At 39.7% G+C, this 57671-nt stretch carries 58 protein-coding genes and 1 tRNA gene (2 of these 59 running past the window's edge); 23 read left to right on the top strand and 36 right to left on the bottom strand.

Annotation, left to right across the window (positions count from 1 at the left end; genetic code table 11):
• A protein-coding gene (locus DI060_RS15440; RefSeq protein ID WP_108977828.1) for an ATP-binding protein crosses the window boundary here: on the top strand, positions 1 to 1505 show its 3' portion. Its footprint begins 145 nt before the window's first position; only the last 1505 of its 1650 coding nucleotides appear in the window; its start codon lies beyond the left edge, outside the window; its stop codon occupies positions 1503 to 1505.
• On the opposite strand, the gene DI060_RS15435 is transcribed toward DI060_RS15440, so the two are convergent.
• From DI060_RS15435 to prfA, 4 genes are all read right to left on the bottom strand, one after another.
• A complete protein-coding gene (locus tag DI060_RS15435) occupies positions 1506 to 2126 on the bottom strand; it encodes a hypothetical protein (protein ID WP_108977827.1) in 621 nt (206 codons plus the stop codon).
• On the bottom strand, positions 2092 to 2682 hold the full coding sequence (locus DI060_RS15430; protein WP_135355072.1) for a hypothetical protein: 591 nt from the start codon (positions 2680 to 2682) through the stop codon (positions 2092 to 2094). Before DI060_RS15430 ends, DI060_RS15435 begins: the two co-directional genes overlap by 35 nt.
• 7 nt (positions 2683 to 2689) lie before the next feature.
• Positions 2690 to 4354: a S8 family serine peptidase gene (locus DI060_RS15425; protein WP_108977825.1), complete on the bottom strand. Its 1665-nt coding sequence runs from the start codon at positions 4352 to 4354 to the stop codon at positions 2690 to 2692.
• Positions 4355 to 4416: 62 nt separating this feature from the next.
• Entirely contained in the window at positions 4417 to 5478 is a 1062-nt protein-coding gene (gene prfA, locus DI060_RS15420) for a peptide chain release factor 1 (RefSeq protein WP_108977824.1), read from the bottom strand.
• Positions 5479 to 5535: 57 nt separating this feature from the next.
• On the opposite strand from prfA, the gene DI060_RS15415 reads away from it, so the two are divergent.
• Together DI060_RS15415 and DI060_RS15410 are read left to right on the top strand one after the other, a co-directional pair.
• Positions 5536 to 6165, top strand: coding sequence for a hypothetical protein (locus DI060_RS15415; RefSeq protein ID WP_108978171.1), 630 nt, complete (start codon positions 5536 to 5538; stop codon positions 6163 to 6165).
• Positions 6166 to 6227: 62 nt separating this feature from the next.
• Positions 6228 to 7280: a hypothetical protein gene (locus DI060_RS15410; protein WP_244594441.1), complete on the top strand. Its 1053-nt coding sequence runs from the start codon at positions 6228 to 6230 to the stop codon at positions 7278 to 7280.
• Here the strand turns inward: DI060_RS15410 and DI060_RS15405 are convergent.
• From DI060_RS15405 to DI060_RS15375, 7 genes are all read right to left on the bottom strand, one after another.
• Positions 7277 to 7468: a hypothetical protein gene (locus DI060_RS15405; RefSeq protein WP_108978170.1), complete on the bottom strand. Its 192-nt coding sequence runs from the start codon at positions 7466 to 7468 to the stop codon at positions 7277 to 7279. The genes DI060_RS15410 and DI060_RS15405 overlap by 4 nt on opposite strands.
• A gap of 99 nt (positions 7469 to 7567) precedes the next feature.
• On the bottom strand, positions 7568 to 8653 hold the full coding sequence (locus DI060_RS15400) for a carbon-nitrogen hydrolase family protein (protein WP_244594440.1): 1086 nt from the start codon (positions 8651 to 8653) through the stop codon (positions 7568 to 7570).
• A 94-nt stretch (positions 8654 to 8747) separates the two neighbouring features.
• Positions 8748 to 9170: an NUDIX domain-containing protein gene (locus tag DI060_RS15395; RefSeq protein ID WP_108977821.1), complete on the bottom strand. Its 423-nt coding sequence runs from the start codon at positions 9168 to 9170 to the stop codon at positions 8748 to 8750.
• Positions 9167 to 11629, bottom strand: coding sequence for a hypothetical protein (locus tag DI060_RS15390; RefSeq protein ID WP_108977820.1), 2463 nt, complete (start codon positions 11627 to 11629; stop codon positions 9167 to 9169). Before DI060_RS15390 ends, DI060_RS15395 begins: the two co-directional genes overlap by 4 nt.
• A gap of 6 nt (positions 11630 to 11635) precedes the next feature.
• A complete protein-coding gene (locus DI060_RS15385) occupies positions 11636 to 13078 on the bottom strand; it encodes an alcohol dehydrogenase catalytic domain-containing protein (RefSeq protein WP_108977819.1) in 1443 nt (480 codons plus the stop codon).
• Positions 13079 to 13741 (bottom strand): rhomboid family intramembrane serine protease, encoded by a 663-nt coding sequence (locus DI060_RS15380; protein WP_108977818.1) that lies wholly within the window; start codon positions 13739 to 13741, stop codon positions 13079 to 13081. It lies immediately after the preceding gene.
• Positions 13742 to 13744: 3 nt separating this feature from the next.
• Entirely contained in the window at positions 13745 to 14575 is an 831-nt protein-coding gene (locus DI060_RS15375; RefSeq protein WP_209452056.1) for an adhesin OmpL37 family surface protein, read from the bottom strand.
• Between the two features lie 82 nt (positions 14576 to 14657).
• On the opposite strand from DI060_RS15375, the gene DI060_RS15370 reads away from it, so the two are divergent.
• Positions 14658 to 15284, top strand: a complete 627-nt coding sequence (locus DI060_RS15370) for a hypothetical protein (protein ID WP_244594439.1) — start codon at positions 14658 to 14660, stop codon at positions 15282 to 15284.
• Positions 15284 to 16321: a zinc-binding dehydrogenase gene (locus DI060_RS15365; RefSeq protein WP_108977817.1), complete on the top strand. Its 1038-nt coding sequence runs from the start codon at positions 15284 to 15286 to the stop codon at positions 16319 to 16321. The genes DI060_RS15370 and DI060_RS15365 overlap by 1 nt, the downstream gene beginning before the upstream one ends.
• A 2-nt stretch (positions 16322 to 16323) precedes the next feature.
• On the opposite strand, the gene DI060_RS15360 is transcribed toward DI060_RS15365, so the two are convergent.
• Positions 16324 to 18279 (bottom strand): PP2C family protein-serine/threonine phosphatase, encoded by a 1956-nt coding sequence (locus tag DI060_RS15360; RefSeq protein ID WP_108977816.1) that lies wholly within the window; start codon positions 18277 to 18279, stop codon positions 16324 to 16326.
• A 38-nt stretch (positions 18280 to 18317) separates the two neighbouring features.
• On the opposite strand from DI060_RS15360, the gene DI060_RS15355 reads away from it, so the two are divergent.
• Together DI060_RS15355 and DI060_RS15350 are read left to right on the top strand one after the other, a co-directional pair.
• On the top strand, positions 18318 to 18605 hold the full coding sequence (locus tag DI060_RS15355; protein WP_108977815.1) for a hypothetical protein: 288 nt from the start codon (positions 18318 to 18320) through the stop codon (positions 18603 to 18605).
• Between the two features lie 10 nt (positions 18606 to 18615).
• On the top strand, positions 18616 to 19560 hold the full coding sequence (locus DI060_RS15350; protein ID WP_108977814.1) for an NAD(P)H-dependent flavin oxidoreductase: 945 nt from the start codon (positions 18616 to 18618) through the stop codon (positions 19558 to 19560).
• A 1-nt stretch (position 19561) separates the two neighbouring features.
• On the opposite strand, the gene DI060_RS15345 is transcribed toward DI060_RS15350, so the two are convergent.
• The 4 genes from DI060_RS15345 to thyX all read right to left on the bottom strand — a co-directional run bounded on the left by DI060_RS15345 (position 19562) and on the right by thyX (position 23922).
• Complete coding sequence (locus DI060_RS15345; protein ID WP_108977813.1) at positions 19562 to 20833, bottom strand: protein-disulfide reductase DsbD family protein; 1272 nt, start codon at positions 20831 to 20833, stop codon at positions 19562 to 19564.
• A gap of 2 nt (positions 20834 to 20835) precedes the next feature.
• The gene (locus DI060_RS15340) at positions 20836 to 22209 is read right to left on the bottom strand and encodes a hypothetical protein (protein ID WP_108978167.1); all 1374 of its coding nucleotides are present in this window, start codon (positions 22207 to 22209) and stop codon (positions 20836 to 20838) included.
• Between the two features lie 29 nt (positions 22210 to 22238).
• Positions 22239 to 22931, bottom strand: a complete 693-nt coding sequence (locus DI060_RS15335; protein ID WP_108977812.1) for a FecR family protein — start codon at positions 22929 to 22931, stop codon at positions 22239 to 22241.
• Positions 22932 to 22998: 67 nt separating this feature from the next.
• A complete protein-coding gene (gene thyX, locus DI060_RS15330; protein ID WP_108977811.1) occupies positions 22999 to 23922 on the bottom strand; it encodes an FAD-dependent thymidylate synthase in 924 nt (307 codons plus the stop codon).
• A gap of 76 nt (positions 23923 to 23998) precedes the next feature.
• Here thyX and DI060_RS15325 point away from each other — a divergent pair, with 76 nt between their 5' ends.
• Positions 23999 to 25879 carry an alpha/beta fold hydrolase gene (locus tag DI060_RS15325; protein WP_108977810.1) on the top strand — a complete coding sequence of 627 codons (1881 nt, stop codon included), beginning with the start codon at positions 23999 to 24001 and terminating at the stop codon, positions 25877 to 25879.
• Here the strand turns inward: DI060_RS15325 and DI060_RS15320 are convergent.
• On the bottom strand, positions 25871 to 26407 hold the full coding sequence (locus DI060_RS15320; protein WP_135355071.1) for an SRPBCC family protein: 537 nt from the start codon (positions 26405 to 26407) through the stop codon (positions 25871 to 25873). The genes DI060_RS15325 and DI060_RS15320 overlap by 9 nt on opposite strands.
• Positions 26408 to 26456: 49 nt before the next feature.
• Between DI060_RS15320 and DI060_RS15315 the strand changes: the two genes are divergently transcribed.
• The gene (locus DI060_RS15315; protein WP_108977808.1) at positions 26457 to 26933 is read left to right on the top strand and encodes a nuclear transport factor 2 family protein; all 477 of its coding nucleotides are present in this window, start codon (positions 26457 to 26459) and stop codon (positions 26931 to 26933) included.
• Here DI060_RS15315 and DI060_RS15310 read toward each other — a convergent pair.
• From DI060_RS15310 to metG, 4 genes are read right to left on the bottom strand one after another with little or no spacing between them, the layout of a single operon-like run.
• Entirely contained in the window at positions 26930 to 27292 is a 363-nt protein-coding gene (locus tag DI060_RS15310; RefSeq protein WP_108977807.1) for a rhodanese-like domain-containing protein, read from the bottom strand. The two genes, DI060_RS15315 and DI060_RS15310, sit on opposite strands and share 4 nt — an antisense overlap.
• Entirely contained in the window at positions 27289 to 27891 is a 603-nt protein-coding gene (locus tag DI060_RS15305) for a phosphoribosyl-AMP cyclohydrolase (protein ID WP_108977806.1), read from the bottom strand. Before DI060_RS15305 ends, DI060_RS15310 begins: the two co-directional genes overlap by 4 nt.
• Before the next feature lies 1 nt (position 27892).
• Positions 27893 to 29188 carry an adenylate/guanylate cyclase domain-containing protein gene (locus DI060_RS15300; protein ID WP_108977805.1) on the bottom strand — a complete coding sequence of 432 codons (1296 nt, stop codon included), beginning with the start codon at positions 29186 to 29188 and terminating at the stop codon, positions 27893 to 27895.
• Positions 29189 to 29193: 5 nt separating this feature from the next.
• Complete coding sequence (metG, locus tag DI060_RS15295; RefSeq protein ID WP_108977804.1) at positions 29194 to 31209, bottom strand: methionine--tRNA ligase; 2016 nt, start codon at positions 31207 to 31209, stop codon at positions 29194 to 29196.
• Between the two features lie 119 nt (positions 31210 to 31328).
• Between metG and DI060_RS15290 the strand changes: the two genes are divergently transcribed.
• Positions 31329 to 31826 carry a tellurite resistance TerB family protein gene (locus DI060_RS15290; RefSeq protein WP_209452072.1) on the top strand — a complete coding sequence of 166 codons (498 nt, stop codon included), beginning with the start codon at positions 31329 to 31331 and terminating at the stop codon, positions 31824 to 31826.
• Positions 31813 to 34494: a TIM44-like domain-containing protein gene (locus DI060_RS15285; protein ID WP_108977802.1), complete on the top strand. Its 2682-nt coding sequence runs from the start codon at positions 31813 to 31815 to the stop codon at positions 34492 to 34494. Before DI060_RS15290 ends, DI060_RS15285 begins: the two co-directional genes overlap by 14 nt.
• Here the strand turns inward: DI060_RS15285 and DI060_RS15280 are convergent.
• Together DI060_RS15280 and DI060_RS15275 are read right to left on the bottom strand one after the other, a co-directional pair.
• On the bottom strand, positions 34487 to 35164 hold the full coding sequence (locus DI060_RS15280) for a class I SAM-dependent methyltransferase (protein ID WP_108977801.1): 678 nt from the start codon (positions 35162 to 35164) through the stop codon (positions 34487 to 34489). The genes DI060_RS15285 and DI060_RS15280 overlap by 8 nt on opposite strands.
• The gene (locus DI060_RS15275) at positions 35157 to 35525 is read right to left on the bottom strand and encodes a DoxX family protein (protein WP_209452055.1); all 369 of its coding nucleotides are present in this window, start codon (positions 35523 to 35525) and stop codon (positions 35157 to 35159) included. Before DI060_RS15275 ends, DI060_RS15280 begins: the two co-directional genes overlap by 8 nt.
• Positions 35526 to 35623: 98 nt before the next feature.
• Here DI060_RS15275 and DI060_RS15270 point away from each other — a divergent pair, with 98 nt between their 5' ends.
• A complete protein-coding gene (locus tag DI060_RS15270; protein WP_108977800.1) occupies positions 35624 to 36292 on the top strand; it encodes an START domain-containing protein in 669 nt (222 codons plus the stop codon).
• A gap of 6 nt (positions 36293 to 36298) precedes the next feature.
• Here DI060_RS15270 and DI060_RS15265 read toward each other — a convergent pair whose 3' ends face one another.
• Together DI060_RS15265 and DI060_RS15260 are read right to left on the bottom strand one after the other, a co-directional pair.
• The gene (locus tag DI060_RS15265; RefSeq protein ID WP_108977799.1) at positions 36299 to 36961 is read right to left on the bottom strand and encodes a hypothetical protein; all 663 of its coding nucleotides are present in this window, start codon (positions 36959 to 36961) and stop codon (positions 36299 to 36301) included.
• A 143-nt stretch (positions 36962 to 37104) separates the two neighbouring features.
• Complete coding sequence (locus tag DI060_RS15260; protein ID WP_108977798.1) at positions 37105 to 38781, bottom strand: acyl-CoA dehydrogenase family protein; 1677 nt, start codon at positions 38779 to 38781, stop codon at positions 37105 to 37107.
• Positions 38782 to 38916: 135 nt separating this feature from the next.
• Here DI060_RS15260 and DI060_RS15255 point away from each other — a divergent pair, with 135 nt between their 5' ends.
• On the top strand, positions 38917 to 39432 hold the full coding sequence (locus tag DI060_RS15255) for a crossover junction endodeoxyribonuclease RuvC (RefSeq protein ID WP_108977797.1): 516 nt from the start codon (positions 38917 to 38919) through the stop codon (positions 39430 to 39432).
• On the opposite strand, the gene DI060_RS15250 is transcribed toward DI060_RS15255, so the two are convergent.
• Positions 39390 to 40424 carry an arylesterase gene (locus tag DI060_RS15250; protein WP_108977796.1) on the bottom strand — a complete coding sequence of 345 codons (1035 nt, stop codon included), beginning with the start codon at positions 40422 to 40424 and terminating at the stop codon, positions 39390 to 39392. The two genes, DI060_RS15255 and DI060_RS15250, sit on opposite strands and share 43 nt — an antisense overlap.
• Positions 40425 to 40524: 100 nt before the next feature.
• Here DI060_RS15250 and DI060_RS15245 point away from each other — a divergent pair, with 100 nt between their 5' ends.
• From DI060_RS15245 to DI060_RS15235, 3 genes are all read left to right on the top strand, one after another.
• A complete protein-coding gene (locus tag DI060_RS15245) occupies positions 40525 to 40818 on the top strand; it encodes an LIMLP_16025 family protein (RefSeq protein ID WP_108978165.1) in 294 nt (97 codons plus the stop codon).
• A 172-nt stretch (positions 40819 to 40990) separates the two neighbouring features.
• Positions 40991 to 41194 (top strand): heavy-metal-associated domain-containing protein, encoded by a 204-nt coding sequence (locus tag DI060_RS15240; protein WP_108977795.1) that lies wholly within the window; start codon positions 40991 to 40993, stop codon positions 41192 to 41194.
• Positions 41172 to 43409 carry a heavy metal translocating P-type ATPase gene (locus tag DI060_RS15235; protein WP_369689629.1) on the top strand — a complete coding sequence of 746 codons (2238 nt, stop codon included), beginning with the start codon at positions 41172 to 41174 and terminating at the stop codon, positions 43407 to 43409. Before DI060_RS15240 ends, DI060_RS15235 begins: the two co-directional genes overlap by 23 nt.
• Here the strand turns inward: DI060_RS15235 and DI060_RS15230 are convergent.
• Positions 43401 to 43472, bottom strand: a tRNA-Pro gene (locus DI060_RS15230). The genes DI060_RS15235 and DI060_RS15230 overlap by 9 nt on opposite strands.
• Positions 43473 to 43540: 68 nt before the next feature.
• Here DI060_RS15230 and DI060_RS15225 point away from each other — a divergent pair.
• Positions 43541 to 44977, top strand: a complete 1437-nt coding sequence (locus DI060_RS15225; protein WP_108977794.1) for a hypothetical protein — start codon at positions 43541 to 43543, stop codon at positions 44975 to 44977.
• 3 nt (positions 44978 to 44980) lie between these two features.
• On the opposite strand, the gene DI060_RS15220 is transcribed toward DI060_RS15225, so the two are convergent.
• From DI060_RS15220 to DI060_RS15210, 3 genes are read right to left on the bottom strand one after another with little or no spacing between them, the layout of a single operon-like run.
• Positions 44981 to 46318: a hypothetical protein gene (locus DI060_RS15220; RefSeq protein ID WP_108977793.1), complete on the bottom strand. Its 1338-nt coding sequence runs from the start codon at positions 46316 to 46318 to the stop codon at positions 44981 to 44983.
• A gap of 14 nt (positions 46319 to 46332) precedes the next feature.
• Positions 46333 to 47157, bottom strand: a complete 825-nt coding sequence (locus DI060_RS15215) for an outer membrane lipoprotein-sorting protein (RefSeq protein ID WP_108977792.1) — start codon at positions 47155 to 47157, stop codon at positions 46333 to 46335.
• Between the two features lie 27 nt (positions 47158 to 47184).
• Positions 47185 to 49515 carry an efflux RND transporter permease subunit gene (locus DI060_RS15210; RefSeq protein ID WP_108977791.1) on the bottom strand — a complete coding sequence of 777 codons (2331 nt, stop codon included), beginning with the start codon at positions 49513 to 49515 and terminating at the stop codon, positions 47185 to 47187.
• 130 nt (positions 49516 to 49645) lie between these two features.
• Between DI060_RS15210 and DI060_RS15205 the strand changes: the two genes are divergently transcribed.
• Complete coding sequence (locus DI060_RS15205; protein WP_108977790.1) at positions 49646 to 50269, top strand: TetR/AcrR family transcriptional regulator; 624 nt, start codon at positions 49646 to 49648, stop codon at positions 50267 to 50269.
• Here DI060_RS15205 and sixA read toward each other — a convergent pair.
• Positions 50266 to 50751, bottom strand: coding sequence for a phosphohistidine phosphatase SixA (sixA, locus tag DI060_RS15200; protein ID WP_108977789.1), 486 nt, complete (start codon positions 50749 to 50751; stop codon positions 50266 to 50268). The genes DI060_RS15205 and sixA overlap by 4 nt on opposite strands.
• 101 nt (positions 50752 to 50852) lie before the next feature.
• On the opposite strand from sixA, the gene DI060_RS15195 reads away from it, so the two are divergent.
• From DI060_RS15195 to DI060_RS15180, 4 genes are read left to right on the top strand one after another with little or no spacing between them, the layout of a single operon-like run.
• A complete protein-coding gene (locus tag DI060_RS15195) occupies positions 50853 to 51338 on the top strand; it encodes an RNA pyrophosphohydrolase (protein ID WP_108977788.1) in 486 nt (161 codons plus the stop codon).
• Positions 51339 to 51364: 26 nt separating this feature from the next.
• Positions 51365 to 51652, top strand: a complete 288-nt coding sequence (locus DI060_RS15190; RefSeq protein WP_108977787.1) for an acylphosphatase — start codon at positions 51365 to 51367, stop codon at positions 51650 to 51652.
• 4 nt (positions 51653 to 51656) lie between these two features.
• Positions 51657 to 52673 carry an aldo/keto reductase gene (locus DI060_RS15185; protein WP_108977786.1) on the top strand — a complete coding sequence of 339 codons (1017 nt, stop codon included), beginning with the start codon at positions 51657 to 51659 and terminating at the stop codon, positions 52671 to 52673.
• A gap of 2 nt (positions 52674 to 52675) precedes the next feature.
• A complete protein-coding gene (locus DI060_RS15180) occupies positions 52676 to 53311 on the top strand; it encodes a hypothetical protein (RefSeq protein WP_108977785.1) in 636 nt (211 codons plus the stop codon).
• A gap of 6 nt (positions 53312 to 53317) precedes the next feature.
• Here DI060_RS15180 and DI060_RS15175 read toward each other — a convergent pair whose 3' ends face one another.
• Genes DI060_RS15175 through DI060_RS19275 form a run of 5 tightly spaced genes read right to left on the bottom strand, consistent with a single transcriptional unit; the run spans position 53318 to position 57598 of the window.
• A complete protein-coding gene (locus tag DI060_RS15175) occupies positions 53318 to 54028 on the bottom strand; it encodes a histidine phosphatase family protein (RefSeq protein ID WP_108977784.1) in 711 nt (236 codons plus the stop codon).
• Complete coding sequence (locus DI060_RS15170; protein ID WP_108977783.1) at positions 54028 to 54435, bottom strand: DUF6285 domain-containing protein; 408 nt, start codon at positions 54433 to 54435, stop codon at positions 54028 to 54030. Before DI060_RS15170 ends, DI060_RS15175 begins: the two co-directional genes overlap by 1 nt.
• A complete protein-coding gene (locus tag DI060_RS15165) occupies positions 54425 to 55468 on the bottom strand; it encodes a phosphotransferase family protein (protein WP_108977782.1) in 1044 nt (347 codons plus the stop codon). The genes DI060_RS15170 and DI060_RS15165 overlap by 11 nt, the downstream gene beginning before the upstream one ends.
• Positions 55469 to 55471: 3 nt before the next feature.
• Positions 55472 to 56647, bottom strand: a complete 1176-nt coding sequence (locus tag DI060_RS15160; RefSeq protein ID WP_108977781.1) for an acyl-CoA dehydrogenase family protein — start codon at positions 56645 to 56647, stop codon at positions 55472 to 55474.
• Positions 56648 to 56692: 45 nt separating this feature from the next.
• The gene (locus DI060_RS19275) at positions 56693 to 57598 is read right to left on the bottom strand and encodes a LysM peptidoglycan-binding domain-containing M23 family metallopeptidase (protein WP_439956936.1); all 906 of its coding nucleotides are present in this window, start codon (positions 57596 to 57598) and stop codon (positions 56693 to 56695) included.
• 68 nt (positions 57599 to 57666) lie between these two features.
• Between DI060_RS19275 and DI060_RS15150 the strand changes: the two genes are divergently transcribed.
• On the top strand, positions 57667 to 57671 hold the 5' end (the start) of the coding sequence (locus tag DI060_RS15150; protein ID WP_108977780.1) for a CPBP family intramembrane glutamic endopeptidase. The gene runs 889 nt beyond the window's last position; the window shows 5 of its 894 coding nt (coding positions 1-5); its start codon is at positions 57667 to 57669; the stop codon falls past the right edge of the window.

The raw sequence follows: 57671 nt of genomic DNA, 5'->3' as shown, positions 1-57671 counted from the left end.
AAAAAAATTTTATCCAAGTATTTCCTGAACTGAAAGGCACAAGGCTTCACAGATCGATACAGTTGTGTTTGGAGGACCGCCAATATTCTATCCTAACCCAAACTTTAAATCCTTTTCCATTTCCACTCTTTGAATCCAGAAAAAACCAAATTGATAACAAACGCATCCACCAATTCATTCATATCATTCCGATCCCCATTGAGAACAGTGAGGAAACTCTTGCCATGGTGCAGATCTCTGATGTGACGCAACAAGTCGTTCGGGAAAGTATGTTACGTGAGCAAATGAATGTTGCTACACAGCTAAAAGAAGCGGCCATCCAAGCATCTCATGCCAAGTCTTTGTTCTTAGCTTCGATGAGTCATGAGATTAGAACTCCTCTCAATTCTATCTTGGGGATGACTGAAGTTTTGGAAGAAACAAGATTGGATTCTGACCAAAAAAAATATTTGGAAGTTCTACGAAATTCAGGTAAAGCTTTATTCAATCTCATTAATGATATCTTGGATCTTTCTAGGATCGAAGCAGGGAAGATTGAAATCGAAAACCATCCCTTTTCTCTTAAAAATGTAATCGAAGAGACATTATCATTATTTTATCTACGGGCAAAGAATAAAGGTGTAGCCTTGCAATCCTCCATCTTCCCAGGTTTAGCGACCTCTATCTATGGTGATCCGATTCGGCTCCAACAAATATTGATCAATTTGTTAGGCAACGCGGTTAAGTTTACCAATGAAGGTCATATCAACTTGAGCATATCGCATACTGTGGACATAGTGGAGCACAAGGAAATGCTTCTGATAGAAGTGGAAGACACCGGTATTGGAATTCCGGAATCCAAATTACAAAGTATTTTTGATAGTTTTACGCAAGTAGACAATTCCAATACACGTAAGTTTGGTGGCACTGGTTTAGGTTTAACAATTTCTAAAAAACTAGCTGAGTTGATGTCTGGAAAACTATCAGTCGAGAGCCGAGAAGGTGTTGGTTCAAAATTTAAAGTCATTCTACCGTACAATCCGTATCATGAACAAGAGGAATTAAAACGAGACCATTGGGAAGATTTGGAACTACCTGATCCAGAACACTTCCCTAAATTGAAAATTTTATTGGCCGAGGATTCGCCTGAGAATGTTTTTTTAGTACAGACCTTGGTTCGTAAGTATCCGATTGAAATTGAAGTAGCAGAGAATGGAAAAGTCGCCTTTGATAAAGTGATCCAGTCAAAATTTGATCTGGTGCTAATGGATGTTCAGATGCCCATCATGGATGGCAACGAGTCTATCACAAAGATCCGACACTACGAAAGTAGCCACTCCATTTCAGAAGCAAAGGCACTGCCCATCATAGCTTTGACGGCAAATGTTTCTAAGGAAGACATTAAAGCGAGTTTTGAAGCAGGTTGCAATTCCTATCTGACAAAACCTGTCCGAAAGTCTGATCTGTTAAAGTTGATCTATTACTATGGGAAGGATCCGGACAATCTCTTCCCATTCAAATCTTGACTATTTCGCTGTTACTTCTCGCCACCAGTTCGGCATACTCGAAATAACACCTGTTTGGCCATAGAGTGAGTTGGCAATGTTTAAAGACTCAGCCCCGGCAGGTGTTTCCACTTCGTAAAAATTCCGTCCTACCATATCCAATTTGCGTACGATCCGTAAGCCCCTTTGTCCAAAGAATACTTCTGCTTTTTTCTGGTCTAGGCTCGCATCTAACTCTACGATGATGTTGCCAGGCAAAGCCATCAGTGTAATTCCCTTGGTTTGTTTGAAGACAGGCGAGAATTGGTTACTCTGGCTTGGGCTGAGTGATTTGGAGAGAGAGCTTGGTTCTATTTTACCCGACTCAGTTTTCCAGACACCCACAGAGCCATGGGAACTTTGCAACCGCGCACCTGTATCCACCTTTTGCACCGTGGAGCGCACCGTTCTCCCTTGGCCATCCGCTTGGAAGCCAAACTCCGCTACCAAATTGGGCTCTAGCTCCAAAGAAACCCTTTGGTTGCCTTCATAGTAGTAGAAAGACTCGCAAAATAGCGAGGCAGGTATAAGAAAGGAAACAATGAATATACCTGCTAAAATATATAGATTACTTTGGGACTTTTTGTTGAGCAATATCTGCATAAGCATCCTCGACAAAATCATATGAGCGAATTTTTTCAGCATTTTCTATCGCACTTAATCCAGGAGAATAATCTAAAGTAATGATTTTTTCACTTAAAATCCTATAACCACCTATACTATATTTTTCTGACCATTGCTGGATCAAAGCAGGAGTCATTTTATTCTTAAACAGTACGACCACAAGTCCAGGAACTATAAAAAATCCATTTTCTTGATCATTGCTAAATGAAAACACCTGAGTTAATGAATCTGCGAGTTTTTCTGAGGAAACAAAGGATTTCGAATTATACGATGTTGATAATTTTTTAATCGTCCATCCATTAGTCTCTCCGCCTACATTTTTTGCATATTTATCTATCTTCGAAACTATAGACGACGTTTTCGTATTCTCAGCAATATATTCGTGGCGAGGATAAATGGTTTTCAAAACTCCCTCATGTCTAATTGGAAGTGGACCATCTTGAAATTTATTCACTGCTAACTTCGGTTCTGAAAAAACGCAGGACATTAACGATAAAAAAATAATTAAAAAGGATGTAATAAGATTATTCTTCATTTGAGATTTACCTTCCATAAACTGTAAGTCTGATATAATTTACGCTACCAGTGTCAGCTGCGCTTGTATCGGCAACTTTTACGCTCCAATTTCCGTTAGGATTTTCTCCCAAAGTTCGCACGAGACCAAATCGATAAATGCTACTACCAGTAGAACTTGCTATTGTTGTCGATCCAGAAGAACACGTTGTTGAGTACAATACTCTATAACATCTATGCGATTCCGCTAATTTACTTACAGTACCATTCGGAGATGTTATTTCAATATCCAATTCAGGATAATAAGTATGTCCCGTTCCAAATTCAACTGCCACGAATTCAGTGTAAGTTAAAGAACTTGAGAACGTATAAGTAAAACTAACTCCTGTCGCATTATTATCAGGTATTGCTCGTGATGTCGTATCGGCATTGCCAGTTACTACTGATTGATTTGTGACTATTCTATTCCAGTTTTTTGCTCTATTTAACAACGCTTCCCCATCGATTGCACCGAAGCCATATTGATGATTAATATTCAAACCGGCTGCATTCTGTCTCCAGTCGGAATCGGAAGCATCATTCTTTCTGGCAGAATACGCAATTAATTCTCTTACATCTCGCCAACTGAGATCAGGATACTTACTAATAAGTAGTGCAGCTATTCCTGCTGCTAAAGGCGCTGCAGATGATGTACCATTAAAAAATTTTGTGTAGTTCCTATCGCTCAGATCACTTGTTTTTGTACTATTGTTGGAACCTCTATTTCCAGTTGCATCTACAGTCGTTATTGCAGTCGTATAGGTAGTTGTATCATTACCTTGAGTATGGGTCACTGCTAAGACGTTAGCTCCACTTTCAGAATACGCAGCTCTTTTTCCATTTTGCCCAATACCACCAATTGCCATAACGCCATAATAATTCGCCTGGCCATCATAATTTGAATTATCAAATTTTATGTTCGTGGTAGGAAATGCAGGGTTCCCCCCATTCCCGGCAGCCCAAAAATAAAGCGTACCCTTCCCTTGCCGTCCTGAAGACACTCCAGTATCGATACCCGATCTCCATAGTGAGGATGATGCACTATATGTTCCATAATTGTCAGGTGCCCCCCAACTATTGTTCGATATGGCAATCGCGCTTACATTATGAGTCATTGCCGAGAATTCATCAGAGCTCGGGATTGTATTTTGTTCAAGGATATCGACACCAACTAAATTCACGCACGGTGCTGCTCCACGTCCACCCAATGAATTTGAAGCTCTCGCACCAATGACACCAGCAACCGCTGAGCCATGATATGAATTTGAAAATATATGCGTAGGACTTGAAGTATCGTTAACTAGATTAATACCTGGAATTGAAGTAGATATATTAGCTTTCAAATCCTCATGGGACTCTTCCAGACCATCGTCGACCACCGCTACATTAACGCCTGATCCAAAAACCGACTCATTCCACACTGACAAAACGCGAGCGTCTTCACCTGTAGTTCCACCTGATTGACCAACATTGTTCAAATGCCATTGATTAGTATAAAGAGGGTCGTCACTTGTAATTCCACAAGCGGTCGCATTCGCCCTCGTACTAAAAAGATACAAAAGCAATAGATCATTGAAATCATCGTTCTTCGACTTCTTGCAATAGAGATTCGAAAACAAAGTAATGGAAAGGATAAGAAGACTAATCGAACGCATTTGCCCTACCTATTGTACTTAACAGATTTCATTCAAAAAAATTTCTTGAGCAAGCAAAAATTCTAGGCTTTTGCATCCGCTAGGCGTTTTGCCCGGTCTTCTTGGACTAGAGCATCTATGAGCTCTTCCAAATCGCCTTCCATAATGGCAGGGAGATTGTGGCTCGTAAACCCTATCCTATGGTCTGTACAACGGCCTTGCGGAAAATTGTAGGTGCGGATTCGCTCAGAACGGTCTCCAGAGCCAACTTGTGATTTTTTAAGAGCATCTGCACTTTGTTTGGCGGATAAAGCCAATTGATCGGCAATCCTTGCGCGGAGCATACGCATCGCCTTATCCCTGTTTTTAATTTGAGACCTTTCTTCCTGTGATGCAGAGACAATACCGGTAGGAATGTGTGTGATCCGAACAGCAGAGTCCGTTGTGTTAACGTGCTGTCCACCAGCACCCGAGGAACGATACACATCAATCCTTAGGTCACTTTCTTTGATCTCGATTTCTCTTTCTTCCACTTCAGGAAGAACCGCGACCGTGACCGCAGAGGTATGGATCCTACCGCCAGATTCCGTTTCTGGAATCCTTTGTACGCGGTGTGTGCCAGACTCAAATTTGAATAGGTCATAAGCGCGGTCATCATCCAAGGAAAAAACGACTTCCTTGTAGCCACCAATCCCTGTGGGGCTTAAATCTATGATGTCCACTTTCATACCCATCTTATCAGCATACTTGCTATACATACGGAATAGATCGGCACAGAACAATCCCGATTCTTCTCCACCAGTTCCGGCACGGATTTCCACAAGGATACTTTTGCCCGAGTTGGGATCAGGCGGTAGCAACATGATTTCAAGTTCTTTAGATAGGTTTTCTAGTTTGGTTTCTCCTTCTTCGATCTCTGTCTTCAACATAGAGTGCATTTCGGGATCGTTTTCAGAGTTTAATAATTTTTTCGCGTCTTCAATATCTTTTGTGATTTTGATGTACTCAGCGGCCTTGTTATAGACAGGTGTTAGTCGAGATCTCTCCTTGGATAAGTTCTTCAACTGATCCGATTGAGTAGCTGTACCAAGTTCATCCTCAATCCGAAGGTATTTTTCTTGTATTTTTTTCAATCTGTCTATCATGTCTATGGAAAGGGTATAGAATGCCCGATTTTGATAAACCAAAATCTCTATTGTAGTATGACGAAAGATGCGCAAAACCACCTTCCAAGGTCTCAAAATAGCTTTTTAGAAAGCCTCATCGATCTATTTACAGGATTGGAAGAATACAAAAGCCCCTATGCACCAACCATCCAGGCGCCCAATGAACTGATCCAAGAACTCATCCAAAATGCCTCTTTAAAATGTGCTTTGATAAGTGGGACCTGTTCCCTTCCTCCAGGACCTCTAGGTTTACTTAGCATCTTACCTGAGTTATTGATGATCTACCGCATCCAAGGCCAATTGGTGATTGATATTGCTGCTCTTCTCGGCAAAGAAGTGCAGGTCACCAAGGAATTGCTTTTGTATTGTATGTTCAAAAATGCGGGAGCACAAATATTCCGAAAAGTGATCGAAGAATCTTCTATGCGAATTTTAATTCGCCCCACAACTGTTAGGTTTTTCCAAAGCTTTTTAGAAAAAATAGGTATTATGATCTCACAACGTATGTTCCGTAAACAGTTCACACGGTGGATTCCAATTGGTGGAGCCTTTCTTACAGGTACTCTCACTTATTATGATACCAAGTCCATAGGTTTGCAGGCAAAGAGTCTATTCTCCAAAGAAATTGAAACTCTATCCCAAACATCGGAGCTTCTAACTTCGTGAAATTCTTTTACTTCCTATTTCTTTTCATTCTCTCCTGCAAATCTGATCATGAAAACTTAGTAATGGAGATCGAAGAACTGATCTCCAAAGAAAAATACGAAAAGGCTCTAGATCTTTTAAAAGAACGCCTCTCCGAAAATCGCCCGAGTGCCGAAATCATTTCAAAATCAAAACCCAACCAACCCAGAATCTTCCAAATGTCAGAAGACAGAAGAAAGATAGTTTGGACAGAAAACAAAACTGTCTTCTACAAAGATCTCATAACAGATACTCAAAAAAACTTAGAATTGAAAATTCGTCCCGAACTTTTGCACATTTCTGGAAATGCAGAATTTGCCATCATCCAATATCCTTTGCGCCAAAAAGGAGGATGTGTCATTTACGCCTATTCATTGTTAAACATTACTGTGGAATACGAATCCGCCGTACACATCCCATGCAAGACAGGGATGGGTATTAGCCCCAAAGGAGATAAGATATTTTATTTTTTTGAGAATGACTTATATGAAGAGCGCACCTCCCATCCTAAAAATCCAAAAAAGATAATTAGTTTCGACCAATTTCCACCTCCATTCCCGAAACTCAAAACAAACTTACAGTTAGCGAGCATAGGAGAAGATTGGTTGGTTTGGTCCGGTGCGGGTGGTGCGTACAATTTGTATCTTTATCAAAGTCAAACCAAAAAGGTACAATTGCTATCCAAAGATGTCGTATTGCCAAAAATCACGTATAACAACGGTCATTCTGGATATATTGTTACGGGAAAAATAGGCGATTTATACCTAAAGGAAATCGAATATTCCACAAACCGCATTCCCTTTTTGGGAAGGGGGATCCCAATTTCGACACGAGAAGCCTACTCTTGGAAATTGGCAAACAAAGATGAATTTGTGACCGGTAACCAAAATGAACCCTTGCAACCTATGAAGTGGAAGGTTTTAGGAAAGAAGGAACACCTTCCACTCTTCCTAGAACGATTTTGGGTTGTCGATGGAGATCGCATTATCTACGAAAACGCACAAGGCGAGCTCATCTTGGACCAATTGAACTTTAGCCAAGAAGACTATATTATGCTGGACTATTATAAAAAAGTGAAGAAGTCTGCAGACAGTTAGGCTGCTTGTTCTTTCTGGCGCTCAAAAAATTGACAGGCCTTGTACTTTTCGGAAAGGCAATGTGAAGTGAGGGTTTCCATGTCCTCAGCCTGCAGACGGTTCTTTGAGCTTGGGCATTCTTTGAGACCTTTTGTATACAAAGGGCATTTCACATAGAATTCATTGGCTGCAGAAACTTTCTTGGACATAGCTAGGAAAGGTTGGTCTTCGATTTCTGGGCTGTCAAACGCATTTTCCAAAAAATAAGGAAATAAAAAAATACATTAAGTCGCTAAACAAATCTCTTTTTAGAAGTAGAGATTCAAGATCGTTGGCTCTTGATCCGACTCTGCATTGTCCGCATTTACAAAATCTCTCAGGTTGAATGTGCGGCCTTTCGGATTGGTGCCAAAAAAATCACCATGTAAAAAAACATGCACAAGATCTACTGCTCTCGTCAATTTTATATGTTTTGGTAGACCTTGTGTTTCCCAAATTTGATTTTCGGAAAGTGAACTGATATCTTCAGGTATCAAATCGGCCAAGGATTTTGTATCTAAGGGCGAGAGAGAAGCAGACATTGCCACCAAACCATCTAAGGGTCTGCCACGTAAACTTTCATAGAGAGGAAGAGAAAAAACTTCTGAGCCCATAAAAACACCCACTTTCCAACCAGGAACAATCCAAGTCCGGTCTTGGTTTTTTTCACCTGGTTCTAAGATCTGTTTTTCTTCTTCGGTAAGAATGGTTTTTTTCAGAAGAGGTGCCATCACGCGACCATCGGCAGAGAAAGGTACGGAAACATTATAAAGAGGACCTTTCGGATCTACCACCAGATTACCATTCACTACTTTGGGCGAAGGAAGTATGATGGATCCAGCTAGGATGGGAACTTTGTATGTATTTGCTAATTTAGAAAAGGTCTCTTGGTAGACCTTTGCCATTTCTTCTGAGCGATACCGAAAGGCAGCTTCCCATGTAGCTTTTGGTTTTTTTGAATCCGGGAGAAATGATTGGAGCTCTGATTCATGTTTTTTGACAAAAGCATCCATGGCCTCTTGCCATGTTTCTTTTTCAAATACAAAATCTTTTTCACCCAAAAACACAAGACCTGTTCCGATATTCTCAGGTAAGATAATGATTGTTTTGCGATCATAAATGTTTGCATCTTTGCCTTTTTTTAGTAACTCTTCTAGTCGAAGCGCCCACCATTCTTGTTTGGCAAAATCCTTAGCAAATAAAAACACCTGCATGCCAACTATGTTTCCATATTTACGATCTACACCATTAGTGCGGATTTTGATGTCTGTCCAAGGTGCTGTTATAAATTCTATTTCTTTCTCTTCCTCTGGTTTGGTTTCTGTTTTGGCGATAGAAAACTCAACTTTGGGCATTGGAATTTCATTCTTTTTTAAAACATGAGCTAGCGAACCTGTCACTAATAGCGATAGCAAAAAGAGTAAGATTTTTCTAGGGGGAACGTAGAGATTATGCATATTGTTTTAAATATTTTTGGACTGCTTCTAACATATATTCTGTGAAAAGTGGAGAGGGATTATAAGTGGAAACATCCACCCACTCCAAAAAATCATGCTCATCGGACATTACAATCTCTCCTGAGAGCAATTGAGCATGGTAGGCAATGATGATACAAGGGTGATTTCCTTCATTTACTCTGTGTTTATGAATTAAAAACGGTTCTGGATTTAGGTTGATTTTGACAGTATCGCCAAGCTCTTCACTCAATTCTCTACGAATGCTCTCCGTCCAGTCTTCAAAAAATTCATCTTCATTCATTCGACCACCAGGCAAATCTCCTAGGCCTGATTTACGATCACGGAGAACTAGAAGCTTGTTTTGGTTCCTTAGGAAAACTTTTTGTGTGATTTGAAAATAGCCGTGTTTACTCACTTTGGTTCCCCCCAAATATTGATTTGGTGGTCTACTGCATAGAGGTTTGGCTTTGGTAAGGCTTTCTTTTTGAATTGAGATACCATACCTAAAGATGCCATTGCCAATTGCGATATGATGGGGTCCATAGACTCTGTTGGAACACCATAAAACAAAAAGTTGATGGGACTTCCATCACTCAAGAGATAGATACTTTTTTCAATCTGTGTCTTTGCATTTGGATCTGTTTTAAAGATAAACCTTGCACCTAAATCCATTTGGGTTTGTGGATCCAACAATCTCTCCATCGTACATTGAAAGGAAAGGTCCTGTATCGAGAACCAAGTGTCTTCCGCACTGATTTCGTTGAACCAATGGATGAGATCCTGAAATTCTACAGTTTTCGTAGAACCTGAGGCAAGGAAGAGATCATTGTGTTTGCTTTCTAATATCCAGGTCTCCAAAGATTCTTTTTTGAGAATGCTCTCGCCAGTGACACCGATCACCAAATCTATCGTTAACAGATCTTGTTTTGGCACCCGCTCGAATGAGTCAAAAGCCATTGCTTCTGTTGCCGAGTATTTTTTATCAACTAACACAATCTCTTGGTTTGACTCATGTAGGCGCCCTTTTTTGAGGTAGGATTCTAAAAAGGAGCCGATATTACCTTTTGCGCCAAGAAGGAGTATCTTTCGTTTTGAAAGAACCTTTCCTAAACCATGGAGAGAGTTCTCTATCGCATTTAGCATGGAATGTGCAACTTCTTTGGACTCTTCTTTGGTTTTTTCATTTGAAATCGCAATCGAGTAACAAGGTAGACTCAAAGGCATTTGGTTTTGCAAAACTTTCTGCATTCTGTCATATCCGTTTCTGGTATGTTCTACCGTTCCAATCACTCTAGCTAAGATAAAGTTTTGCAGGGATTCTGATTCATACTCTTTGGGACATTTGATCCAAAATTCATCACAGAATTCTTTCAAAGATTTGTTTTCAGCCATCCTTTGGTTTAGAAGAGGTGCTATGTATCCACCATCCTCTATGAGAATGATGTGGTCTTGGCCTTTTGTAAAACGGAACAACTTATCAAGAAAAAGATAGGTTGCTAAGTATCTCATCGCATCATAAAAAGAAAATTTTGCCTCTTCTAACTTTTCTTTAAAGTGAGAATGTTTAGAGAAATCACTATAGAGCGACGAAACAGCATAATAGACTTTTTTATTTTGAGTTAGTTTCAACTCAAGACCAGCCATATAAAATTGTTCCGTTGGTATATCCAAAAGCACATCCAAGTAAGCAGGTGGAATCTTTCCACCATACTTTACAAATGCGACATCCAATGACTTTGCCTTTAACCTTCTGAATGCCTCAATCAAAGATACAATCTCTGAGGTGATGTGGTGGATTAAAAAAATATGAGTATTTTCAAAATCAAATGAATGTGCTTTTTGGTTTGCGAGTGATTCCAATTGAACCATTCGTCTCAAGTAGAAACTTGAATTGATTTGAGTTCTCCGCTTATTGAAGCTAAAGTTTAAAACTCTATCCAATCTTGATAGATCGACAAAAACATCTACCCTACCGAGTTTAACACATAAGGTGGATCCTTCTTTGATCAATGAGGCAATGTCTGTATCTTCCATGATCAAAAATAGTTTTTTCATCATAGGAAGAAGACTTTCCAATGTTGCACCAGAGAGAAATCTTCTAAATTGATCATCCCAATAAAAATTGATATGCGTTAGGTTTCCAAAAGGAGTCTTTGCAATTTGCTCAAATACTTTACTGAAATGGCGATTTTCTTCTTCAAAGAAGGTTTCGCCTTTTTGAGCTGCGATCATAATTTGATTGGATAGGGATTCTGAAATTTTAGAAAGACCTGCAATATACGTTCGGCTTGTAATTTCATCGACGCGGTAATGCGCGATGGAACCTAAGTTTAACATCGGTTCTGAGGAAGAATCAATCGTGATTCTTAAGAAAAATTCCCCTGCAGTGCTTGGATTTGAAACACGCTCCATTAGAATTAGGTAATTAACCGAAGTTTGCTGGTCTAATTCGTAAAAAGGAAAAAGAAGCCCCAAGGAAGAGGAGCTTCGCGAGCTTTCACCATAAAATTCTGGGTGGATTTTTCTAGCGATTGACTGCCTCTGAAATGTTCCCAAAACCACACGAAGATCATCTTCAAATTGAGATCGATAAATAATCCAATCGTTTAAAACACCTGCTCTCGCATATACTTGTACGTATTGTATGTGCATGTCGATGAGTTCATGGTTGATATTTGGATTGATTCGGTATAGGAAAGATACATCACCGGGAGTTGAATGGAGTGAATTGCCTATTTCTTCCGCCAATGTTTTGGATAGAATAGAAAGTCCAAAAAAGATGCGAACTTGAGAGAGATCAATCTCCCATTCACCATTCTGGTTTGGAGTCAGTGTAGGACCTAGAGAAGTTTGGATTTCCGATTTGATTGTCATATGATTTTAAGGAAAGTTTACGACTACCTTAACGGAACTAGGCTCCTTGGCTTTGGAATAGGCAGTGGTAAGATCCGATGCGGAATATTGATGAGAGATCATATTTTCTTCCAAGGCATTTACAACACTCGGATTCTCTTTGAGTAATTGGATGGCAAAATGGAAATCTCCACACCGTGAACTACGAATCTGCTTTCCTTGTTGAAAGAATTCTCGGGTTTGTTTTGCTTCACCTTCCCAAAGACTCTCCTTTGAACTATCTACCAAAATAGCACTACGAGGTCGGACGAGGGAGCTTTCTGAACCTGGAATTGGTCGTATAGCTTTCGCTATTTGATCGGGAGATTCTACGAGAACCAAATCAAAGCGAGGCACGAGTCCCTCGAAATCTTTACCTTCAAGTATGGAGACGGCCTCTTCTGGACTGCCATGGTATACTTTGAAATGCGTTGGCAATTTATCCTTCCATCTTTCATACATAGATCCAAACACAAAAATAGTTTTGTTTTTTCTAGTTTCTCTGGGCCAAATGAATTGGAAGGATGATTCAGAGACAGGCAATAGAGAAAGTTCGTCAACCACTAGTTCTGTTAGGTGCTGTAAGCCACCCATAGTTTGCCCATTGGTCGTTTTTAAATGAAGTTCTCGTTTTGAAATCTCAATTGCGGATAAAAATCCACTGGGAGTGCTTGTTGTATCATACACTATGTCAAATTGAGATTTCAATGTATCGATACTTGTCACACGCAAATCAACTGCCACATCCGCTCCCATTTTTTTGGAAAGTGTGATTAGGTGGTCATGCCGCGTAATGGCGGTTATATGAAAATTGGTTTTGGAAGATGTTCTATAAGCACTTAAAGCGGCTAGTACAAGACTGCCTAAACGCCTTGGCCCAAGCACAGCAACCCGGTCTCCTTCTTTGGGAGGCGAAGCCAACATTGCCTGGAGTGCAGCTGCAAAAGGCTCCATGAGGACAGCTGCTTTGTCTGAAATCCCATCCAAAGGAATAGCCGCATTCTTAGGAACAAGAAGGTAAGGCCCGAATCCACCTGGCAATCGGTCGATTCCCAATACTTTTCTTTCGGGAGAGTGCGTAGGTATCCCCTCTCGGCAAAACGCATCTGTCTCTACAGAACCGCGTGCCTCCCAAGTGTCGTTGATCTCAACCACGTAACGCTGCTTTTCGTTATTGCCTACTGACTCTGCCAATACCTCGTGGCCGATGATTTGGGGGAGAGGGTGAGGGAGAAAACGTCTGTCAATGTCTGTCGAACAGACACCACAGGATTTGGTTTTGAGCAGTCTATACCCAGGCCCAACTTCTAAATAGGTCTCGCCATTCCTAGAGATCTTCCAACCTGTTTCGGTCTCCCCGGAATATTCATACTCCGACTCTATGAAACGATCATCTGCTGTATAATCGAGTGCCTTAAATTTGATCTGCATCTATCTATTGTTGATAAAAAACAAAAGTATGACAGTCAATGTAAAAAACAAAAGATTCAATAGAAATCCCTGCTGGATTTGCTTTCTCTCTTTTTGACTTAAAAAATAAGCTGTTACAAATACGGAGAAAAATCCTGCTAAGTGTGCCCAATGTGCCACTTGGTCTCTCGCAAACAAATTTGTGACGTCGCTGTAGATGCTTATCCAAGCAAATAAAAAGATAGGAAAGGGGATCCGTTTTGATTTGCTAATGGGAAATTGAAATGGAGATAACATAGCCGCCACACATGCAAGTCCAGAAATAGCACCACTCGCTCCCACAACCGGAGTCGTGTCTCCTATAAGAAATCCCCTAACAAACCAGTCACCTAATACGGATAAGAAGCCAGCCATAAAATAAAACAATAACCATTTGGCTTTGCCTACTCTTTGCTCTACGACTCTTCCAAGAAGGATGAGAAAAAACATATTATTGAATAAATGAGAAAAGGAACCATGAAAGAATGTGCTAAGGATCCAATTCACTGGCTGGAATAGTCCAGGAGTTGCCAAAAAGTATTCATCAATAACTGATGGGAAAAAGATAACTGTTATAGGATAAAGTAATACCATAAAACTGACAAAAAATGCAGTCAAAGGAAATTCCCAAAGCCACCGAGTCATTGTTTATTCTTTTTTGGGAGCAGAGGTCGGAAGTTTGGCCTCATCCGGTCTTCGGGCATAAGGTGGATCAAAATTTGGTATGCCTGTTGCCAATTCATGGAGGTCTGGTTTTTTCCAAATACCATCATAATAGCTTTGTTCTTCAAAGGAATCAAAGTAACTATCATACAACATTCTTAAATACTTTTCTCGATCAACGAAAATGATTCGATTCACTTCGCTTACTAGTCCCTCAAGTGACTTTGCTTCTTTGTTAAAATCATCAATCGAATCATGCAATAAGCCCAAAAGGACGATGTACTTCTCTGCTTGTTTGAGAGATTTCAATGCAAATCCAAATTCATGAAGTTTCATTAAGTAAAGATAGGGACGAATATTCTTTCCGATTAGTAACTTTTGTTTAGCGATCGCAATCTCTCTATAGCCAAGCCGTAGATAGAGTTTGGTTTCTGTCTTTTCTTTTCCATTTGCTTTTTTGGCAAGCACACCTAATTCCCTTTCTAGGTCAGCAATTTCATCTTCCAGAATCAATGCATACAGGCGGATGAGGAGACCTTGGGTTCTCCGAAGCTCTGCGTATGATTTTCCTAAATCCATTTGCAAATGGAGAATCTCAGATTCAATATGGTGTTGGACACACCTCTTATAATACAACTTTTGGATTTCTGTTCCGCGATTGGAGATGGTTGAATTTAAAATTCTTAGGTATTCGTGATTGTCCTTAAGGCCATAACTCACTCGGATCAACTGAGTTGCTTTGGAACTGGATTGATCGGAAAAGGAATCCGTCCAGGCCATAAAACAAATCAGAAGTATAGAGACTACGCGAAACATCTGTGTCCCTATTTTCGGTAGGAAAGAGATTTCATTAACAAGATAAAAAAGAAAAGACATTGTAGTATCGTTTTATAAGATTATGTCTAAATTTAGTATGCCAGCGACTGTTTCCCCACTGCCTAGTTCGCCAACTGAAGCGATTGATGTCCTCAAGGCCGAGATGTATTCCCCTCTTTGGGAGGCACGCCTTTTGGACCTTATGAAATTAGCAGAAAAGTCTGACAAAAATACTTGGGCTCTCATCTACCAATTGGTTAGGGAGGCGGATTCAGGGCGACTGACTTGGGGCTATCACAAACCAATTTTGAGTGGCCTTGTCTATTTATTATCATACCTCGGAGATAGCAAAAGCTATCGAATCTTAGTGAACTACATAAAGTCCCTAGACCGGCCTATACCCATTGGGGCACTGGAATTAATTTCCGATCTATTGCCGACCTTTCCCGAATTAGATGTCAAAGAGATCTTCGAAATTGCCAAGAATAGCAATGAGCTAAAATCTGCTTTTGGCGTGATGGCACTCTGTAAGTTTACTTTTGAGAATCGTTTGAATGATTCGGAAAAAGATGCTCTCAAAGAGTTTTTATCCACTTATAAAAACTATTCTTATTATTTAACTGACCTGATTGAGTCTACTTTGGAATATCTTGCAGAGGGAGACAAGTCCCCCGAACATTTATTAAACGATCTAAACGAGTTATTTTAATGAAAGCAGCCATTCTCTTACCAGGCGAAAGATCTCTCAAAATTGACGATGTACCCATAACCGAAGTTAAACCCAAGCAAGTAAAGATAAAAGTGAAAGCATGCGGAATCTGTGGGTCTGACATTCACCTCATACTTCATGGAAAGATGAAAGCAACCTACACTCCATGCATTCCAGGACATGAGACATCTGGTGTTGTTACAGAACTCGGCGAAGGCGTCACAAAGTTCCAAGTCGGAGACAGGGTTGTCGTCAGTGCAGGAACTTCCTGTGGTATCTGCGACAAATGTCTAGCCGGCAAAGAAAATCTCTGTGAACAAATTGGTGTGCTTGGGTTCAACCAACGAGGTGGCTTTGCAGAGTATCTAATCATCGAAGAAAGATACCTCCACAAATTACCTGAATCAATCCCATTTGAACAAGGTGCTATCCTCGCTGATGCTGTTTCCACACCTTATCATGCTTTGAAATACCAGGGTGAGTTAAAAAAAGGAGAAAATGTAGTTGTGATTGGCTGTGGGGGACTCGGCATCCATGCAGTAGCCATAGCAAAAGCATTGGGTGCAGCTCACATAACAGCTGTCGACATAGACCAAGGCTCTCTCGAAAATGCGGAGGCATATGGTGCTGATTTGAGCATTCTGTTAGATAAAAATATTCAACTGGGAAAGGTCTTAAAAGAAAAAACGAAGGGTGTTGATGTACTAGCCGACTTTTCAGGGCATATGTCCAACATTGAAAGTAGTCTAAGGGCTATGAATCGAGGTGGACGCATTGTACTCGTAGGTATCGGAAGGAGCAAATTAGAATTTCCTATGCCCTTCTTTCTGATCGAAAGACAGATTCGAATTACAGGCTCTTATGGTTCTGATAGTCGTGCTATCCCAGAGTTGATACAGCTATATGAAGATAAACAGATTAATCTTTCAAAATCCATCAGTGGTGTTCATAAATTAGAAGAGGCAAATGAATATCTGCATGCTTTGGAAGATAAAAAAGGAAATCCAATTCGATTTATTCTAAACCCCGAATTGTAAAATTAAGTGACCTCGATCATTAAAAAAGAAATATCATCTTCGGGTTCGCCCATTGCGATTGTATATCGTTTGATCTCTTCCAGCATTTTTGACTCAAATTGATCCAAGGGAAGCTCACGATTCTGCCAGAGTATCGATTTTAACTTGCTTTCTTCAAATGATCCCTCGTCAGGATGCACCAAGTCTAAGAGCCCATCCGTATAAAGGAAAATTCTATCGCCAGATAGAAGCTCGAGTTTGTTTTCTTGGTAGGATAGGTCATTGAACAAGCCTAAAGGTTTCCCTTTGGCCCGGACTTCCCTGATTTCACTCTCTGTGTTTCGGATCAGATAAAACTCGGGGTGGCCGGCATTTGAAAAGGAAAGAAGTTTCGCTTCTAAATCAAAGTATAAGTAGGAGGAGGTAATAAAAAGACCAGAGACCTTTCCTGTTAAATTTCGATTCATAGAATGCAAAACCTTTTGAGGAAATTGCATATAAGGAGCTGTTGCAGAGAATGCCATCTTTGTCATGGCTGCGACAAATGCAGATGAAATTCCGTGACCAGCAACATCACAGATGATGATACCCCAATTTCCCATACTATCCTGAGTAAAGTCAAAGTAATCACCTCCTACGCTGTGTAAGGCTTGGTTGAAACTTTTGATGTGAATCAAAGATTCTTTGATTTCACGCTTTGCGAGTAAGGATTCTTGCAATGTATGTGCTAAATCTAAATCTCTATCAATAGCGATCAGTCTTTCCAAATCTTTATTCTTTTGGATTAGAAGTTGGTTCATCTGGTCCATTGATTGGATCATTTGGAAGTATTGCTTAAAGACAAAGTATGCAAAGGCAACCACACCTATCCACAATCCCAAATGAATTAGAGAAAGTCGGTATGGTAAAATTTCTAGATCAACCAAAACATCATGAATGCCAGTAAAAATAAAAATAATGATTCCCACAGAAATGAGAGTTAAATGTTTTTGCTTTCTAAAAATAACATATATTGATGAATAAATTACGATAATCGCCTCTGGAACCAACCACAGAGAAAAATCTTCTTCAATATTTAAAAAAGAAACTGGATCACTATCATTTCTTAAAAAATACACTATGTACAATACAACATGAATACACGAGATCAAACGAAAGAGACTCCCAAAGAAGGGAGGAAAGACTTGTGCTAAAAAAAGCAAAAGCATAAGAGGACAGAGCGCATAATTTACGTATTGGATTGTTGAAACCAATTGAGATTGGTTCTGCCAAAAATAAGCTATAAAACCATTTGTAATTTCAATCCAGGCACAGCTCATTAAAAAGGCTGAAAAGAAAAGATTCATCTTCAAACTTCGATTCAAAAAATACATTCCGAAGAAAAGTAGAGATAAAAAAACTAAAACCGGTCCAAGACATATGCGGAAAAAATTTTGAATGAACATATGATGATAGGCATCTTGATGTTCTAATATCCAAGCAGATCTATCTATGCCTAAGAAGCCACGGTATATGCCATCGAATTCTATATATATAAATCCCTCCTTGTCAGCAGACAGTGGGATAATGTGTGGGAACACATAATCTGTTTCTGAGAAGGTATAGATCAGCTCATTGCCTTCGAAAACTTTCATTTTTTCTAAAGCAATTTCCAAAAAAAGAACAGGTTGTGAGAAGGCTACTTTTTGAGGCTTACGAATCCGAATCCATAACTTGTGGTTTGGATTTGGTTTTCCACCGAGTTTACCCTTTTCAAATACGGCAAATGTTTCCTTTGCCAAGAATTGAGGGTGATTTTTATCGCTATCGGAAGGTAGCCAAAGATATTCAATCGTATCTTCTTGGAAGAGATCAATGGATGGCCTTGCAGTTTGGATGGACTCAAAATGGCAGTTTGGGAGTAGTAAACAAAGACAAAAAAGGATATACCCCCATAGAATCTTTCTCTTTTTGTTTGTATATTTCCGTTTGACTTTCATTCAAATTGAAACAGGATCGATAAGCAGGAATATTTTATATGAAGCCTCTACAATTCCTATCCTTTTTTATTTTATTTCTCAGTCTTTGTGTAACATCTGTTTTTGCACAAGACACCATTAACTCAAAAGAACTCATTTCCGATGACAAAATGGAGTGTTATTCGATCCCAACAGAAATTGACCGATTGGAGTACCAAAAGTCTCTCAAATGTGTTTCGAAAGATGCGATCTGTTTTATCGTAGAGGGATTTGCTATGAGCTGTATCCCGAGAAATGGACGTTACCCCGAACAAATCCCAAATCTTAATCCAAAACCAACGAATTAAAGGTCCCTTCATGAAAATTTCCACAAAAATTACAGAAATGCTCAAGATCGATTTACCAATCATTGGAGCACCTATGTTTTTGGTCTCCTATCCTGAGTTAGTTGTAGCTGTTTCGGAAGCTGGAGGTATTGGCTGCTTTCCTTCCTTAAATTATCGAACATCTGAGCAACTCAAAGAAGGTTTAAAAGAAATACGATCAAAAACAAAAAAACCAATCGGTGTAAATTTAATTCTGCATAAAGACCACAATCCCAATTGGGCAAAACAATTCGAAGTGGTCATGGAAATGAAGGTAGAATTGATCATCACAAGTCTTGGGACTCCTAGGACCATTGCAAAAGAAGCAAAATCCAATGGTGCTACACTTTTCTGCGATGTCACAACTTTGAAACATGCAAATATTGTAGCTAAATCAGGCGCCGATGCATTGATCGCGGTTGCGCAAGGCGCAGGCGGGCATGCTGGGAATACAACACCATTTGCCTTAATACCCTACTTAAAAAAAGAGACCGGGCTTCCTATTATCGCGGCAGGTGCTATCTCAGGTGGAGCGCAGATGGCTGCGGCTTTGTCTTTGGGTGCTGATGCTGTTTATATTGGTACGAAGCTTATCGCGACAAATGAGTCAAGAGCACAAAACGAATACAAACAAATGTTAATTGACTCAGGCCCAGATGAAATTACCTATACCGAAAAAATTTCAGGGATCCCAGCCAATTGGCTAACAAAGTCTGTAATGAAATCTCCCGAACTACTTGAATCAAGTGCACGAAAGCTGGCGGAAGTGCATTCTGGTGGCGAAAAAGCAATGGAGCAAGAATACAAACGGTGGAGAGACATCTGGTCTGCTGGCCAGGGTGTTGCTCAAATAGAGGATGTAAGACCAGCAAAGGAAGTTGTCCAAGAAATGGCACAAGAGTACTTAGCAATCGTTTCGCAATTGCCAAGAAATTAATTTACTTTTGTAAAGCCTTGATCATTTCTTTAGACGCAAGGTAATTATTGGTTTTATATACCATTTTGCCCTGTGAGTCCAGAACCAAAAAGAAAGGCAATCCAATCTGTAGTTCCTTGTAATTTGGATTGTTAGCAAACTCTTCAAAAATTGGATCCGTATCATAGACTTTTAGTAAGATTGCATCTTTAGCCAATGCTTGGTTTAGGTCTACATTTGTAAGAGTGAGTTTTTGGAATTCTTTGCAGTTTGTGCACCAGTCTGCATAAAAATCGATGAAGATTTTTTTCCCTTCTGTTTGCGCCTTTTGTTTTGCGGCCTCGAAGGTTCTGTACCAAGCCAAATTTCCACTTTGTTCTATCTCTAATGATTCCGCACTTCCAACTGGACTTTCTGTAATAATCGTTATACGAAATAATAAAATGCTTAGGAGTAGTATAGTCCAAAGATACAAACTACGTTTTACTCGTTCCGTTAAAAACAAAGTACTGTCTTGAACCTTTACAATTAAATAAAAAAGAAGTAAGAGAAGGATATAGATATTCACAGAAGAATCATAGAGGGCTTTGATCCCCGAGATGGACTTTTCAAAATACGTGTAGGAAAAATATAGGATCAGTATAGCTAAGCCGTATTGAACGTACTTCATCCACTTTCCCGATTTCGGAAGTGCAAAGCCAAAAACCCCAATCATCAGAAATGGAAACCCCACACCCAATCCAAAGATAAACATTTTGAATGTGCTAAGGGTAATGCTCAGAATGGAGATATCTGCATTTTGAGTGCTAATCACATTGAGAAGTATGGAAACTACGACAGGGCCAACACAAGGTGATGAGAGTAGACCAGCCAACATCCCTAGAATAAAACTCCCACCTAATCGATTGGTATTTGTTCCTGAATTTCGACTTTGGAAGATAGGAAGGTGCAAGAAATCAGCAGTCGAAATTGCTAAAAGGAACAATATATAGGCTAAAAATAAATTGGTCTCTGGAAACCGAAACACTTGATTGAGAAGTCCCCCGGATATGCCAGCAAATAAACCAAACAAAAGATAGGTACTAGCCATACCAAAATAATATACGAGCGGATGAGACCATCGAAGAGATTGGGATCTTGATTTCAGAATCCCGGCTGTGATCGGATAGAGTGGGTAAACACAAGGCAACAAACTTGCGAGTATTCCCGCGAGAAACAAAAGTAAAAATAGATAGATAGAGCTTCCACCCAGTGAAATTTCTGACTCGATAAAACTTTGCAGGTTTTGGTACATTCTTAAAAGATAAGATTGGCTTTTAGAAATAGATTTCGGTCAAGACGACCGTATTCCGAAACCAAGGCGGGACTCGGATTTGTGAATTGAGATCGATACTCCTGTAAAGACCTTTCATTGGAGAACTGGTCCACATATGTTTTGAGAGGGGCTCCGTTTTGATCAAAGGCTCTCGTTTCCGAATATCCAATACCCATGCGAATGCTTTCTGATTGTATGTACTCCAGATAAACTTGATGGTTTCGGTAGTAGGATTTGTCTGAATACACTGGCTCTTTGATTTGATTTATGGTCACAAGTCTTACCCAAGGTTCTTGAAGATTAGACTCGGTTGTTCGCAATCCAGCATTGGGCCCACCATTGGCAATCTCACCACGAAACACAATTCGGAGCCAAGAATTGCCAATCCCTAACCATGCATAGGCACCTCTACCGGTGAACTCTGGTGTTCTTGAGAGAGTCAGATATGGATTCACCTGATCGTAGACTTCGCCAGCATACCGCTTACGAAACATCCCTCCTATGCCTAGATTGATGTATTCGCGCCAAATCATATTGATTTCCACAGCATGGGTTTCTGACTGGGAAAGGCGTACATTTCCTCTCAATTGAGTGGCAGGATTGTTGTCCGATGGCAGACATCTTGTTCTGCCTTCAAAGCACTCGGTTCCCGAATAACCAGCGAAATTGCCACGTCGAGAAAGGAAATGCAATCCAGTTTTAAGAGAACCTAACCAAGTATTTTCCCAACTTAAACGCGTTACACTATCATAACCAGAGTTATTTGCATTTTGTAAACTTCGATATCCTTCGCCATTGACAAAGGCAGTGTGAAGACTTATGGTCTTCCATTTAAACAGGTAGGATAGACCCAAATCAACAGGGTCCGGAGAAAAACCCAAAGATTCCAGAGGTGATCTATCCATATAACGCCAATCATAAAATCCAGCCCACACAGAATGCATATGAGGTAACTCTTGCATCCCAAATATAATCGTGTGTTGGAAAGATCCTATCGTCCAAATTTTTTGAACATTTGCTCGCCTAATCGCGAATATGTGAGGATTTGATCTTGATTGGTTGTCTGCATTGGTGTCGGCAGAGATTTGATTGGCTTTTAAAACTTCTCCCCAAAATTCAACTTTAAAGCCTGTATCCTCCCATTCTTTGGATACCATAAATAATGTCCAAGGCATAGAGAATCCAGTTCGATCGGACTGGCTCGTATCAGAGACACCAGAGGCTTTGTCTCTTACACGATAGCCAAATGTAGGAGTTACGATGGCACCTAACTTAACACCAAAGTATCCATCTGGTTGGTCTTTTTTTGTTGTGATGACTTCTTCCGACCAAAGGCCGAAAGAAGTCAGGGTCATACTTACAATGAAAAGAAAAAGAAATCTCACTATTTGCCGTATTTTTCATCTGGAATGCGATCCTTCGCTTCCCAGCCGATTGGTTTGTGGCAGGCTAAACATTGGCTAAGCATAGGCAAGGTTTGCATTTTTTTCTGAAATGCAAGATTCGCCCCTTCTTTGCTAATGATGTCTTTGTATTCATTTCGTTCGATGGCTTCGTCTGTTCCAACAGAGGCACCCATTCCCTTTTCAAAGACTTGGCCATTGACATCTACTTTTCCTTCGCAAACACAGGTGTAGGTTTTCTTTTCTTTTGGCATATAGTAAACACCGAAAGCAGTTCCACGAACGCCCGCAGTGGAAGTAGGAGAGCTTACCTCAAAACTTCCTTTCTTAAAGTCTTTAGCTCGGAACCAAGCGGCACCATTTTCAACATAGGCCTTTGACACTTGCTTCTTTGGGTCCCATTCTTTTAGAACAAATGTGGTATTGGGTTGGAGGCGAAACTCAGAATCTTTGAATACTAAGTCTACTTTGGATCCGTTTCCTGTTTTGATTGTATCCCCTGGCTGAATGACATCATTCACTTTTAGCGCCTTCCACAATTTAGAGGAATCATTTGCAGAAAGAATGTTCACCTTTCCTTTGATGAATCCTGCCACGGCAAAATCCTGGGCGGACAAAAATGAAAGCGGCAAGAATGAAATGAAACATAGAGAGGTAGAAATTATTTTTTTCATAAGTTGTTATCCTAACCCTTACTTAACAAACCTGGCAAACTTTTTTTGCAGATTTTGAGTCTCAAATTTACCAAGGAAGGGAAAAACCGAGCTCTTCTAACTTATGTTCCAATTCGTCTCGCTCTCGGCTCTTTTTAGAAGGAAGTCCTTCTTCATCCAAGAGCCCAAATTGTTTGGCAAGGTCAACTGCCGCTTGTTTCCCGGATTGGTTCAGAGCAGCTATGATTTTCTTGTCATATTGGTTTAGGGACATAGACTCCACGCGGTAGTCCATAAAGGCCTCCCAAGTGTGCGGCACCCACTTACTTACAATCTCATGCCCGATTGTAGAGGCAAATTCACGGATTTCCAATTGTGCATGGTCGTCCATCCGCAATGCTAAAAAATGCAATAGATTGTGTAAGTCTACCTTCCAATACGCTTCTGTATAAGTAGATAGAGGAAGATCTTTCCGTGCCTGTTCACGGGCAACACCTAACTGTAATCTTTCCAAGTAGATTTGATTTGCTAACTCTTGTAAGTCGGATTCTCTTTTGGAAAGCTGGTTTCCCGTATCTAAACTCAAATATCCATCACTACCTTGTTTGTTACCGACGGATTGTACGCGCCACTCGGAAGGTTTGGTTGTTTGGCATGAATCAATCGCAACTGAGTACCTTGTAGAGTATTCATTTACATTTGCTGTCCTATGCCGGATCCACTGGCGCCAAGTGTCCATGGGAACTCTTACGTGGAATTTGATCTCACACATTTCGAAAGGAGTACTATGCCTATGGCGCATCAGGTAACGGATTAAGCCTCGGTCTTCATTGACTTTTTTTGTTCCTTTTCCGTACGAAACGCGTGCGGCTTGAACAATGGATTCATCAGAACCCATATAATCTACCATGCGAACAAAGCCATCATTCAATACAGGGAATGCTTTTCCTAGGATTGCATCTAGGGCTGGAACGCTTGCGCGGCTAATGGGCTCAAAATCGGTTTGTTGCATATATCTTGTTTTTTTAGTTCCAAGCCGTCTGAAAAGTCGAAAATAGGTAAAACAAATACTTTCAAAGGTTGTGTGAATGGGCCTAGAAGAAATTCCATATTGGGAAGATAGACAGATCCGGAACTCAAAACGCCAATCCAGCAGCAGTCTGATGGTCAGCCCCGAGAAAATCTTTATTTTCCCGGTGCCCAAACCCACTTTCCAATTCCTAGAGAATATCTGGACTTCATTTACAAACAAAATGGTTTCTTTGGTTCATTTTGACGATGAGCCCGTATTTAGTTTTTCTATTTTTGAAGTCATAGACGAAGATGAACTGCGCATCGTAGCCACGGCTACACATTTCAAACTCCGAGAAATCGCTGAAAGACGCAAAATCCCAGGGATCGAAGAGTATATGCAGAAGGCGAGACCCATTTCTTTGAGCGATCCTCGCAATGAGTCCGCACATTTCCTTCAGAAAGCAATCATCGATTACAACAAGGGGCTTAGGCCAGAAGTCCAGTACATCAATTTAAAAGAAGCTGAGATCCACCCAGAGAAAAAGATTCTACTCTCTGAAACGATGAACTATGCCATAGGCCTTCCTCTGTTTGTCAATGATACACCCATCGGAATCCTTTGGGGCATCACAAAGGACCCAATCCCTGAAGAACAAATGAGACCTCTTATCCTTCAGTTGTACTCACTCTTTGATGTCATTGATTTTGTTGTGAGCAAAGAATCGAAAGACAAAAGTGATTTTTACATTGCCCAAAAGAATATAGAAAAGGCCGACACAGTTTCCAATTCTAGAAATCTTTTCTATACCACAACAAAAGACCAAAAGGAACCTGTAACATCCATTATCTTTAAATCTCATCAATACAATATTGAATATAGAATGGATGCCTCTTTCATTATCCCAACTACGGAAGGTTATGCGGTATCACTTAAAAGTTTCACTCCAGAAAAGTTAAATAACACTGGAAAAAATCTTCTTCTCATTCCTGGTTTTTTCTGTCGTCGCTCAGTAATGGACAAGTTAGCCAAGGAACTTGCCCTGAAACATGGATACCGAGTATTTTTGATGGATATGCGCGGTAGGTCTCGCCAAACAATGCCTAAGTATGGAAAAAAGGAAGGATGGACTGTAGACAATTATATCCAAGACGATTTTCCAGAAGTCCTAAGATGGATCCGTTGGCATTACCGCAGTGAAAAAACTGTGGTGATTGGTCACAGTATGGGTGGTATGATACCTCGGTTCTATGCCTCTTCTTATGACATCATCAAAGAAATCAAAGAAGAATTCAACTTACCAAAACCAGAAGATCACATCGCTGGAGTTGTATCCATTACCTCACCGAATTACATCAGTTTAAAATCTAATTTTATCGGTTTGGATACCATCAAAAAAGGATTTGGAATGTTGCCTCATAAGATGATCTCCGATATGATTTTCAGCATGGCCTCATTTTCCATGCAGGCGACCATCCAAACAATCGATCTCAAAAAGTTCTTTAAATTTTTGTTAAATTTACATTCCAGTTTAAGAAACTTTAGTTATGATATTGGAACAAGGGTTCTCACGATCAAGGACTTTGTCGGTTATAAAGAGATCACTCCTCCAGAATGGTATTTTCTCATGGAGGATGTATTCTGTGAAGAGTCTGTTTCTGTTATCATGCAATTCTTTCAAAGCCAAATTTATAACGAAAAAAGTTTCCTCTCCAACGATGGAAAGATTAACTATACAAAGAACTTTTTCGATAACTACAACTTACCAATTTATAGTGTAGTTGGTACTGTGGATCAAATCGTACCAGAAGAATCTTTAGCAGATCTCGCAAGTTTAAAGTCAGAAAACAAAGTGCTTACAAAATATGAACAAGGCCACCTAGGCATTATCTTTCACAATGATACGGTACGAAAGATCTGTGAAGGTGTAGATGAGTGGATTCATAAGTTACCTTAAAGATTGGCTTCGCTCGGCGAAATGATTCCGAGCAAGTTCCATTTCCTTTTGTAGACTATTGGCTCTTCCAACAAAAAAAGTTGCCCCTCTCACAAGTGGACTCTCTATTCGCGAAGATTCTGTAATGATCAATTTGCTATAATTTCCTGTCGCTTCAATCGTGTAGGTCCATGAACCATGGATTCGAAAACTGGACGATTCCAGAGTTTGAACAAAACGCTTACCATTTTCCCATTCCAGCAATCGGTATTGTCGATAGCCTCCTAAATCGGTTTCCTCTCGCCAAACGAGTGGAAGGCCTAAATCATTTTTTTCCAGAATGAGAACTTGTGTGACTTCCTGTTTTGACTTGGATCTAGTTTCAACATCTACTAGATAATTCCAAACTTCCTCTCTCGGTGCAGGCATCACCTCCGATATAGATTGTTCAAACAACTCAGATTGGAATAATCCAGTCAGATAAAAGAAAAGAACCATTGCTACCAAAACGAAGGATAGAAAAAGAGAAAATTTTAAAGAACGAGGCATACTTTTATTCTTGCTTATAAAAACAATTTTATGATACTTTACAGCCACCATGCATCCTAATGAAGAATTAATCACCAAATTTTATAGCGCCTTCCAAAACAAAGATGGAGTCACGATGTCCTCCTGTTACGATCCAGAAGCGACATTCTCCGATCCTGCATTTACTGATCTAAAAGGGAAAGAAGTGGGAGCAATGTGGCAAATGTTAGTTGAACGAGGACAAAATCTTTCCATTCGTTTCTCCAATGTGAAGGCAGATGACCAAACGGGATCTGCTGATTGGGAAGCAGACTATAGCTTTAGCAAAACAGGAAGGATGGTCTACAACCGCATTCATGCAGAATTTACGTTCCAAAACGGAAAAATCAAATCACATAAAGATTCCTTTTCCCTTTGGAAATGGGCAGGTATGGCAATGGGACCAGTAGGCTATTTGTTTGGATGGCTACCTATGATCCAAAACAAAATTAGAACTGAAGCCAATACTGGCCTCGCACTTTACATGAAACGGAAACGCATCAGCTAAGGATTTGATGGCATTTGGGAGAGTCCGCCAGCGTTTGTGACATCGATATACCCGTTCGATTCCAATACGGATTTCGCTCTCCCACTTCTCATTCCTGAGGCACAATAGACAACAATTGCTTTTTCCTTACCACCTAATTCAGACAGACGAGATTCCAACTCATCTACAGGGATATGTTTTGCGCCTGGGAAGTGTCCTGTCTCAAATTCTGCCTTGGTTCTAACATCGAGCACTACAGCGCCCATTTTTAACTTGTCTTGTACGATTTGTGGATTTTGAGATTGGCTCATTTGTCTGCGGACCAACCAAAACAAGAATACCAATCCTATGGTTCCTATTAAAATCAACTTTGTGCTCATACTTCCCCAACTTTGTGTTCAAAGATAACTTTTGGTTCTTCACCCATTCGCATCTGACGAAAAAAACAAGAATAATATCCCGTATGGCAGGCAGCTCCTGTTTGTTTGACACGATAGATTACATAAAAAGGCTCTAAGGAAAGCCAAACATCGATTATATTTTGGATATGTCCTGAATCCTCACCCTTCACCCACTTTTTATTTCGAGACCGACTGAAGTAAGTTCCTTTTCCTGTTTCGAGTGCTAGTTGGATAGATTCTGGTTTTGCCCACGCAACCATCAGTGGATGCCAATCATTGTCGACCGCAAGGATAGGATAGAGATCAGGAAATTGTATTTCTCTTGCATCTAATCTTTGTTCTAAAGGCAATTTTTGTTTTCTTTCTGCAAACAGAGTCAGTTGGTCTGATTTTGGCAAAGACTCATAGATGAAAAGGTATGCATCTTCATCACAGTCCATAAATAAAGAATGGCTTTTGCCTTCAAGTTTCTCATTTATCCATTTGTCGGCAACTGACCGTGTAACAAGATTTAATCGAAAATGAGCTGATTTATCTTTTTCAATGAGAATGATATTTTTTTGAATCGAAAGATTCATATCAACGGTTTACGTCTACGAAGAATAGTTCAGTAGATGCTAATTTCCCACGAAATGTGTAGGAACCCAAGGATTTTAAATTTGCCTCGAGAGTTTCTAATCCTTGTATATTTGAAATCAATTCCTTTGAGACAAGAAAATTCTTTTTAATTTCTTTGCCTATGGACTCTATCCTACTTGCGACATTTACAGTGTCACCGATGACTGTATACTCTAATCGTTTTTCGGCACCAACATTTCCCACAATGGCTGGACCATAATGGATGCCAATCCTAATGTTGATAGGATTCAATTGGGATTTTTTCCTTTCTTCGTTCCAAACTTGCAATCGTTTCATCATTGCGATACCAGCAAGAAGTGCATTTTTCGCATCATACTCACTTGCGATTGGCGTACCGAACGTAACCAACATCCCATCACCAATGAATTTATCCAAAGTTCCGTTAAAACGAAAGATTTCGTCTAACATTATGGAATGAAACTCTGTAAGAAATTGTATGGTTCCATTGGGGCCAAGTGACTCGGAGAGATTTGTGAATCCCTCAATATCACAAAATAGAATCGCAACAGTTTGCTCTTTCCCTCCTGGAACAAAAAAGGCATCATCGGCAGTGCTGATTTCACCAACTACATTGGGTGAAAAGTAACGAGATAGCTGGTTAAACTTTATTTCATTTCCAACAGCTGAATAGAGGGTGTTTCGAACAATATAAGCAAGGAATGCGACTACAAATCCAAAGATGGCTACGACTCCCATACTCATCAAATACGTGCCTAAATGTACCGCATTTCCCAACATAGCTTCCAGAAAACTATCCGTGGTTAAAAATCTAGGATCGTTTTGTGCATAGAGTAGGATGCCACTCTGTCCTATGACAACACCAAAGACATACAACAACGGGTAAATAGGATGTAAGGTAAAGGCATGTAAGAGTAAAATTCCAAATAAAATGTTATGAATATAAGTTTTTACTATATACGTTCTTGGGACTGCATCGCCGCCAACGGAATCATACCAAACAAAGGGCAAGGCAGTTACAACCGCTATGTCAATCACCACAGATATGAGCCCTATAAACATGACCGACTTTTTTTTCTTAAGCAAACGAAGCATTAGAAACAAAAACGTTATGAATAGGAGACTCATTAGAGTTACCCAGAGGATTTCATTTAAAGAGTTCGCAACAAAAAATGTAACAACTAGCAAAAGGCTAGCTACAAACATCTTTCCAAGTAAACTCAATGAAATTCCTTGGATTTCTTTTTCCTTTAGAAGTAACTCTGTTTTGCTAAACATAATGTCTACTTGAGGAGGTCCCCTGGATTGGCGGATCGATCAGGGACGAATAAAGATAATGTCGAATCTTTACCACTTGCCAAAAGCATAGCTTCCGAAAGGCCAAACTTCATCTGCCTTGGCTTTAAGTTGGCAACAACTACGACTTTTTTACCAAGTAAATCTTCCGGTGCATAAGCGGCTTTTATGCCTGCGAACACATTCTTGATTCCCTTTTCCCCTAAATCCACTTTCACGTTGATCAGCTTGTCGGCTCCTTCTACATGATTTGCCTCGGCAATCAATCCTACTCGTAGTTCAACTTTGCTTAAGTCTTCTATGCTAATATACCCAGTATCTGTAACTTCTTTGACTTCCACTTTTGCCTCTGTCTGTTTGTTTTGATTGAAACTATCTTTTGTTTCTTCGATCATTACTTGTATGTTCTTTTCTTCCACGCGTTTTGTCAGCATTTGGTAAGGTGCAAGCGTGATGTTTTCCAAAGTACTTTCCAAATTAGAAAAATCCAAAGTCTTAAGCTGATAGAGCTTTTGAATTTCTGCACTTATTTTGGGAGTCACAGGTGCAAGATAGGTAAATAAAACCTTTGCACAATTGCTAGAAACTGTCACAACCTCTCTTGCTTTTTCTAGATCAGTCTTAACTAGATTCCAAGGAGCATAATCGTTTACATACTTGTTAACTTTATCTCCCAAAGAAGTGATTTCTCGCATCACTTTTGAATAGTTTCTTTGCTCATAGGCAGTTTCAATGTCAGTTTTTTTGTCCAAAAGCTCTTGGAGTAGACTTTTTCCCTCTGCAGACAAAGGCCCTAATCTCCGATCCAACTTATCCAGGATAGACGTGGAAACTCTAGAAACAAGATTTACTAAATTTCCTATCAAATCAGAGTTTACTCTAGAAACAAAATCCTCGAACGAAATGTCCACATCTTCCATGCCAGAGCCCAAACGACATGCCATATAAAATCTGAAATGTTCTGGATCTAAATATTTCACAAAGGTCGAAGCATTGATAAATGTCCCTCTTGATTTGGACATTTTTTCCCCATTGACTGTGAGAAATCCATGAACATTTAATTGTTTTGGTGTTTGGTAATCGGAACCCATCAACATAGCGGGCCAAAACAAGCCATGAAAGTACAAAATGTCCTTTCCAATAAAATGAACGATCTCACCCTTCCCATCTTTCCAAAATTCATTGAATAGAGCCTCATCTTTAAAGAAATTTTTAGAAGAGGCCATATATCCAATCGGTGCATCTAACCAGACATAAAAGTATTTGTTTTCTTCTCCTGGAATGGCAAATCCAAAATAAGGTCCATCACGACTGATGTCCCACTCTTGTAATCCGGACAAAAACCATTCTTGTAATTTCTTTTGGGCGCCCTCGTTTAATCGATCTTTTGTGGACAACCATTCTTTCAAAGGAGATTCGAAGTCTTGTAATTTAAAAAAGAGATGTTTCGATTCTTTTAGAACTGGGGTGTTTCCACATATAGAACAATACGAGTCTTTTAGGTCTTTTGGTGAGTAGCTAGTACCACAGACTTCGCAGGAATCACCATACTGATCTTTGGCGCCACATTTTGGGCATATTCCCTTTATAAAACGATCTGGTAGAAACATCTTGTCGTGCTCACAATATGATTGTTCGATGTTCCTAGAGGAAATATGTCCTTTCTCTTTTAGGCGAAGGTAAATCTGTTCGGAATAAAATTTGTTCTCATCGGAATTTGTCGTATAATAGTTGTCATACTCAACTAAAAATGATGTGAGATCTTGGTAATGTTCTTTTTGGACCTCTCCGATCAGCTCCTCTGGACTTTTCGAAAGCTTTTTTGCAGCAATCATGATGGGGGTCCCGTGGGTGTCATCTGCACAGAAAAAATAACATTGATTGCCTTTCAGTTTTTGAAACCGAACCCAAATGTCTGTCTGGACTGCCTCCAAAATATGACCCAAGTGAATAGATCCGTTTGCATAGGGAAGAGCGCTAGTTACGAGAATTTTTTTCGACATAAATCTTTCTTCCAATTTGGATTCATTGAGATTGAATTCAGCTATTTTTCTTTATTTTTGAGAAAATTAGCAAAATTCAGTTGAAGGCAAAAAATTCTATTTTAAGTTCATTGTTTGTTATGGCCAAAAAAATCGTACAAAATTTAAAGCAAGGAAATGCTCTTAAAAACAAGGATGCGGATGCCCTCAAAAAATCCTTCGCTCTCTCTGAGGATCTGCACGTTGAATATGCAAAGATTTTAGTAAGTTTATGGTCTTATGCCTGCAATGTGGATGGCCAAGTCAAAAAAGGTGAGAGCCAGTTGATTTCTGAATTGGTAAACGTGCTCTTTGAACCTGGATGCCTTCTCAGTGAATACAAAGACCGAAAAAAAGAGGTCTTGCTCGTCCTTTCCGAGACTTTCGAGAATCCGCTACCTATGAAAACTGTTTCTAAATCTGTTTTGGGAAATGACCAATATTGTTTAAATTTTTATGAGGATGCTGTTTGCATCGTGGCAAGTGATGGCACATTGAATGCGACCGAAGTTGAGTTTCTCAATGACCTAGCCCAAGAATTACAAATTTCTCCTATGGACAAACACCAGGTGGAAAGAAAGTACCTTGGCAATCTTTAGAGTTTTTGTCTTCCTTCTAACCATTTGCTTTGCTTTTCTACCACTGGAACCTCGTCCAGGGATGGGAAGTACATATAGATCATCTTCCTCCAGTTCGAGTTCGCGGAGCAGTTCTTCCACTTTCCGCTCTTCCAATTCTCGGAACAGTTCCTCCTCAAGCTCAAATGGAAACTCTTACCAATCCTACACAACCTCGAGTCCAGAACCAACCGCTTACTTTACGTCGACAGGCCACAAAACCAAAATCCACTTTCATGCAGATGGAACTGCATTTGTACAAGAGTCATTTGTTGTGGTGAAGAATTCTGCCAAGGTCGGGATCAAACGGAAAAACTTTTCCCAAATTGGCGATTGGGAAATCAAAGACCTACAAGTAAAAGGTCCCTTTGCAAGTTATGCCATAGGAACTGAGATCATCATCCCTTGGCCCGAAGGCACAAACAAAGAAAATCTCCTTATAGAATTGGAATACACCATAGCAAATGCGGTTGAAGATTTGGGTGGGTTTCAAATTGTCTTATGGGAATTGAATCAAAAAGATGCAGACAAACAAAATTCTCAACTCGACATTTCATGGGATGATAGCATCCAATGGAAACAATTTCAAATAAAACAAAAGTTCTACGACCAATCCAAAGAAGACTACGGTTATGAGACAGTCGCATTTGAAACAGACAAACAAAGAGTTGCGGTATCCTTCCAAAACCTGCGCAATGATTTTATAGATTTTACCTTAACGGCCTTCCCCGAGTCAAATCTCAACTTAGCTCACAAAAAGGAGATAAATCCAAACGAAAAGTTTTATTATACCCAAGAAAAAGTGAGGGTGGAGAAAAATATGAGTAACCATTATGAAGGTTACCTGTATACCAAAGAATCAGATACGTTTGCCTATCATACGATCGTATTCAATCCTGAACTTTTTCTGGACGAACAAATTCCAGTTCTTGATCCAGCCTATCAATTTATTTATAACATTTCTGATGGTTTAGAAACTTCATTTTGGCATTTGTTTTCTTTAGCCATTACACTGCCTCCAGAAAAGGAAAGGATTGATGGTTCGGACTTCAATCGATACCATTTCCAATATTCTATTTTGGGGGAGCATAAACGACCAAGCGATACGGAAAACCATCTGATTTACCTACGTCCTATCGTATACGGAGGAGGGACTGGAACGAGAATGGGATCTATGGCGATGGAAATCCAAATGCCCAAAGCTATCGACCTCAAGACAACTAAGATTGGCCTTTATGTAACAGATTGTAATTATTGTAGTCGTGTATCCTTTAAGTTTGAATTGCCAGCTGAGATTGGGATTGATCAAAACAAAATATTTGTTAATTGGCCGCATACCATTCCTGAAGGAATGTGGCCGATCATAAAAGTGGAAACGCAAGGCGATACATTTACAAAAAATTATCTTTTGCAATATATCTGTATGCTTAGGTCTTTTTTTCTGGCACCTGGCTCTGGATCAAATATAGGTTATTTAATTGTCAATACTCTCCTCTTACTCCTACCACTTACGATTGCTTTCATATACTTAAATCATAAAAAACGAATCATCGTTGAGAAACGATCCTTCCAGAAGCTCACCAAGCTGATGCAAGACACTGATCCAGATTTTACTTGGGAAGAGTTTTTCCAAAAAACAAAACTCATTGCTGAACGAGTTGTAGACGCATGGTGCCAGGGAAATATGGAAAGTGCTCGGCCATTTATTTCGGCTGGAGTCTTCCAAAGATTTCAAATCCAACTAAAGTTAATGGCGGAAGTAGATGGATCCAAAAATCATATGGAAAATTTTTCAGTTAAGGACCAATCCATTGTATTGCACACAAGTTTCCATGGATACCAAACCATTCATGTAAAGATGAAATGTGCGGCCAAAGATATCACCTTACCAACCGACACTCCAGAATCACAAATAAAAGAAAGACTTAGATCCAGCCAATTGGGTACCTACGAAGAAATCTATAGTTTTTCCAGGAGAATTGATGCCCAGACTGTGAAAGGTCAAAATCTCTTTCACAATGTATGTCCCTCTTGTGGGGCAAACACTGAATTGAGCCACACGACAACCAAATGTTCCCACTGTGGAACGATTTTCAATTCGGGTGAAGCAGATTGGGTTCTGTCTGAAATCACACAGGTGATTGAATGGAAACCAAATCGATTTGTTTCAGAAGAAAGTTTTGCTAAGAACCATCCAAATCTACCAACATCGATTCAGATCATTGAAGACCGTGCCTCTGCACTTTTATGGAAATGGATGTATGCAAAAACAAAGGCAAATGATACGTATTTACTCAGAGAGGTATCTTCCACTGAGGCATTGCAGTCCGTACGGAACCAGGAATATTTCTACACGCCTGCTGTTGGTGCCTCCGAAATAAAAGAGATTCAAACAAAACAAAAAGCAACATTCACAAATGTAGTCTTACATTGGAGTGCAGCTAGGTCTCTTAAAGCATCGCCTGAATATCGCCAAACAAATCTTATACTTAAACTTCATGACGAAAGGGATGAACGCATTGGTTTCTCTGAAATTTCATGTAAACAATGTGGTGCCCCTTTTCCAGAGGTGGATGCATCTTCCTGCTCTTATTGCGGCAGCCCAATTCCTAAACAACTCTCGGATTGGTTGTTGGATAGTATCAAATGAGACTATGAGCCATCCAATGCCTATCACTGATCTGCACTAGTTTCATACGATTAGCCAAACGGACGCAATCTAGCTGTTTGGCTACCTCTTCGATTGTGAAACTTGCCATAAGGCTATTCAGAAAATCATTTTTTAAAATATCGGAAGCATCTTTTGCATGGCGATTGACCAAAACTTCACACTGCGAAAAACTTTCTGGACGTATTAAATCACAAACAAATATAAAACTATTCTCTCCCATGGCTCTCTGGATGGCGGACCAGAGCACAAACGGATCTTGTAAGTGATGCAAAAGAGAATTGGAAAAAATCAAATCATAAGATGTATAGGGTATCCAATCTTGTATGCAGCTACATAAAAATGAAACATGTTTAGTTTGATTTCTTTTCTCCAAAAAGCTTTGATTATATTGAATCATAGATACTGATCCATCGATCGCAAGAAGCTTTGCTTGCGGAAACAAAGTCAAAAGTCGGGAAGTCATATCTCCCGGACCACAACCCAAATCAACGATGGATTCTGGTATATGCTTTGTGCCCAAAACCTGAGACAAGGTGTCTATGATGGACTGATGTGACAAAGAAAAATCGGCATCCGCGTAAGCCCTTACCTGCTCACCTTCCATCAATTCAGCCTCTGGAAAACGGAATTGATGTAAAGAATCAAGCACGATAGTCTTTTAAAGCATACGACCAATAGATAAATAGAATTTGGATCGGTAGCCTTGCATACAAAGCAATGATGGGAACTCCCATATCCATTCCATTCAATGCATTGAGTAACATTTGCACATTTGCTGGGAATACTACGATCAGAAGTACAATGATTCCATAACAAGCAACCTTACGAGTAGAAGGAATCAATACCAGGATACCTAGAATAATTTCAACAATCCCCGCGATTATATTGGTTAACTCAATGTTCGGAACAAAGGAGGGCATCATTCGATAATAAAATTCTGGGGAAAAAAAGTGGTTCAAACCAGCTAATACATAGAAAAGACCCATTGCATATAAAAAGAACTTTTTCATCAAATGCTCCAAAAAAAAATAATCGCCGCATGTTTAAATCTCGACTTTCACAAATAAATGCAAGAAAAGTTTTATACTTCATTTAAAGGAAAGGTTTTATGAAAGAAAAGATTTCAGCTCTCGTTCTCACGGTGTTCCTTCTCGCTATTGATTCCACAACAGGAATTAGAGCAGAAGAGCCTACATGGAAAGAGGCGAAACGAAAGAATTCGGTAACAGTACTTACGAGAGAATATCCAGGTTCTTCCGTGGATGAATTTCTAGGAAAAACAGAAGTAGACGCTACAATATCACAAATCTTTGCATTGCTTACCGAATTGGAATCTTGCAAGAGTTTATATTTCAATTGTAAAGAATTGGTGGTTCTTTCTGGAAATGAAAGAAAAAACATCGTCTATGTTAGGAATGGTGCTCCTTGGCCTGTTTCCGATCGCGATATCATTATGGAAAGAACTTTGGACCAAAATGCAAAAACAAAAGTAGCAAGCATGAAACTTAAAAAAACAGAATCTGTTTCTAAACCATCTCCCTCAGGAGTAACTAGAATGGACTCATTTGATGCAATTTGGAGAATCATCCCAACTGCTGCGGGAAAAGTTCGTGTTGAATACCAGGCACATTTTGAACCAGGTGGCTCCATTCCTCAATCGGTTATCAATTTAGCAATCACTGATACACCGTATAACACACTACTCAGTTTACGAAAAGCTGTGGAAGAGGGAAAACATAAAGACACAAAGTTGGATTGGGTCAAAGAATTTGAATAAAGAATCTCAGTTTTTCTGAGAATTTTTCTCATACAGGAGGCTTAGAATTCTTTTTTCCAATGCCTCCACTTTATTTTGTTCCTGAAAACTTAAGTGCACCCAAATATCATTATTTTTTTTCCATTCCTGAATTTGTTTGGCTGCAGTAATGATGTCTTTTTTTTGGCCTGTTTTCAAATAACACTCGCTATTCGCTCTAACCAAAGAAGAAAGTTCATCATAATCAAAATCACGTAGATGATCTGTATTTTTCCATACTTTTTTTGTATACTCATAACCTCCTTCTGCTGCCAATGCAACGGAGACCTTTGATCCAACTTCTAAAGCACAACTAATGCCATGCCCAGATTTTGTATCGCTTGCTGCCTCTGCCATGAGGATCGGCGAACAAACAAGGATGCCAACGGCTGCACCGCCACCTAAGTATAGTATCGTTTCTGTAATCGCGGTTCCTCCCGCTGCCACTACGGAAAGGGCTTGGCCCGATCTGACCTTCATGGATTCCTTCGATTTTTCTAAAAATAATGCTTCAAAAACATCTTCCGCATTTTCATCACAAATCTCTCGGAGTTGGTTTGGGTTCTCGAGTGCGATGTTTCTTTCTTTGGCGTCTTGGGTACAAAAGGAAATAAGGAGAAGAGTTAAAAGGAAAACAATTTTTGGATACATTGTGTTCTGACACAGAAGGCTTAGCATCTGGAAATGGTATGGTATATTTCTCGTTCTGGCAAGCCGACTTTTGGATTTCGAAATGGTAAAAAAAAACCCGAGGACACCTCGGGTTTTGGTTAGAAAAAGCGAAGAGCTTGGAATTACGCTGAGAGCGCTTGGTCCAAAAGATCCTTGGCAACCACTCGTAGTGCCATGACTTCTTCGGCTCCTTCAAAGATAGAGAAGACCCTTGCATCCACGAAGTATCGTGAAACTGGGTATTCTTCTGCATAACCCATACCTCCGTGGATCTGCATCGCTTCTCTTGTCACCCACTCTGCAATTTTAGATGCATAGAGTTTTACAAGGGTAGCTTCCATTTGGCCTTTATGCTCGTCCAACAAAGTTGCTACATAGTTTGTATACTGCCTTGTAGCTTGGGTGATCATCGCCATCTTTGCAATTTTGAACTTAGTGAGTGTATAATCGTAAATTGGCTTTCCGAATACCTTTCTCTCTTGAGAGTAACGAAGTGCTGCTTCTAAAGCGGCTTGCATGACTCCATTCGCGCGAGCTGCTGTTTGGATACGGCCTCCCGCAAACCCTTCCATTTGGTAGTAGAAACCTTTTCCTCGGCCTGCATCTCCTCCAAGTAGGTTTTCTTTTGGAACAAAATAGTCCTCAAAGGATACTTCATAAGAGTGCATTCCTCGGTAACCAATCGTACCAATGGCCTTTCCTTGGATCACACCACCACCTTCTTGTTTGAAATGGAACTCATGGCCATCAAAGGATGGTTTTTCAGCAAGGAGGATAGATAGACCGCGGTGCTTTAAGCTTGGGTCAGATTCTGTTCTGCAGAGAACTAGGAGTAAGTTTGCATAACCAGCAAAGGTACACCATGTCTTTACCCCATTGATCACAAAACCACCAGGAACTTCTTTTGCAGTTACAGAAATACCTGCAACATCAGAACCATAGTTTGGCTCTGTCACCATGATCCCCGCCATTTTATCTCCACTGGCAAGGAGGGGTAACCATTTGTTCTTTTGTTCTTCGGTTCCACCTTTGAGAAGTGCTTTGGACATGATTTCAGGTCGAGTAATGAGTGAACCTGCTGCCCCTAGTGAGCCTCTAGATAGCTCTTCAGTGACGACTAACATGGATATGTTGTCTGGGCGATCATCAGGCTGGATACCGCCAAATTTTTCTGGGATACAAAGTCCGAAACATCCCATGTCCTTTAATCCATTGATGATATCAGCTGGTATCAGAGTGTCATGTCTGTGGACATGCTCGGATTGCGGAGCAACAACATTTTCTGCAAAGTCTTTGAAGATTTGGCGGAAGTTTTCGTGGTCTTCTGAAAGCCCGTAAGCTCCGAAGTGTCCAAGATCGACAATTTTATCTACGATGGAAGTGTAGTTTTCAATCTTCGAACTAGACTCTACGAAAGTGTTGATTTCATCTGTAAATAACTTTCCAAAGATTTCTTGGTATGTAAGTTCATACTCTGTAGGTCTCGCTGCCAGTTCCGAACGAATGTTGGTAATCGTTTCGGCTGCAAATGATACCGCCATTTGTTTTTCAAGCTCGCCAGTCCCCTTGCTCTCGTCCCAAGCATAGACCAAAAAGTTTTCAGCCACTCTCTGTTGAGCGGTGAACCACGCGAGCTGGTAGAACACGTGCTGCGTTTGGTCCATTTTGGATACGGATACCTTTCCGTTTTCGGAGTTTTTCTTGGCGAGGCGTTTGGTTACTTCGTTGAGAAGAGCGGATTGGGCTGCTAAAGCCTTCTCAGCGATGGATTTTTCTAATTTTACTGCAGTTGCGGTCATGTCGTTTTCGGTCCTGCGGGAATGATTTCTTCCACTATACAGAAGGAAAGTACCCTGTCATTTTCATTTTAGACAAGACCTCTCGTCAAATTGCCGATGTCATTCATAGGTTTCTCGCGAGAAATGAGGTAAAAAATGCGAATCATTGGAATTGATCCTGGCTCTCATCGGGTTGGGTATGCGATCCTGTCTTTCCCGGATGACAGAAAGCAAAAAATTGAACTTCTCTGCTATGGAACCATCGAAGTGCCACCGAAAACTCCCTCCCCAGAAAACTTGCTCCAAATTCGAGAAGAGCTGGAAGGAATTTTAAGTAGTTACCAACCTGATTTTGCATCCGTAGAAGAATTGTTTTTCGTAAAGAATATCACAAACGGTATGAGAGTTTCGGAATCGCGAGGTGTCATTTTACTTGGCTTAGGTGAACATAAAATCCCCGTAGTCCAACCCTCAGCCACTCAGATAAAAAAGGGGATTTCTGCGAAAGGAAATGCGACAAAAAAGGAAGTTCGCCAAGCTATCCAATTGCTCCTTCGGTTTGAAGATCTAAAAGGCCACGATGACTCTTGGGATGCCATCGCGGCTGCTTTTGTTGGAAAATCCCTACTTCAAGGCTTTTCGCAGGTCAAAAGAAAGTCCTCGAACACTTGAGAGATATAGATACGTTTACCAAATTCATAAGCGGTACTTGCAGCAGAAATTTCCGATCCATCATTCGAATAGACAAGATCCACTTTGTCTGTGCCTTGGTTGATTCTGTACACAATCGAAGGTGATATCATACTTTTGGATGAGGCATGTTTTAAGAATGAATAAACAGATGGGTGTCCTACCACATACAGATCTCCTGAGGGATCTTGCATAATGTTGTCTGGTCCGCTCCCAATCTCTATTTTCTTTCGGAACTCAAGACTCATTCCTTCATTTGTTCGATTGATCTTAAATACATGGATAGATTTCTCCGAAAATACAGATCGATAGAGTATTTCTTCTCCCTTTTCCACTCGATAGAATACTCCATTGCCTAAAATCACTTTGTGGTCGAGATTTTTGAATTCTTTCCCGTTGTAATAAACTAAATCGGCTGTTCCACGTTTGATGATCATATTTACATATTGCATCAGTTTGTTTTCAGGCCCACGGTCATTGGATGAAAAGATTTCACCAGATTCTGTTAAGAACAGATCGTTCGGACCTGTTAACAGTGGATGTTCTAAAGTTTTTGTATGTTTCCATTCAATTCCCTCAAGGTGCTCAAAGATTTCAATTCTGTGCGGAGTTTCGTCCAAAAGAGTATGCGAGATAACAGCTAAGGTATCCTTCCCATTCACCTTCGCATAACTTATCCCATGTGGTCTAAAATGTTCGGGGTAATTTGCTTTAATACGTAATGGTTTTTGTTCAGAAAGAGGTAGACTCAGATCGACCATTGACAACCAACCTATCTCTTCCATGTTCCTTCTGTTGTGTACGGAAACCAAGAGATAGGGTTTATTTTTGGCAGTGAAAAAATCGATGTCTTCTGGGCCAGGGACCCCTGATATCTTTTGGCAGTCTGGTAGGGATTTTATTTCAAGCTGTCCTCCGCAGGAGAAGCAGAGGCAAAGGAGAAGTGCTGTCTGGGCTAAATTGTTTCGGAGCATAGACGAAAGTGAGCCTACCTGCTAGAAATCTCTAGGAAAATATAATTGTCTTGCCAGTTTTGTGCACTGCAAAATAATGGAAATAGAGGAGCGAACTCCGATGAGCAATGTAGAAAACAAATTACAAGAGATCGTAAACGCTGGCATTGGCGCTGTGAAGACTTCGAAAGAGGTTTGGGAGAAACTCGTCGTCGACCTCAACGAAAAGAAAAGCGAATTTCAAACCAATTTCAAGAAACTCTCTGAACAGGGAGAGAAAGACACAAGCGACGGGGCCCTAAAAGTAAAAATGGGTGTTGCCTGGGGAATCGTGCGTTTTGATGAGCTAAAGGACAATGTTGTCAATTACTTCAACAAAATTAAAGAACAGGACAAAGAAGACCCTTCCAAATAACGAATTCATCTCACCATCCTGAATTTCTTCTGGCAGGTTTTCTTAGGGAGGCCTGCCGGTTTTTTCTCACCTGTTATTTACTGTAACCCACAGCATAATTTTTTTTAATTGCTCTCTTGACCGCTCTCGCCCTGAACCAGGTATCCTTAAATCAAAGATCTAGGAGACAGAAATGGTTCAGTACGAAGTAACTGGGATGTCATGCAATCATTGCAAAATAACGGTTGAGACTATTTTTAAAACTCACAATAAACAAGTAACTGTAGACCTTAGTGCAAATCATATCTCCGTTTCCAATCCGCTCACTCTCCAAGAATATGAATCCATTGGAAGGGAGTTGAAGGAAGAAGGATTTGTACTTGGACACCCAATCTGATTTAATTTCACTTTCTTCCAAAAGCCAAACCTTTAGTCTTATAGGAATGACGTGTGCAAACTGTGCACTTCGGATTGAGAGAGGGTTGAGCAAAGTTCCAGGAGTCGAAGAAGTTCGGGTGAACTTTGCACGTGAGTCTGTTTATGTTACCACAAATAAAGATGTGAGCGATGAATCCTTAATCCAGAAGATCAAAGATTTAGGATATTCTGCAATTCTTCATGATGGTTCTCAGTTGGATCTCGAAGACCAAAAACAGAGAGCTTATATAAAATCTCTCAAGCTGAGATTTTTCATATCCTGTATACTTTCACTTCCCTTGTTTTACGGAATGGTTTCTCATTTTTCTTTTCTGAGTTTTTTACCAATGTACCAACTCCTGATGGAGAAATGGTTCCAAGCTCTCTTAGCAACTCCAGTGCAATTTGGTATAGGATTTCCTTTCTATCTGAGTGCCTTTCGTGCCTTAAAAAACCGAGGTGCGAATATGGATCTACTCGTGGTCTTAGGTACTTCAGCTGCTTATGGGTTCAGTTGGTATGGGTCTCATCTTTATTTTGAAACATCTTCAGTGCTGATCACATTTATTTTGTTAGGAAAGTGGTTAGAACATTCAATAAAAGCAGACAGTAGTGAAGGAATCAAAAGTTTGCTCAAATTGAAGCCCGACATATCGCATATTGAAAGAAATGATTTAGTAATCGATCTTCCTACAGATTATGTTCGAGAAGGAGACGTACTCTTCATAAAATCTGGGGAGAGATTTCCAGTAGATGGGAAGATTATCGATGGTGAAAGTTATGTCGATGAATCTATGTTAACTGGCGAAAGTTTTCCAGTTCAAAAACAAAAAGGGGATACGATTCTAACTGGAACCATCAATGGAAATGGATCATTAAGGGTTTTAGCAACAAAAGTTGGAAAAGACACAACTTTATCCAACATTATCCAATCGGTAGAGATTGCTTTGGGAACAAAGGCACCCATCCAAAGGGTTGCCGATCAAATCTCCTCTTATTTTGTTCCTTTGGTGATCTCGATTGCTCTCATCAATTTTTTTATTTATTACTTCCTTATATCCGACGAGAATTTCATCCAAGCATTCGAAACTTCAATTGCAATTCTGGTAATTGCCTGTCCTTGTGCATTGGGTCTTGCAACACCTATCTCTCTTTTAGTCGCCACAGATAGGGCTGCAAAGAGAGGTATACTTTTTCGAAATGCAGAAGCGCTTGAAACAGTTGCTAAAATCACAAAAATTGGATTCGATAAAACGGGAACCTTGACAGAAGGAAAGCCTACGGTTGTCGACTGGGCTTATACTCCGATCAACTCACCTTCCTCAATCTCCCATCATCTTTCTGTCCTTGTCATGATGGAATCCCAATCAGAACATCCCTTAGCAAAGGCGATCCAGCAGTTTGGAAAAGTACAGAATGTAAAATTGCTAACGAGAGTTACAGTCCAAACCCAAGCAGGTATGGGTCTTTCAGCAGTCTTCAACCAAATCGAATACCGGATAGGAAACAGAAAGTGGATCGAATCTCTGGAACTTTTCCCTTCATCCGAATTGGAAACGAAAATAGAGCTTTGGCAAATGCGAGGAAAAACCATCGTCTATGCAGCATTTGCTGGAAAAGAAAATGGAATTCTAGTCTTTGCGATTGAGGATCCGATCAGGGCTACCGCTCGTTCTGCAATTCAAACTTTGCAAACCATGGGTATCGAAACGATTTTATTGACAGGTGATACGGTAGAAACAGCGAAGCGCGTTGCTGAACAAGTTGGGATCAAACGATTCTATGGAAATTTATTGCCCCAAGACAAAGTCTCTAGAATGGATGAAATTTTTGCCCAGAAAGATTGTACCGCAATGGTCGGTGATGGAATCAATGATGCTCCAGTCCTAGCAAAAGTTCACGTCGGGATTGCCATGGGTACAGGTTCGGATGTAGCAATCCGTACGGCAGATGTAGTACTTATAAAGGGTGACTTAGATCGAATACTTGAACTCATTCTGATCGGAAAACAAACCGTTTCAAATATCCGCCAAAATTTCATTTGGGCGCTAGGCTATAACTTGGTAGGGATTCCCATTGCTGGTATGGGACTCTTAGCTCCTTGGCTTTCCGGTGCCGCCATGGCTTTTAGTTCTGTATCTGTCGTTCTGAATGCGCTTCGTCTGAAAGGGAAGGTGAAAGTCTCCTCGGAATGACCAGATTTGAACTGGCGACCCCTTGCCCCCCAGACAAGTGCGCTACCGCTGCGCTACATCCCGAAAGAAACTGTACTTTCCAAATGCCAAATCTACTGTAAAATGGCAAGGCTTTCTCGGAGGCCAGCAACATGAGGAATAGCTATTTTAGGTTTTCCATTGCATCTTTCCTTTTTTTAATTCTACTGAATGGACAGAGTCCGGCAAAACCTACTCTATTCAATGCCTTTGGAACGACTTCCATTCCTAAAGGTTATGTGGAGGCTGTAGAAACATATCTGAAAGCAGAGGATCTGATTCGGTCCGCAAACTATGCAGCGGCCAACAGTCTCCTAACAGAATATTGGCGGTCAAACCCTGAAAGTACAAGTAGCATTCCTGAAAATGCAGGTGGGATTTTTACAGGCCACCCACCTGCTTATGCTTCCCTTCAAATGATCACAAAGGTTGCAAATGTACTATCTTCTGGCATCCCCAAGGAGAGAGAGACATTCCGATATACAATCTTAATTCCTGATTCAGCCACTGGTTATGATCCGTCAAATCTTGGGGATGCGGAATATAACAAAGGTAAACCTGTATCTTATCGCATAAGTCCGAAAATTGCAGCAAACCAGTATCAGGTCCTAAAAGAATCAACATGGCTTTTTGCTGAATATCTAAGTGCTCTTTTTGAAGGGCAGGTGAAAGTCATCATTGAAATAGTTCCACTGAAAGTGAGCCTACCGATTGAAATGCAAAAGGTGGCGGAAGGCGCTTTTACAAGTCGACCTGAACAAAAAGCAATGGAGATCCTTTGGCAGAAAGTTCCAAACAGTATCAAACAAAGAACCGATTTTTGGATGCTAGTATTTCCCTCTCATAAACCTTCCAATCAAGAGCTGAAAAAGACATACTACTTTACTGGTGGAGGAATGGGAACAGCCTATAACGGAAGTCCATTGATTCTGATTGATGATGAGTTTCTTTTAAGAGCTCAACCACATTTTGGCGTGAATGAAAAATCCTTTGATTCACTGGAGAGGAGACTCTATATTCCTCAGTTTTTACAGCATGAATTTTTTCATCATATCTATCGAAACTATACAGAATTTAAATTGGAGGCCAAGGGCCACCAATGGCATGACCGTAGTTCTTGGCCTAAGGATTTTGTTGGAAAATTCGAATCTGATTATTACCAAGAATCATTTGAGAAGAGAATCAGGAGAGCAGAGCCTTCATTACTCTCTAAACTGCGATTCCAAGAGCCTTCCAAGGAAGTGTGGAGTAGTTTACAAAGTGATTCAATGATCGGACAATATGTACGAGAACCAGAGGAGAATGATTGGCATCGAGGTACAATCGTGGAAGACTCATCTACATTGTATTGGGAAAACGAAGCAGGTGTACGTTGGAGATTAACAGATAACAACGAAGGTGAATTAATAAAAGATGAAGGAACTCCTTACTATGAATATCCTCTGGGAAAATCCTTCAAATTAAAAATAAAACGTGATAACAGCGGTAAGTATTCCGATCAAATCGATGGTTTTTATTTCAATGGTGAATATTATCGAAAGATTGAATGAGCTTTAGAAAAAATACTGAATCTCAGTAAAAACACCCGAGTTCCGTCTTAACAATCCAAAAAAGGAGGTCTGATCAGATCCAGAGTAATGTTCACCCCCTAGTATCCAATAAAACTGGTCCGAGATCGCATACTTTAATTTAGGACGAACCAAGTAATCTCCAGAAGTTACATACCGTACATAACTTACCTCTCCTTCCAAGGTTTCATGAAACCATTTGTAAGAAAGTCTGAGGGAAAAGCCATGTAAATGTTCAAACAATTGATTTGATATGACTTGGCTTACCCTTGCTATAGAACGTTCGTATGGATCTAGGATCTGGTCTGTATTCTGTACAAAAAATGTTCTCTTGTAAATATATTGAATGTTCACATTTAAATACTCTAAAAAAGTTCTATCTCCACCCAATACAGATTGCCAATTTGAATTCTTTATAAATAGATCTTTTCCATTCGGATCGGCGGTGTGTATATAAGCTGTCTCTCCTCGTAGTGAATACTTTCCAATCACTTTCGAGACATCCGCACCATACATATGAATTCGATAATGATTTGCGGTAGTTTGCAGTGAATTAGCTTCCAAAACTTTGGCATGGTTTAGTTGGTAGCTAGGAGACAGTTCCCAAATTGCTACTTGCGTTTCATTTGTAAAAATTCTCGGTACTCTTCTGATTCCCAAATCTGGGCTCAGATCGTACCCTTGGTAATAAGAAACTGAATAATCTACCTCCCCACCTGATTTTTCCCATTTTAAAGCGAAGTGGTTCTGCACTCCAGATGGGTATTGGATCCGATTGCTAAGTGGATATCCTTGTTCTGGTATCGGAACAGTATTTCCAACGAAGTAAGGAAGGGAAATGAACTGAAAGGAATGGTCTTTCCAAAAGTATTTTGCAGATGCTGAATAGGCACCTAATCTTTGTTCACTATCTTCAGGAACTAACAGGGTAAAGTTTCGAGGCGAGATTTGGTCGGTAGGATTGATACCATCCGCCCTACCCCAAAGAAACAGCCTTCGACCAACACTGAATTCCCAATCACCCCAATTCGTCTGGAGATATGCTTCTCTCAAACTTCCCCGAGAAGGAGAAGTGTTCGTTGCACCTTCTTTTCGAATCCAACCATCTACAACTATTTTTGTATTTTCTGAAAATTCATATTTAGATTTTAGCCAGATGCTTGGCACACCGATATTGGCTTGGTTATCTAATGTCCTCGAAGACGTCCAAGCTCCAAATCTTAGAGATCCTGTGTATGAGAAAGAAGAATCCTCCTCAGAAGCTATGCTCTGAAGAGGAAAAACCAAGAAACAAATTACGAGATAGAGCAATCGAGATTTCACGTTTAAATTCCCAATTAATCTCGTTCCAAAAATCGAGTAGAAAAGTATTTATCCTCAAGCTCAGGCTCTACTTTAAAATTTTCAGTAAGGATGACTGTTTTATGACCTGTTTGTACATTTTGTACCTCTGCTTTCATTGACCACCACTTGTTTTTGTTGGGCTCAACCAATTGGTAATCTGAGAAAGCAAATTTTTTAATTAAGTCACCGTTTTCATCATAAGCTTCACCTGCCAGAGTAATGAAATTGTCTTTTTGGATTTTTAAGACTCTTTTCGAATATCCGGTTTCAAAAGTGGTCTTCTCCGATTTGGGAGTTGCCTCGATCGTATAACAAATCTTTCCTGATATTGTAGTATCGCCTAAATTTTTATACACCCAATCGTCTGTTTTAAATCCAACTACATCAGCATACGAAAAATCTGTTCCAACGAAACTATCCTTTTTGCCTCCCGCTGCAATCTTTCTTACTTTCTTCAAAGCAGGAAGATAAAGAGAAATATCATCTTCACCATTATGATTCTCAACCAACAAGATTCCCGTTCCTTTAGCATCGGCTGGGGATAGAAATTTTGTGCTTCGAGTATTATCTATACCGTTATTTGCTAGTTTGGTGTAAGAGATTGTTTTTCTCTTTCTCTCTTGTCCGTTTTTATCGGTTAAGATAAAGGTAGACTCACTGACAGATCCACTTACCTTTAAGACCTGATTGCTTTTTTCTACCAATTTGTTTAAGTCAATTTTCTCCTGAGCTTCAATATTTCCAAAGACCAGCGATAACCAAATCGATGCTCCAAGTACGATATGTCCGTTGTGTATTTTGTGCTTTTGATTTTTCATAAATCTTCTCCTTTGATTTAATTTAAATTAATCTGCGTAGATAAACTTTGGCTTCAGATGGAAAACGGCCGCAGTTAAAACAATGAGTGCCGAAAAAGAGCTCGTTAACATGGCGAGTGGAATGAATATACCCAGATAGATGTGCGTATAAAAACCAAAGGAGAAGATTAGAATCGAATACCCTCCCGCTAAAGCTGTCGCAACAAATAGGATAGCTTTTCCTGCAGACTTCAGAGCTTCCTGGATAGCCCTTCTATCATCATTGTGCTTTGAAATCTCTTCTTTGATTCGGAAGAGCAGATAAATTGAGAAGTCAGCTCCAACCCCAACAACGAGCGCAGAGATTAAGGATGTTGTGATATTTAAAGGAACACCAAATAGTCCCATCGTCCCAAAGTTTAATGCTAATGAAAATATTAGAGGAATGGCCGCCAAAATACCAGCTAACAGAGAACGAAATACCAAACCAGTGACTAGAATCACGACACTTATGATTTGAACAATATTTAAGACCTTTCCTTCGACCATCACCTCATTGAGAGCGGCGCTGGTTGCATTACTTCCTCCAATTGAAACTTCAATAGATTTAGGTGCGTTTTTTTCTACGAAATCTTGGATCTTTTTTACGAGCAAACTTGTCGCTGTTGTACTATCTGTCTTCATAAAGACAGTCACATTCGCCATACTATAATCAAAGTTTACATAGCTATCAAAATCACCGGGATCACCTGAAATAGAATAGAGAAGCAAATACTGAGAAATCAATTCTTTGTCTTGAGGGATTGCAAAGAATTCCAAGCGATCCGCATTCATTGCTTGGTTGATTTTCATTACTAGATCAACGATTGAGATTGATTTCCCAACCTCTTTTTCCGATTCCACTAAGGCTTGCAAATTTCTTATGAAATTCAAAACCTCAGGCTCCTTGATACTATCTTCCTTCCCTTTAATCAGAAGATTCATCGTATTTGTGCCTGCGAGTTTTCCGCTAAGAAAATGGTCTTGGGTTATGGCTGGTCTATCTTTTGATATCGTACCTTCAGCTCGATTCTCAACGACTAAGAAACGACTGCCCACAAATCCAAAGATTAAGATAATGAAAGAGATTCCAAAAATCTTACTTTTTTTATGATTTAAAACTGTGTTTGAAATAACTTTTATGATTTTATCCCAAACTCGTTCTGAAGATTCTTTGTGAATTTCATCAGATTTTGGTGGAGATAGTATCGAACGAAGAGAAGGAATCAAAGTCATTTCAATCAACAAGGCACTGAAAATCCCTAAAGCCGAGAAAATACCAAAGGTTCTGATAGTTGTGATTCGAAAGAAAAGCAAAGATAAAAATCCCAAACAAGCGACAGAACATGCGATGATCATAACAGGTCCTACTTTTGTGAGTGACTTGATAACCGCTCTTTTATTGGCTTCATCGTCTGAAATTTCAGAATTCTTTTTGATGAGATTGTATTCTTCATAGTACCTCTTCAAAATTTGAACAGCATGTCCAGCGGCTACTGCTAGAATGAGTATAGGAGTTGTCGCATTAAAGACATCTAAAGGAATTCCTGTTAGGCTAATCATTCCTAAGCCCCAAATCACAGCGAAGATAGCAGTAATCAATGGCAGGACCAATCCTTGGTGAGTACGAAATGCCTCATAATGGAGGATACCAATTATGAGAATTGCGATCGAAAAAAAGATTCCCATCCTAGCAGAGTATCTTTCTAACCATGCAAGAAAGTAAGGCAAACCACCTAAGTTAAACTCTAAAGAATCTGTTTCATATTTTTTTAAAATTTCTTCCGTTTGTGTTACAATTGGTTCAAATCTTTTTGTGTCTGAATCAATTTCTAAATTGATGGTTGTGGTCGTTTGGTCCTCTGAAACCAGAATATTGGTGTATATAGGATTTTTTGTGATCGCACGACGCAGTGCCGTTTTATTTTCTTCAATGGAATAGTTGAGTCTTTGGTCTATGATAGCTTTAACAGACAATCCAGAATCGTAACCTTCGATATTTTTAGCTTTTTTGGCAGCCAAGCTGATCGAATTTGCAGCGTTAATGCCTTCGATCCGATTTAACTCCTTTGTCAAAGCGATAACTCGTTCGATCACTGCAGCATCATAAATATTACCATTGCGATTTGTAATACCGATTGAGAGGATAAAATTTGAACCAAATACTTTCTTCACAGTATTTGATGCGATGATAAAGGGATGGTCCTGTGGTAAGTTTTTATCCGGATCCAGTTCGATAGTGAGATTTTTGATTTGAAAGCCCAAAAAGAGGGTTACAGCCAAACAAAAGCCCAGAACCCAACGATTGTATTTCACGACCCATTTGAGATATGATTTCATTGATCTGCGTTCCTTTTTCTATCGGTGACACTTTTTTGAGCACTGATAAATTTTATAACACCAATCATTTTTTGAGCTTTGTTTGTCAAGAAAGAGATTGATTTTTCTTTGAAATGTGCTAAAAAAAGTTATGGCAATCCAAGACCGTAAGTTACGGGAAAAAGAAGAAAAGAGAAGGCTGATCTTGGATACAGCGATGAAACTCTTTGTAACTGAAGGATTTGAAAATGTCTCCACTCGAAAGATTGGAGAAAAAATTGAATTTAGCCCGACTTTGATTTACTTCTATTTCCAAAGTAAAGAAGAAATCCTGTACACTCTCTATTTAGAGGGCTTTCAAAAGCTAATGGATAGATTGAGTGATACCAATAAGATCCACAATCCTTTGAAAAGATTAGAAGAAGCGATTCGCCTTTCGATAGATTTTTCCATAGAACAACCAGAGTATGTCTATCTTATGCTTTCGATTCGGCCAGATAATAAATCATCTGACTATAAGTGGGACCAAAGTTTGCGGGTGAAAGATTTTTTTGGTACAATCACCAAAGAGGCATCTGACCAAGGTTATATTGAAGCTAAGGATTTAGAAATGCTCAACCTTACTTCTTGGGCATACAACCATGGCATTTCTTCCTTATATTCTATGTCTAAGGCGAATGATTTTCCGTACAAATTGGATAGAGAAACACTTTACCAATCTGTAAAGTTCTACATCAAGTTAATCTCTAAAAAGAAAAAAACAAACCAGCACTAAGAAAGCATATCGGGTGAAAGAGCCCAGATGATTTGCCCATGTGCAAACTTTTCTCTGGCAACATTGATGGCAATTGTGGATCCAGGAAAAAAAACTAAATTCTCAGCCGTTCGGCTGTTTCCCAAAAGTTCTGCTGCGAAGAAAGTAATGTCTGGATTATGTCCAACCAAAAGTACCGTATCCGAATTGGAAAGAGAACTCAAACAGGACAAAAAATCAGAACATTTAGCACCGGATGCAATGGGATCATAAGCAACGGGCTCCCCTTCAAAAGAAATTTCTTCGGAGATGATTTCGGCAGTCAATCGAGTGCGAAGGTAGGGACTGTAAAACAACTTGCTAACTTTGAGTGGAGTATTGCGAATGAAACGCCCAATTTTATGAACATCCTCTACACCTTTATCGGTGAGAGTTCTTGCCTGATCTGATTTGACGGAAGCTGGGTCCTCGGCTTCCCCATGTCGAACCAAAATGACTTTCATCTTGCGATCTCCTAGTCCAAGTCTGATTTCTCTTCCCTAGACCGATACAAAAATTCAGTAAATTCTTGCGAATTTCTGAATCCACTGTTTAGACTGGGAATATGAATGATAAACCGTACCGAAAAAATGTGGGGATGGTTGTTTTTAACGCAGACAAACAGGTTATCGTTGGTGAGCGAGTAAATTTTCCTGGCTCCTGGCAGTTCCCCCAAGGCGGGATAGACGAAAACGAAGACTATTTAGACGCCGCCAAACGAGAATTATACGAAGAGTTGGGGATTAAGGATGCGACTTATGTTGGTGAATATCCTGATTGGATTCCCTATGATTTTCCAAGCCAACTTCACCTTCACAAAAGTCTTCATAAATACAGAGGACAACTACAACGTTGGATATTGTATTTCTGGAATGGAGACATTAGCCAGTGTAATCTGGAAATCCATGAAGTTGAGTTCAATTCAATCAGATATATGAATATTTTCGAAACCATTGATGCTGTCGTAGATTTTAAGAAACCTGTTTACGAGAAGTTTGTTCCAATTTTCTCTCAACTGATGGAAAATTACATTGCAGATAAGTTGAAATAGTTCACAGTCTCCTTAGGAGCCAACCATTGGGAAAATCAGAAGAAAAGAGAGCACGGATTGTCGTTCGAGGAACTGTGCAAGGTGTCGGATTTCGATATTACATTTTACAAAAGGCACAAGAAATGCGGCTCAAGGGCTATACTCAGAATCTACCAAATGGCGAGGTAGAAGCAGTGGTAGAAGGCGACAAACTATTTATTGAAGATTTATACCGTGCAATGCAACGAGGGCCTACCAAAGCAAAAGTGAAAGATCATGTCATCGAATGGAGTGATGCCAAAAATCAGTTTAAGACTTTTATGATTAAACGGTAATTGTATGAAAAAAAGAAGATTAGGAAAAACAGGATTAGTCGTATCAGAAATTTGTATGGGTACTATGACTTTTGGTTCATCTTGTGATGAGCAGGAAGCATTTCGTATCTTAGATCGCGCATATGACGCAGGCATAGATTTTTATGATACTGCGGAAATTTATCCGGTTCCTCCGCAAAAATCATGGGTTCACAGAACAGAAGAAATCTTTGGAAAATGGTTAAAATCAAAACCAAGAGATGGAATCATCATTGCAACAAAAGTTTCTGGGCCTGGGCATGGATGGTTTAGCCCACCTTTAAGAGAAGGCAAAACTTGTTTGGACAGATACCACATTCGCAAAGCCATTGAAGGTTCTCTCACACGATTGGGAATAGAAACTATCGATCTTTACCAAACACATTGGCCTGACCATGATATGCCATACGAAGAAACAATGGAAGCCCTATCCGAACTAAAAGATGAGGGAAAGATTCGTTATGCTGGTTGCTCAAATGAAACATCATTTGGTCTAATGAAAAGTCTTTGGATATCAGATAAATATAATCTAATTCGTTATGAATCCATACAAAATAATTTTAGCATTTTAAACCGTAGATTCGAAGATGAATTAGCCCAAGTTTGTAAAAAAGAAGGGGTTTCTTTATTGCCTTACTCTCCACTTGCAGGAGGGGTTTTGACAGGAAAATACAATTCACAAACTCCACCAGATAATGCTCGTTTTGTGAAATATTTAAAAGAGGGGGATAGACAACAGAGAATGTCCAATCGTTTCTTAAATGATGCAACACTGGCCTCTACCGCCGAAATTTTAAATATCGCCAAAGAAGCTGGTATGAGTGCTACTACCTTATCGGTTGCCTGGAGCAAACAGCATGATTTTGTAGCTTCGACCATTATAGGGGCAAATACCGTGACTCAGCTTGAAGAATCTTTGAAAGCCAAAGATATAAGCCTCGGAGATGATGTTCTGAATAAAATCAACCAATTGTCAAAAAAAATACAATACCCCATGGGATAAAAATGAAAGGACTACAAAAGAATCATCCAATGAAGTTCTTTTTTTCAAACTTAATTGTTAAGTTTGCATCTATCTTTCTAGTCTTTATGATTTTACCCGAATGCTCAACCTTTGGTCCACGAAATAACCAGAGTTCATTGATCATCTTACAAATGACACTGCAAAAAGATGAACTTTTGTTAGATGAACTTATTGATCCCCGATTCCAAAAGGTTACTTTGCGAAAAGGTGATTCTACATATGAGTTTTCAGAGAACTCAGGCGATTACTATTACTTTCAAAATCTCAAAGAAGGCCAATATGAAGTCTACGATGCAGTCCACCTACTGAATCGTGGGGCTTCTGACTTTCCGTATGGCTCAACCAAACAAACTCCTAAGATCGATATAGATTTTGACAAAAAGGATATAGAGGCAACTAGACTAGAATTAAAACCGGGAACGGTTGTTTTTATGGGTACCTTTCATGTTAAAGTGAATTTTAAATACAATGCAGAGCCTGAAATTAAGATGGTCTTTTCTAAAAATCTAGAAGATGAAGAAGCGGCTTACGATTATCTATACAAAAATTATCCCAAAAATGGTTGGGGGCAAAAAGCTAAAACAAGAGCTAAGTTTTTGCAATCTATTGGCAAATAAACTGTTTCAGACGATTGTGATTTGATCTGGTGCTAAATGAGGAGTGCTATTGAAGCTGACTGGCTCCCAATTGTTTCCCTCTCTCTTAAAAACACTCAATGAAGAGTTCAGAATGTACTTCATAAAGATTGGAAATCTCTCATAGGCGATTCCAGTAGCTAAACCCATCGCGATGGCGACCGGAGTACTGGAAGTAACAATGAGGGTGCTTTTACAGTCCCTAGGAATTGCCTCCAATGCGGATTGAATCCTAGATACATACTCTGGGAATGTATATGGTTCCACCTTTCCCCAAGTACCAAGAACCCAATCTCGTAAAACTTTCTGGATCAATACTTGAAAGTAGTCTCTAGTTAGTTCATCTTGATTTTCCCAAGCTGATTTATATTTTTCGTAGGTAGCAGCAAAGTCTGTATCTACATTTCTTATTTTTGCTGCGATAGATAACCACATACGTGAATCAAATTCATCCCAATTCGGATTTTCAATTGACTGAGGTACACAAAACCCTTCTTTCGTGAGGACTGAAAGTATGCCTTCACATGTTTGCTTTTGCCTTCTAAGTGAGCCAGTAAACGTGGAGTCAAATTCTATGTTTTGTCTCAAAAAATAGGCACCTAGATTTTCTGCTTGAGTATATCCAAGTTGTGTTAGTTGATCATAGTCTTTTCCAAGTCGATCAGCTTGGCCATGTCTTACTAAATAAAGATAGGACATTAGATACCAAACCTGGGATTTGAAATGGATAAATTGTTTTTTAAATGATTTTTTGTAATTTTCCAAATTTCTGAATGGCAATCATCTATTTTTTTTTCACGAATCAATTTGGCTAGATGGGCATATTGTTCCGAAAGAAAACGAGATTTCTCTATATTTCCCATACTATTAGATTCTAATTTTATGAGTTCACTTTGTAATTCAGAAAGACTTGTTAGGGATTGAATTTCGGAATCTACGAAGGATTCTTCTTTTTCCCATTCCCGAGAAATAACTCCGAGCATATTCCAACTAACAAGAGCTTTATAAGATAAAAGTTCTTCATTTTCTAATTTAGGGAGTAAATCTTTCATCAGAAAATCTTGGATCGCTATTAATAAATCTTTTGCGTTTGGTCTATATTGCATTTTCAAGGTCCTCAATTAATCTCATCGCTTCCCATTCCATTTCGGCAGTTCTTCTACCAATAGCAGCCAATTCTATTCCTTTATCTTTACCGGAAAGATGACGTTCTGCTTGTTGTGCCGAACCTATCGCCCAACGGATATTGCCCATAATTTCCCAATATGTTACCTTTTTAGGGTCTACTTTGATTTTTGATTCTGTTTCATAAGCTTCATAAAAATCGATGCGATCTCCAAATCCGCCTACTTCTTTATTTAATTTTCCAAATCTCCAATCACGCATACAAAGCCAAGCAATGTCCTCATGCCTATCGCCCCAATGTGCAAACTCAAAATCCAAAATACCTTGTAGACCATTTGGATTGATCATAAAATTTCCAGTCCTAAAATCTCCGTGGACCAATACAATTTGATCGATAGTAGGTTGGTGGCTTTCCATCCAATTTAATACCAACTCAATAGCAGGATGCGCTTCAGGCAATTGATCCAAAGAATTTCTAAGTTCATGAATACATGAGAGAATATATTTTTCCTTAGCTTGGAACTTTAATTTTTGATTCAAATCGTCATTTGTAACTGATTCAGGGAGGATACCATGTAACTTTGCTAAGTTGGAGGCAAGGTCATTGACCATTCCATTTTTTCGGTAATGGTTCAACTCAGAGTCTTTTGTGATGTATCTACCTGTTGCTCTACCTCCTATCTTTTCCATTAAAAAAAATGGTGTACCAATCAATTCGCTGGACTCTTCTAGTAGGATAGGCTCCGGAGTTTTCACTCCAGCTTTGAATAACAATTCGGCAACTTGAAACTCATCTTTTTTGGATAAAGATGAGAGAAGCGAAGCGGCTTTGTCTGTTCGTAGCACTACCTCTTTGATTTCAAGTTGATCTCCTTTTTTTGTTTGTAGGGATAGAGCATAATTATCTTGGCACGCACCGCCACTTAAATGGAGGACATTTAGTATCTTTACATCCTTTTGCCAAACGGACTTCAAATGTTCTTCAAGGTTCGAAACAAATTTTTCAGATTCCATTTCCTAGAATTCCCATTTATTTGAAATGAAGTTTCGGCCGATTACCATCTTATGTACCTCGGAAGGTCCATCCGCTATCCGTGCTGCACGAGCATCTCTATAAAATAGCTCCAATGGCAAATCCCTAGAATATCCTTTCCCACCGCATATCTGTATCGCAGTATCTATGGTATTGCAAAGTGCCTCGCTAACTTTCCACTTCGCCATAGAAGTTTCCTGTCTTGCATCAAGTCCCTTTTGTAGCATCCAAGCAGATTTCAAAGTTAATAAAAAGCCCATTTCAATTGCTGTCGCACATTCAGCAAACATCCACTGAATGCCTTGGTGCTCGGCTATTTTTGCAGAGAACACTTCACGTTCCTTTGCGTATTCCCTGGCGATCAGAAGAGCTCTTCGAGCCATACCTGTCCAACGCATACAATGGGTTAAACGAGCTGGGCCTAATCTTTCTTGTGAAAGACGGAATCCTTCTCCTATTCTTCCCAAAACCATATCCTCTGGTACTTCCACATTTTCAAAGGTAAGTTCACAGTGTCCACCTGGACCGTGTGAACCCATTAGCTCAATTTCACGAACCATTTTATACCCTTTAGCATCGGTGGGAACAAGGAACATTGTAGTTTTCCGAAAGCTTCCATTTACCTTTGCCATAACAATCAAATACTTTGCACCATTCGCTCCAGTACAATACCACTTATGACCATTAAGAATATATTTATCGCCGACCTTCTCTGCATTTGTCTGTAGAAGGGAAGGATCCGATCCAGCACCGGGCGAAGGTTCTGTCATGGCAAAGGCAGTCCGTAATTCGCCCTTGATAAGAGGATGTAAGATAAGTTCTTTTTGCTTTTCAGTAGCTGCCAAAGAGAGTAGGTGCATATTTCCTTCATCTGGCGCATCACAATTGAAAATGTAAGGTGCAATAGGTGACCTTCCAATTTCAGAAAAGATGATACAAGTTCCAATTAAGTCTAGTCCTAAGCCACCTTCCGATTTGGGAAGGTGAGGCGTCCAAAAACCAGATGCCTTTACTTTAGCACGCGCTTCTTGGTTAAGTGCCTCTGGCATTCTACCTTTTTCATAATCATAAAATTTTTCTAAAGGGATTACATGTTCATGAATGAATTCACGAATACTTTTACGAATTGTCTCTACTTCTTTAGGAATTTCAAAGTCCATAGAGACAAAATTATGATTTTAGAATTAGATTGGAAAACGTTTTTATTAGTGAGCTTGAAAAAATGGTCTTTGTCGTTTCGAATTTCTGCGAATTTCAAAGTGCAAATGTGGACCGGTCGTTCTACCTGTGATGCCTACTTCACCGATGATTTGTCCCTTTTTTACTTTCTCTCCTTCTTTCACTAAAAATTTTGAAAGGTGACCGTATCTGGTTTCATAACCCATGATATGTTTTACAACGATTAAATTTCCATACCCACCTTGGATGTTGGCAAATTGTATAGTTCCATCTTGTGAAGCGTACACAGGTGTTCCAATAGCAGCCGCTAAATCAATGCCTCCATGAAACGTTACTTTTTTTGTAAACGGATCCAATCGTTTTCCAAAAGATGAGCTCATGGCAAAGTCTTCTAATGGCACTGAAAATCCAAATCCATAGAAGAATGATTTTTCAGTTTTTCCCATAACAAGCCCAGGAAAAAACCACTTCTCTCTATTTGAGTCATATTGCATTAGTTCGGGATCGTATTTATATTTCTCAGCTAATCTAAGTTTTGTGTCTTGTGAGCTGTCAGTTATCTCAGGATGAAAAACGCCACGCATGTTGGGAATTTCTAAGACCATCCCAGGCACCAAATCGTGAGGCGAACTCAATTCATTTACCGAGGATAGAGTTTCCATATCCATCTGGGTCCTTGCCATGATCTGGAAAAACTGATCTGTTTTTTTGACTTTATATTGGTAGTACTTTAACGGAATGATTCTCTCAGAAGCTCCGCCCGACTTTGAAATGCGCAGGTTTTCCTTGATATCTGCTCTGAGTTCTTTGAGGGCTGGGTTGGAGTATTCCAGATTGGCGAGGACCAAAGGACTCGCAGATAGTTCCCCATAAATGTAAACAACAACCAAAAAGATCCATTTTAAAATGAATAAGGAAAACAGCTCTCTCACCTTTTCATTGTCGGATGGGTCCAAAAAAACGATGACGACATTATGGGACTGGCAAGCATGGGAAGTAGATGAA

The sequence above is a fragment of the Leptospira ryugenii genome, from assembly GCF_003114855.1.
GTDB lineage: Bacteria > Spirochaetota > Leptospiria > Leptospirales > Leptospiraceae > Leptospira_A > Leptospira_A ryugenii.
The sequence above is the reverse complement of the archived record's forward strand: the minus strand, read 5'-3'. Positions and strand labels throughout refer to the sequence as shown.

Excerpts from the sequence above, each read along its gene's own strand:
- DI060_RS15205 (WP_108977790.1), top strand. The coding sequence starts at position 49,646 with ATGGCAATCCAAGACCGTAAGTTACGGGAAAAAGAAGAAAAGAGAAGG.
- metG (WP_108977804.1), bottom strand. The coding sequence starts at position 31,209 with ATGTCGAAAAAAATTCTCGTAACTAGCGCTCTTCCCTATGCAAACGGA.
- DI060_RS15240 (WP_108977795.1), top strand. The coding sequence starts at position 40,991 with ATGGTTCAGTACGAAGTAACTGGGATGTCATGCAATCATTGCAAAATA.
- DI060_RS15270 (WP_108977800.1), top strand. The coding sequence starts at position 35,624 with ATGAAAGAAAAGATTTCAGCTCTCGTTCTCACGGTGTTCCTTCTCGCT.
- DI060_RS15390 (WP_108977820.1), bottom strand. The coding sequence starts at position 11,629 with ATGACAATCAAATCGGAAATCCAAACTTCTCTAGGTCCTACACTGACT.
- DI060_RS15245 (WP_108978165.1), top strand. The coding sequence starts at position 40,525 with ATGAGCAATGTAGAAAACAAATTACAAGAGATCGTAAACGCTGGCATT.
- DI060_RS15300 (WP_108977805.1), bottom strand. The coding sequence starts at position 29,188 with ATGTTTAGCAAAACAGAGTTACTTCTAAAGGAAAAAGAAATCCAAGGA.
- DI060_RS15195 (WP_108977788.1), top strand. The coding sequence starts at position 50,853 with ATGAATGATAAACCGTACCGAAAAAATGTGGGGATGGTTGTTTTTAAC.
- DI060_RS15375 (WP_209452056.1), bottom strand. The coding sequence starts at position 14,575 with ATGTTTCGCGTAGTCTCTATACTTCTGATTTGTTTTATGGCCTGGACG.
- DI060_RS15345 (WP_108977813.1), bottom strand. The coding sequence starts at position 20,833 with ATGTACCAAAACCTGCAAAGTTTTATCGAGTCAGAAATTTCACTGGGT.
- DI060_RS15225 (WP_108977794.1), top strand. The coding sequence starts at position 43,541 with ATGAGGAATAGCTATTTTAGGTTTTCCATTGCATCTTTCCTTTTTTTA.
- DI060_RS15400 (WP_244594440.1), bottom strand. The coding sequence starts at position 8,653 with ATGCCCAAAGTTGAGTTTTCTATCGCCAAAACAGAAACCAAACCAGAG.
- sixA (WP_108977789.1), bottom strand. The coding sequence starts at position 50,751 with ATGAAAGTCATTTTGGTTCGACATGGGGAAGCCGAGGACCCAGCTTCC.
- DI060_RS15165 (WP_108977782.1), bottom strand. The coding sequence starts at position 55,468 with ATGGAATCTGAAAAATTTGTTTCGAACCTTGAAGAACATTTGAAGTCC.
- DI060_RS15290 (WP_209452072.1), top strand. The coding sequence starts at position 31,329 with ATGGCCAAAAAAATCGTACAAAATTTAAAGCAAGGAAATGCTCTTAAA.
- DI060_RS15305 (WP_108977806.1), bottom strand. The coding sequence starts at position 27,891 with ATGAATCTTTCGATTCAAAAAAATATCATTCTCATTGAAAAAGATAAA.
- DI060_RS15355 (WP_108977815.1), top strand. The coding sequence starts at position 18,318 with ATGAAGCCTCTACAATTCCTATCCTTTTTTATTTTATTTCTCAGTCTT.
- DI060_RS15340 (WP_108978167.1), bottom strand. The coding sequence starts at position 22,209 with ATGACCCTGACTTCTTTCGGCCTTTGGTCGGAAGAAGTCATCACAACA.
- thyX (WP_108977811.1), bottom strand. The coding sequence starts at position 23,922 with ATGCAACAAACCGATTTTGAGCCCATTAGCCGCGCAAGCGTTCCAGCC.
- DI060_RS15175 (WP_108977784.1), bottom strand. The coding sequence starts at position 54,028 with ATGTCCTATCTTTATTTAGTAAGACATGGCCAAGCTGATCGACTTGGA.
- DI060_RS15430 (WP_135355072.1), bottom strand. The coding sequence starts at position 2,682 with ATGAAGAATAATCTTATTACATCCTTTTTAATTATTTTTTTATCGTTA.
- DI060_RS15255 (WP_108977797.1), top strand. The coding sequence starts at position 38,917 with ATGCGAATCATTGGAATTGATCCTGGCTCTCATCGGGTTGGGTATGCG.
- DI060_RS15360 (WP_108977816.1), bottom strand. The coding sequence starts at position 18,279 with ATGAAAGTCAAACGGAAATATACAAACAAAAAGAGAAAGATTCTATGG.
- DI060_RS15405 (WP_108978170.1), bottom strand. The coding sequence starts at position 7,468 with ATGTCCAAGAAAGTTTCTGCAGCCAATGAATTCTATGTGAAATGCCCT.
- DI060_RS15315 (WP_108977808.1), top strand. The coding sequence starts at position 26,457 with ATGCATCCTAATGAAGAATTAATCACCAAATTTTATAGCGCCTTCCAA.
- DI060_RS15425 (WP_108977825.1), bottom strand. The coding sequence starts at position 4,354 with ATGCGTTCGATTAGTCTTCTTATCCTTTCCATTACTTTGTTTTCGAAT.
- DI060_RS15180 (WP_108977785.1), top strand. The coding sequence starts at position 52,676 with ATGAAAGGACTACAAAAGAATCATCCAATGAAGTTCTTTTTTTCAAAC.
- DI060_RS15370 (WP_244594439.1), top strand. The coding sequence starts at position 14,658 with ATGTCTAAATTTAGTATGCCAGCGACTGTTTCCCCACTGCCTAGTTCG.
- DI060_RS15410 (WP_244594441.1), top strand. The coding sequence starts at position 6,228 with ATGGAGATCGAAGAACTGATCTCCAAAGAAAAATACGAAAAGGCTCTA.
- DI060_RS15435 (WP_108977827.1), bottom strand. The coding sequence starts at position 2,126 with ATGCAGATATTGCTCAACAAAAAGTCCCAAAGTAATCTATATATTTTA.
- prfA (WP_108977824.1), bottom strand. The coding sequence starts at position 5,478 with ATGATAGACAGATTGAAAAAAATACAAGAAAAATACCTTCGGATTGAG.
- DI060_RS15210 (WP_108977791.1), bottom strand. The coding sequence starts at position 49,515 with ATGAAATCATATCTCAAATGGGTCGTGAAATACAATCGTTGGGTTCTG.
- DI060_RS15170 (WP_108977783.1), bottom strand. The coding sequence starts at position 54,435 with ATGCAATATAGACCAAACGCAAAAGATTTATTAATAGCGATCCAAGAT.
- DI060_RS15320 (WP_135355071.1), bottom strand. The coding sequence starts at position 26,407 with ATGCCTCGTTCTTTAAAATTTTCTCTTTTTCTATCCTTCGTTTTGGTA.
- DI060_RS15185 (WP_108977786.1), top strand. The coding sequence starts at position 51,657 with ATGAAAAAAAGAAGATTAGGAAAAACAGGATTAGTCGTATCAGAAATT.
- DI060_RS15160 (WP_108977781.1), bottom strand. The coding sequence starts at position 56,647 with ATGGACTTTGAAATTCCTAAAGAAGTAGAGACAATTCGTAAAAGTATT.
- DI060_RS15250 (WP_108977796.1), bottom strand. The coding sequence starts at position 40,424 with ATGCTCCGAAACAATTTAGCCCAGACAGCACTTCTCCTTTGCCTCTGC.
- DI060_RS15325 (WP_108977810.1), top strand. The coding sequence starts at position 23,999 with ATGGGCCTAGAAGAAATTCCATATTGGGAAGATAGACAGATCCGGAAC.
- DI060_RS15275 (WP_209452055.1), bottom strand. The coding sequence starts at position 35,525 with ATGAAAAAGTTCTTTTTATATGCAATGGGTCTTTTCTATGTATTAGCT.
- DI060_RS15310 (WP_108977807.1), bottom strand. The coding sequence starts at position 27,292 with ATGAGCACAAAGTTGATTTTAATAGGAACCATAGGATTGGTATTCTTG.
- DI060_RS15365 (WP_108977817.1), top strand. The coding sequence starts at position 15,284 with ATGAAAGCAGCCATTCTCTTACCAGGCGAAAGATCTCTCAAAATTGAC.
- DI060_RS15260 (WP_108977798.1), bottom strand. The coding sequence starts at position 38,781 with ATGACCGCAACTGCAGTAAAATTAGAAAAATCCATCGCTGAGAAGGCT.
- DI060_RS15350 (WP_108977814.1), top strand. The coding sequence starts at position 18,616 with ATGAAAATTTCCACAAAAATTACAGAAATGCTCAAGATCGATTTACCA.
- DI060_RS15380 (WP_108977818.1), bottom strand. The coding sequence starts at position 13,741 with ATGACTCGGTGGCTTTGGGAATTTCCTTTGACTGCATTTTTTGTCAGT.
- DI060_RS15265 (WP_108977799.1), bottom strand. The coding sequence starts at position 36,961 with ATGTATCCAAAAATTGTTTTCCTTTTAACTCTTCTCCTTATTTCCTTT.
- DI060_RS15215 (WP_108977792.1), bottom strand. The coding sequence starts at position 47,157 with ATGAAAAATCAAAAGCACAAAATACACAACGGACATATCGTACTTGGA.
- DI060_RS15335 (WP_108977812.1), bottom strand. The coding sequence starts at position 22,931 with ATGAAAAAAATAATTTCTACCTCTCTATGTTTCATTTCATTCTTGCCG.
- DI060_RS15385 (WP_108977819.1), bottom strand. The coding sequence starts at position 13,078 with ATGCAGATCAAATTTAAGGCACTCGATTATACAGCAGATGATCGTTTC.
- DI060_RS15415 (WP_108978171.1), top strand. The coding sequence starts at position 5,536 with ATGACGAAAGATGCGCAAAACCACCTTCCAAGGTCTCAAAATAGCTTT.